Source organism: Bacillus sp. AFS059628, from assembly GCF_002571225.1.
In the GTDB taxonomy this organism is placed as follows: domain Bacteria; phylum Bacillota; class Bacilli; order Bacillales; family Bacillaceae_G; genus Bacillus_A.
This window is the reverse complement of sequence record NZ_NVEC01000019.1, coordinates 57,672-113,900: the sequence shown is the minus strand read 5'-3', so window position 1 is coordinate 113,900 and position 56,229 is coordinate 57,672. Positions and strand designations below refer to the sequence as shown.

The window sequence follows — 56,229 nt, the reverse complement described above, 5'->3', positions numbered from 1 at the left end:
TAAGTTGATGGATGTGGGGTTGCATCACATGCCCATCAAGTTAAAAAATGCATTGTCCCCAAAACGAAAATTATTTCCCTCTAAAATTGAATTTTTCGCAAAAATATCGTTACCACATGATAATTCTTGCAACCTTTATAGTTTCTTAACACCTAAAATTCTCCCTCCTTCCACTTAATATAAGTTTTTGCTATAGATTTTTTGAACTTAAATTGAATGCCTTCAAAAAAGATAGATATTTTTAGCTGCTTTTTTTCGTTTATTACGCAATAAGTTTTTCTAATTATGTTAATAATAAGATATTGTTTTATCAAATTCTGCATATGTAATACTTTAACATGATATATTAATATTTAAACGTAAGTGAAATACTAATATTAGGAGGATTTATAATGTTCAAAAAAATTATTTTGTCTAGTACTATTCTTTTGGGAACTTTAGGTATAACAACTTTGTCTTTTCCAGAATTAAGTTTAACAAAAGCAGAAGCTGCAATTAATGATGCAAAGATTCAAAAGGTTAAGATTGCTGGCAGAGATTATGAAAATGAAACTGATGTACCAGCTTATATGACAGGTTCTTTTTTTATGGTAGGAGATAAAGGAGTAACATATACTATTAAACAATATGAATTTAATAAAGTTATTGGTACGACAAATGTTACTACAAAGGGGTTATCTTCTCCAGTTGTTTTCTCTATGCCAATCACTGAGGGAAATAAATATGAGGTAACTTACAATGGCCGAGTGATTAGTACTTTTGTTGTCCGAGGACATTAATTAATCAAAAAGAACTGAAGTCAATTTTGACTTCAGTTCTTTTTCTGGAACCTTATAATACATTCCTTATTTAATTCGACCATATCCTGCAATATATTTACTCCAATATGTACTATTTAAGCTAGCTTCACCTACTCCGGAATTACTAGCATTATAAAACTTGTTATTACCAATATACATACCAACATGAGTAATACCTGATTTGCCCGGAACCGTTCCTTTAAAGAAAACTAAATCTCCTGGTTGAAGTGCCTTTCTTTCAACACGTGTTGTTTGATTGTATTGATCTTGTGATGTACGTGGTAATTTAATCCCTTGCGTTCCATATCCCCATTGCATTAATCCCGAACAATCAAATCCAGTTTTAGGACTATTTCCGCCATATTTATATGGTTTACCTTCATGTTTTTTCATTTCTGCATAGACTTTGTTAAATTGGCTCGCAGTTATTGATTTAGTAGTGGAAGCTGATATAGATTGTATTGTATTTTCCTTCTGAGAAACACTACCAATTTCATCTGCAAAAGCATAACTACCACCCGATCCTAGCATGACACCTAACGTTAATGACCCAATAATAAGTTTCTTCATAAATTTCTCCTCCTATAATCTTTTGCAAGAATTTATTCTTCTCACCTAATAGATTAATTGGAATATACGGAGAAAAAAACATAGATAATCAGACAGCATTCTACATATTTCTCATATTTTGTATATTTATTAATGTTTCATTCTCCTATATTTTTTAAATTAGATAAATATAGGAGTTACAATAATAATTTATACAATAAAAGCATAAAAATTAATTATTAAAACATTCAGATATTAATTGAGAAATAAAAACAACTCTTTTATATAATAAATAAAGGTAAAAGTATTGATTTGAGAATTATACACACCAAGATTACATTTAAGAAAGGCAGAAGAATCCGATTTATTAAATTTATCTTTTTAGCCATGAAGGTTCCTTCCTCAAGCAACGCGAAGTAAGTAGGTATGAGATGAATGTCGGCTGGAATAAGCCAACATGTTTGCTACCATATACTTGTACAGATTGCTCTTTGAAAACTGAAGATATGAGGTTGGTTGCAGAAAAACGTTGCAACCGTAAAATCTTCAACGTTCTTTCGCCCCACGTTTGCTGAAGTTGCGAAAACCAAGCTAAAGTAGGAAGCGTGGTGAGTCAACGTACAAGATACTTATGTTTTCACCGTAGGGACTACGGGTAGAGCCTGCTAAAATAACTTTTGGATACACCGGTGTTCGCAGGAATCTCCCACTTCAAACAGTCCGTAAGGACGTTAAGTGTTGAGTAGTTCAATGCTAATATCAATCATGTACTGATATTTAAAGTAAAGATAAAAATTATCCCTTTGAATAATTTTTTAATAATGTCCTTTCTATTCAACAGTTTTTCTTCTTTCATTTTAATAAATTCACTTGTGCTATTAAATGGAATAAACAATTAAGAAACAAAATTGATATAAAACATCAAATAATTCCTTCTCAATTTCCCTCTCATACATAATAAAAAATAACTAAGAAAGGGCTGAACTATGCGCAGATATCAATACTTTTAATCTATCCATTACCAATATAATTAAGATAAAAGTATTGATATGAGGTTGGTTGCAGAAAAACATTGCAACTGTAAAATATTCAACGTTCTATGACCCTTACTTGCCGAAGTTGTGAAAACCGAGCTAAAATAGGTAGTTTTTTAAGTCGTTTAATAGAATTGTCCCATTGGTTTAGCAAATGATTTTTTGTAAATAATATGTTTGTTAAAAAATTAATTAAGGAGGACTTGTATGCCACATGCTACAAAATGTAATAATAGGTTTCATCACTAAATAAAAAAGCCTAATTTCTTCACATTAAAGTGAGAAGTTAGGCTTTTTTAATATTGGAATTTCCTTCACGTTGTAAATCCACATTTTTCTGAAGCTAACTCATATATAAGAAATAGACTTTATTACCTTTCTTAAATCACTTATAAGACTGTTTTTTCCACTTTCTTATTTTAGTTCTGAAATTCGTAAATAGAGCAACTGTATTGATATGCACCCATTTCCAAATAGGCCACTTTGCTTTTGTTGTGGTCCATTTTCTTTGTTCTGGTTGGAATAATTCTACCTTAGAAAGATCATTTATCAAATCAATTAACATTTGAACTAACTTTGTTAATTCTTCCTCCTGCTGTTTTAAAGTTAACATACCGTCTTAATCATAAAAATATTGATAAAGCTCACCTAAGTTATCCATTTGTAGTCCGGAGTAGGTATTTGTACGTCAAGTCCACATTGTTCGTCTGTTTCCCATAATAATAAGTTAATCCACCCCACCCCAATTGATAAGAAAGGATTTCAGAAGGAGTTTTGTCCACTTCAGAGATATGTTCACCTCTCAAAATTTCAGGAATCACCTTAAATTCTTCAATAAATTTCTTATAAGCTTTATCGATTGGTTCAATTAATTCTTCAGCATTAGCGTACTGTTTCTTAATTCTTTCATACCTTTATTTTTGATACCTTCAGCATATGGTTAATGGTCTACATTCAACCAAACTAAAAGAATNNATTCTTTTAGTTTGGTTGAAATTTATTTATCTTAGTTTATGAGTTCACTTGACGATGATTTGTTTGGTATTCTTCGCCTCTATCTTTCTTGGTTATCATAATATGTTTTATCTGCGTATTTTTTATCATTTCCTCTTAGATAGGCTAAGATTACTTTTGGATTTTTAAGTAAAGCCCAGTCTCCATATGTATCAAATCTTCTGCATGAAGTTATCATTCCATTTTTAATGGTACCGAATTTCTTATTATTTTGTTTCCCCCATTTTTTTAACCGTTTAGCAAAATCTGCATCTTCTGCCATAAGCATATTTTCATTAAATCCATTGATTGCCATAAAGTCTTTTCTATAGCACCAAAAAATCCCTACAGATATAGCTCCATACTTAAAAAGTAAGGGGATTATTAATAATATTGCGGAAACGAATATTCCTAAAGAAATTCTTTCAAATTTCCCAGTTACCCCACCGCCAATGTATTTACCTGAAGCTAAATATTTATCTACATTAGACAACATAGATTCTGTCATTTGGGTATCAGCGTCTATAGTAATGATTATTTCTCCACTGGCTATTTTGGCCCCTGCGTTTCGAATTTTGGATAAATTTTTATCGTTGTTTTTTAATGTAATACAGTTATAAGACTTTACTATTTCTTCTGTTTTATCTGTGCAACGATTTAAAACAACTATAACTTCAGTTTGATCTTTATATGCTTCTGATGCTTTTACAATCGAATCTAAACATTTTCTAATATACTTTTCCTCATTGTGTGCAGGGATTATAATAGAAAATTTCACAGCATCTTTTAAATAGACTCCTGAAGATTTTTTTGTTTCATTCATAATATTCCCCCTTTTTTATAAAGCGAATATATACCATATATAATATATATTAACATTTATAGGATTTTATTATAGGGGGTAGCACGCAAATTTTAACACTTGTCTTTATTAAAAAAACATCCTCTTTCATGTCCATGTATTACAAAAAGAAAGAGGATACAAAATAAACTGATTTTGTTGCTAATGCAATATTTCATTCTATTATCTCGGTTGTACCCTATGCTTTCATTGTCATCAAACTAAGAAAACAGGTCACCCTCAAAATAATAAATAAGCTTTTTCACAAGAAGGTCTAAAAATTCCGTTCTCGAAGTGTAATAAACCTTTAGCTTGATGGCCATTTCATAACAAGCCTATCAAATTAAGTGATTTCAATACCCCTAGTAGACGAAAAAATGCCTATTTATGTAGAACTAGGACATGAACTATACCATTTATTTTCTCGCAAAAGAAGATAAATAAAAAGAAATTAATATAGCTACCCAGTAGACGAAACCTTTCCTTTAAAGTAATTCTAAGACAAAGGCTAAACTATTAAGGTATTCACATCTACTAATAACGAGTGCGGCAACAAAAAATGGAAATACACTCACCACTTGGTGTTCTATACACCAAGTTTTTTCGTCTACCATTGCATTTGCAAGTGTTAACATTATTTTATTGTTAGAACATTACTAGTGGTGAAGTGAAAAATTTAGTTTAAAGGAGTGAAAATGAATTGTTTTTTTTTAAAATTTGTAGATGCATTACCGATCCCTCCCATTATTAAACCAACAGGTAAATGTAATGGCATACCTTTTTATGAGGTAAAAATGAAGCAAATCAAGCAGAAATTTACCGCCGGCATGAAAAATTATAATAAAGTTGTTTAATTTTGTTATAAAAATATAAGAGCCTTGCTACAATCTAGTGTGTAGTAAGGCTCTTAAAAGTTATTTAATTTTTACATATTTAAAGGTATTTAAACTCAAAAATCATTAATAAAGTTGTTTAATTCTTATTCACCTAAGCACCCATTAGCTTAGGTGAGATCGGTCACAATCTTTAAGATACTTCTTTACAAATCATTAATAGATTACCATCTAGATCTTTGAACACAAAATAAAAATTATCCTGAATCTCTGTAACAAGTTCAACATTATTTTCTTTCATAAATTGATAAGCAGCTTGAATATCATCTGTTAAAAACTGAATTGATGGAACTTGGTAAGTGGAAATATCACCATCTTCTTTTCTCCACTTTGGCATGGCATCTAAAACTAATCCAGCTGTACCTTCCATGGATAACACGAATATATGCCCAAAATATTCTTCTCCTCCTTCCAAACCAAGGATTTTTATGTACCATTCTTTGGCTTTCTCTAGGTTACGAACTGGAATAAACACACCACTGATTCGGTTTTTAACCGGTGTTCTGTAGTCAGGTTTAGTCACAAAAACAGCCTCCCTTAATAAATCATTTAATACACTCTAGAATTCTATATTTTCTAACATTTGCCTCTCTTATGTTTAAAAATAATTCGACAAATAACCAATTCTTGTTCAACTAGCCTGCCCTGTTAGTAAAAGAAGAATTTTTTAACTAACTATATTATTTTTTAAATGACTTTATTGTAAATTAAACGACTTTATTATCTCTGCACACGACTACCGTTTGGAATTATAACGGTATGTATCCGGGCCCTACATTTGATGTTCGCAGGAATCATCCCATTCTTGTGAAGTGGGAAAATAAATTACCATTTAAACATTTATTTCCGGTAGACACAACAGTTGGTGGGGCTGAATTTAATCAGCCAGAAGTTCGAACAGTTGTCCATTTACATGGTGGAAGGGTACAACCAGATAGTGATGGTTTTCCAGAAGCATGGTTTACAAAAGATTTTAAAAATGTGGGACCTACATTTCTATATGAAACATATTATTATCCAAACTGCCAACGCCCGACGACACTATGGTATCATGACCATGCACTTGGAATAACAAGATTAAATGTATATGCTGGTCTGGCTGACTTTTATTTGATTCGAGATATAGAAGAAAAAAAGCTAAATTTACCACTACCGCCAATTAACCCTAACTTACCTGATCCCTCTGTAATCCCATCGTTTACAGAAGGTACTACTATTCTAGTCAATGGAAAAGTTTGGCCTTTCCTTGAAGTAGAACCACGTAAATACCGTTTCCGACTCTTGAATGGATCTAATGCTCACTTTTATCGTATGAAATTAAGCTCTGGACAAAAATCCATTCATATCTGTTGTAATTCATTTTTATCGTTTTGGGGGCAACCTGTTCTGTTAGCTTGATGGGCATGGGGTAGTCCCCCTATTTAGAAATTGTTAAAAAAGGAGTATAAGATAATTCTTTCATTCATTAAAGGAAAAGAAAAAAGCACTCCTTTTCAAAAGGTGCTTAAACACTTTATGTATATTGAACAATTAAAATGGCTCCTTCTCGTCCCTTGTGCGAAGTCAATTCATTCCCCACCTATTGATTTCGCATTCCTTGAGGAGGGATTCTTCTTGGCTAAAATGATAAAAAAGTGTATCTTCTTAAGAAAAAATTAAGGTTAAAATTAAGATGGTTCAAGCCGGAGGAAGGCACCTTAAGGTATCTTTTCTTTTTCTCAATGTAAGAGTTCCAAGTGTATGCTATAATTTTAATGCAAATTCCCTTTGTGCAATAAGATAGTAGTATTCACCCAAAGACCTGCTGTTAAAAAATACAGCAGGCTTTTCTTTTGTACATTAAAAAGCCCCGCCATCATGGTAATAGCAAGGCTTATTTTATAGACTATTTGTTATCCAATTCATCAGTTTAATTATAAACACATTTAGCTTCTCCAAACAAACCACCTGTGTCTCGTCCCATTTTTCACCATAATGAGCACTTCCTAAAGGATCATCACCACCGTCTCGCACACTTGGATTTGTAGTTGGTTAATAGCCATTATCTACAATATCCCTAATATATAGTATGAATTAACGAATAATTTCCTTATACATTATATCAACCAAGTCTTTTTGCTTTAAACCCAAGATAGGTTCTCTTGCCAGTTCTTCCAAAAATACAGGTGTAATGGAGGCCCCTTTAAGACCTCAGCATATATACCTCTCAACTTAAGGATTCAAACTATTTTTGGAGCTAAAAGCACGTTAATATTCTCTCATTTTAATGAGAAAGAGTAAGTCAATCTATCTTTTTCATGATAGGACCTGAAACATAACAACAATTAAGTTCATACTAGCATGGACAAAAAATGATACTAGTAACCTATTACTACGCACGTATACTACAGCCAGTATAACTCCAATTAAAAAATATCCAAATATAAAGGGGAAATTAAAATGCATTATAGAAAAGAACAATGAGCTTATTAGTATACTCCAGTTTTTTTTGAATTTTCTTGTTAAAATATTTATGGCTGCATAACGAAAAACAAACTCTTCTACTAAGGGTGCAAGAAGAACAATTGAAATAAGAGCCACAGGAGATATTGCTGCAGCAGCGACTGTACTAGACGTATTTGCTGATTGTGTAGTTAACTGAAATACACTCTTATCTAACATACTCCCTACCACCTGCGCAAGAAAAACTAATATGATCCCAACTAAAATCCATACGAATAAGTTTCTTGATAATTTGATCGATAATTTTGGATCGCTCATTAATTCTTTACTATATATAAGAAAAATGATTATTAGCATAATTGAAAATCCAATTAGTTCCCAATGCACGAGAAGTTGTTGAATTGCTTGCTGTTGGTTTCCCTGAATATCATACCATCCGGTCTTCGCAAGCAATTGGATACCTATAATCCCAACAAATTGAGTCATTACAAAATATATAAGTATGATATAACCTGATTTATGTATATTACTATTATTCATGTTTATGTATTTACCCTTCATTTTTTTATTTAATTAACGATTTTGTTTTTAATAACGAGCTTTCATTGAATCCATTAATGTTTTTCTTTCGTTTTTTTATAAAATTTTCATGTTACTTTTGTACGTTCATTCCTTTTTCTTCTTTAACACACTTTCGATTACACCAGTAGCAAAGGTTGGGGCCTTTATAATTCTTTGATGGCCTTTATAAATTGGTTTTACTTGGTAGGTTCTGTTGCATGAATCGCAATACGAACACAGTTGAGTTTTTATAAGTTCCACTTTCCATTCCCCGTTTCTTTTAAAATAAGGATTTTATCAAAAACTTACATCTATATATTTTTCGTTATATAATTAAGGTATCGATATATTAGGAGTGTTAATTATGCCAGGAACGATAATGATTTTGTTATATATTTGTTTCGGATTAAGTGCAGTTTTCAGCTTAATAAAAGAATTAAAAAAGCCACAGAAAAACCAGTTCTTGATTTTAGTTGATTCTCTAATTTTGCTAGGAGCCTTAATCCTATTAGGTAGTATCTTCATCTAAATTACACAACTAGAACTCCAGTTGGGAGTGGAGCAGTTAGCGAAAGCTAACTGCCTTTTATAAATTAACTATTTTATTTAATTTGCACATCCACTAAAAACATACATACAATATGATGTGAACTTTTTTTCTATATAAGTCTTGGTCAATGAGCGTCTATCTCAAAAGGCGCTCTTTTTATCTATTACTAAATAACTATTTTATTAAATTTCATATAAACAACCGCTTGTCCATTTCATTTGGCCCTACTCCCGCATTTACTATTAGTAATACGAACTTTCAGAGTTGAAATATATTGGACGAACTTTTATCTTCTGCCGCATTAAAGCCCAGTTCAATTGGACCAACACTCCCACCTATGCAACCCTTTCAATTTCCTAACAGCATAACTGGGCCTACTGGACCCACGGGACCTCGACTATTTTTTACCCCCTTGCAACAGATCCTGAACCTATAAGTCTTCAACTAAATACAAATAACATTCTAATTATGGAAATTTTAGTCCCTATTGAAAATCAAAATGACAGAGTCTTATTAAACGCAACAGTTGGAACGGATTTTCAGGTTCATACCCAATTCGACGCAGACAGAAACTTTACTGTAAATACCATTACATATCAGTTATTCCGTAATAATGTTTTACTACCAAATACAAGTGTATTTGGTAGTTATGAAGTCGGTTTCACTGTTAATATGGCTTATTCTTTTAACTCCACATTTACATGGGTAGACCTCCCAACAGACCCCATAATACCAGGCAACCCAATTCCTTATCGTATCGTGGTAAATATAGGGGATTTAAGTAACACTATAACATCAGCTCAAGTTGGAAATCGTGGATTTTCTGCCGTAAGATATCCAACTGATCCGGTTTAATTAAAATAGTAATCACTCATCCCACTATGAAAATGTAAAAGCTAAATTTTTATATTTAATAGACCAAGCAGTTAGCTTTTGCTAGTTGCTCTTTGTTTGTAAAAAACGAACTCAATTGACTACACGCACATATAATATCCTGAGTTCCTTTCTTTATGAATTGATATAGTCATTACAAAATGAATCTCGTCACGAGAGCACTTTACTAAGTGCTCTTTTTTTAGTTTTAAACTAAAACAAAATGAAATTTTCATTTGTGTTTCACGTTCAAATTCATTCTGCATGTATTAGTATTGATTATGATTAGTATTTTGCCTCCCTCTCGACGAGCACTTATACACCGTGCTCTCTTCTCACATAATTATCAAACTCACATTAATATTGCTTACATACCAACTAAATTTTTTTTTATTGCCCACTTCTCACGCATATCTTAATATTGAAGCGTGTTTACCTACCAAGTTACTTCCATATCAAAGAGCACTCTTTTAGATGCTCTTTTTCATGTTGCATAATTCTTGTACACTTGTATAAACTACAAATAGTTTCATTCTTGAGACTCCAACATTCTGTCTTAACAAGCTGCAATGGGACAGTTAGTCTTTGTTAACTGTTCTTTTGAGGTAGTATTGTCACCTTTTAATTAGGCGCTCATATATTAATATTGAACGACAACTCATAGGACATTGAGCTCCTCTCAAAGGGCACTTTTCGCAGTGCTCTTTTTATTTGTTATTCAATGAAGATTCAGCTTTAAAATCACACTATTCTAAAACAGCATGCATATAATGTAGTGTTATGTTTCATCGCTTTCCTCTTTTTAAGAGTACATATCGAATATGTGCTCTTTTTGCATTACTATAAAATAAAATTTTTATTTAGTTTCCTTTTCCACATAATATTTTAAATTCTACTCAAACTACAGTTATAACATTACGTTACAGTGTATTGTGGGTATCGTCATTGTTGGACGAAAAAGCAGTTAGTTCATTGAGCTAGCTGCTTTTGTACAAAATAAAGATTTTATATAAAAACTGCACATATACTCGAAACATACATACAATACTCATAATCATTTCAGAATTAGCCATTGAGTACCTTTTACGGTGCTCTTTATTTGTTACTAAATAATAATTTTGTTAAAGAAGTGAATGAAATTCAATATTCTGCCAATACTAATCACAATACAATCTGCTTCTTACCCAGGTTGTATCGAATAGAGCAGTTATTATAAATAGCTGCTCTTTTTAATTTTTGTTATATAAACTTGAAATTTTTGCCCATACTATACATAACTCACGAAAATTGATACTCCTTAAAATCGTAGATGTAATTTTCTCATTGCAGTTAGCTTTTGTTATCTGCCTTTTTTGATTTTGTCCGAATAAAATTCTAAATTATGTCCGATACTATAAATAGGCTGATACAGCTTGAATTCACAGTGACCTCTGTAATGTTCTTTCCCCTTTCTCTGAGGGCTAAGCAGTTAACGTTTGTTAACTGCTCTTTTGTTTTGAGTTGAAAATAAGTTTTAGGTCTTATTCCTTTTCTACAACATATACTTTTAACCTAACCGTCCAGCTCAAAGTGTTACCTCCTATCTTAAAGAGCACTTATGCATGGTGCTCTTTTTTATTTTCTTTCATTCCCGCATAACATTTCCAACCCTGTTCATACTATTTTTGTAACTTAAAGTTACAAACTATTTCTGTAAGCGTAGCGTTTCTTTTGTACAACAAGCAGTTAGTTCTGTTAACTAGCTGCTTTGTTGTATAATAGAAAAATTTTGTTTTAAATTTACACCTATCTAAAAAACATACATATAATATCTTGGGTATTCTTTTTCAATATTAGTTTTGGCCAGAGAACACTTCTAAAAGTGCTCTTTTAATGTATTAACGTTTTACATACCATAAACATAGAATACAATGAGCACGCAAGACATAATTTTTATATAATCGTGTACATTTTTTGTACACGATTTTTTATTAAATAACTATTTTGTTATATCCCTTGCACTGTTAAATGAGGCAAGCATATGTTGTAATGTTATGTTTCATCACTTTCCTTTTTTCAAGAGTACATATCAAATATGTACTCTTTTTGCATTACTATAAAATAACGTTTTTGTTCAATTTAGTAATTTCTTATATAATGGAAGTTAACTAATCCAGAAGGGACTGAATTATGCACAGATATCAATATTTTTAATCTACCCATCACAACAACATAATGGAGGTAAAAGTATTGATTACAGAATTACAAACACAAAGATTACATTTAAGACAAATGAAGGAATCTGATTCATTAAGTATGTTTAGAATATGGTCTGATCCTGACGTTACAAAATTCATGAATATAAGTAATTTCACTGATGAAAACCAAGCAAAAGATATGATCCGTTTTCTCAATGAACTTGCTCAAAATAACAAAGCTCACCGTTTTACCATTATTGAAAAAGACTCTAATCAAATTATCGGTTCATGTGGCTATAATTCCTTGGATTTCGAAAATTCAAAAACAGAAATTGGCTATGATATTTTGAAATCCTTTTGGGGCAAAGGATATGCCCCTGAAGCCATTTCTGCTCTATTAGATTATGCTTTTATACATTTGAAACTAAATCGTGTCGAAGCAAAAGTTGAACCTGAAAATGTGAACTCCATAAAAGTATTACAAAAATTACAATTCACTTTTGAAGGGACTCTAAGAAAAAGCGAAATATCAGATGGGAAGCTTATCGATTTAAATATCTATTCGAAATTAATAACAGATTAATTTTAGTCTCTCGGCCTATACTATATCGAAGTATAGGCTTCTTTAATTTTTATAAAAAATTCAAATTTTATTTAGTTAAGTAATTACTAATTCGATAATAAAAATTATATATAACGATTAAATTATTTAATGCCCAAACAGTTATCTCAGACTACCTACTAAAATCAAGCCGCTTGCAGACGCTTTAACCCCATTTCAAACGCGCCTGTTCCTCCAAAACCCTGATTAAATAAAAGCGGGACATCATACTTCTTTGCGTATTCTTTTGCTACATCAATAGACACATGACCACACGCACCTTTCTGCACTACAATAACATCGCATTTCTTTATGACACTACGAAACGTTTTCTTTACACCACCATGATTTTTTCCATCGTGAAAAATTACCTGACAATCTCTTTTTTTCGCTAATTTCTCTAATGTTCTACCATTTGAACCACCTAAAACTAGAATTGTACTCATTTCAATTCACTCTCCACATCTTTATTTTTTTTTATATGTACTTGGTGATACTAATAATATAATTGTACAGATGACAATATTCAGGAATACCACACCCACTATTAATACAATTGTGAAGACTGGTAACAATAGCATGAAAATAAAACCACTTACAAGCAAGCAGATGAATATAAATCCATTGCTCATGTCTTCATAACCATCTAATCCTGTTACAATATCTAAACTGTGCATCCAAACTGTGATACTATCCCAATTTGTGATCAACAGGTATCCACTACCTACTAATAAAGCCCAGCCAAATAATGTCCCTAAAAGTCCCGAGCCTCTTCCAGAAGAATATCCTGCAAAATAGTTTGCTGCGGTTCCAAATAATAATCTCATTCTTTTTACCTCCACATCTATATCATTTCACTAATATATATAAATTTCATTTAACCATAACTTCATTATATAAGAAAATTATGAATATTAAATAAATATTTTTAGGTACTCTTTATATTTTTTAATAAGGGTTGTGATTTTTATTCACAACCCTTATCTTTCAGCTAATCCACAGGTACTTCTTCTTGTCCATGTGGTATTTGTTCAATTGGTGTTACAATTTGCGCATACTGATTTACCTGAATTTTAAATTGTCGTGGTTCCAAGAAGTTTACCTGTTGTATTAAAACCTCTATATGAAATGTATCTACTTTTTTCCCACGGTCAATTTTGGTAATACGTGCATTGTAAAACTTATCTCCTTTTAGGAAATATCTTTGAACAGCTTCTGTAGCAAGCATACGTTCATTACTTGTCATTTTCATTGGTTCAATACCAAATCCAGCCTTTGTAAACAAATATGGAACATCATAACTACTATTAGAAATTTTTCGTAGTAAATCCTCTACTGTTTTTGTTTTCGCAGTATATTCTTCTTCTTTTGTATCAAATCCCTTTGGTTTATCTCCAAGCATCTCGATTTCATCTTGATTTACTTGTTCTTCCTCTTGCACTTGTGATTTCATCATATAATCATGAATAGTATTATAGGTGGCAACACCTGCCACTAGTACGATAATCCCTAATATGACCAAGTACTTACGAGACATATTGGATAAAATGTTGATTATTTTCTTCATCTACGCTCATCCCTTATCAGTCTATAACATTACGGATTTGCGACATATGTTGTCCTCTTGCCGTATAGTTTAGACCTGTAATTTGTACACCTTTGTTATCACCTATATGAATCATTTTCTGATTCCCTAAATAAATAGATACATGGTTTGGATTTTCATAGAAAATTAAGTCTCCTGGCTGTGCACGACCGATATCAGGTACCTGTTTTCCCTGTCCAATTTGAGCACCTGTCCAATCCCCTAGTTGGACACCTATACTGGTTTTAAACACGTATTGTGTAAATCCAGAGCAATCAGCACTACCTGCAGCTGGATTTCTAGCACCGGATACATAGCTCACTTTCCCTTGTCCAACCCATTTTTTTGCTTCTTCCAATACCTTTTGTCGTTTAGCATTTGCCATTGTAGGAGAACCACCAGATGATAGTCCTGGATCATCATTTTTCTTAAAGAATTTCATTGGATCCGTTGGCTGGTCGTTAATACGAATTTGGAAGTCTAAATGGACAGCATAGCCATTCATATTAAGGAAACCAGTGTCTTTATCATAGTTAGAACCACCCATCTCTCCAATAATTTGTCCTTTCGTCACCATAGTTCCTTGTGCAATTGATATTTTACTCAAATGTAAGTAACGAGATACAATACCATTTCCATGGTCTACATAAACACCTAGACCTCCACCATTTACATTACCTGTTCGGACTACAATACCTGCTTCCATTGACCACACGGGGTCTCCAGCTTTTCCAGCGGTCATAGCTCCAATATCTACAGCATTATGTTGTTTTCCACCACGAACTGCATCAAACGTATCTGTAATACGACCTGATTTCGTTGGCCATTTCCAACCTTTATCAGAAATCCATTCGCCAGATGCATCTGCCACACACCCTAAATCCTTGTAATATTTCAAAACTTTAGAAACGTATGTGTAGAGTAAGCACCCAGCGCCTTTCCACGTTTCTGTGATAGGTTTCCAAATGCTCCTCTCCGAACCGGACTTACATGTCTCCATGTATCCGGCTCTCCATCTGTCATCTGCATTTTTATATCTCGCCTTTGTGTCTTTTTAAATGACACTCCTTACAAAGAGCGATTGTTTTACGATTTCTCGCTATCATTTGTTGTTCGAGATATGATTTATTCGACTTTGCCCGAAGATTTTTCAACCTTTTAACGTGATGCATGTGTATGGTTGTATTGCTTCGTCCACATGATTCGCACGTTTCCGCTTTTATTCGGTCTGAGAGCCTTGTTGTACTCATTGTGTATCTAGTATTTTGCACAACATCTGTTTGCTCTTTAGAAATTCCGTTTATTCTCGGAAAATTGCGCTCGATAAAGTGGATTTGTTTTATTCCTCTTTTTGTTTCATATTCCACTGTAAAGCGTCCATTTTTCATGTACTTTTTCCTAATATGTTTGGTACGCTTTCTATATTTCGTAGCGAATGTTTTCAACATCGAATAAAACATGAAGTAAGTGAATCTATGCATATGATTACTCACGTTCTCGGCTAGTCGATAATAGTTATACAATCCACGTATTTCACTGTTATACTGGGAAACAATCTCTAAGTCTTCATTTCGTTGAAAGTAATTTCTTGGTTTAGGCTTCCAAGTGCCGTTGGCACTCATTTGGATGGCTTGGTACTTTTTTAACTTATTTACCCATGCTTTATGTGGCATTTTTAATTGGACTTTGCCATTTAACAATCTTATTTTTCTACCTAATTTATCCGTACGAATTGCTTGGCTTTTGAATATCTTGATTTCATATCCAAGAAACTGGGCTTGTTTATTTGATGCATTTGTTATTAACGTTTTTTCCATGGACAGTTCCAATTTCAACTTATCTTTGAGAAATTTTGCTATTTCTTCTTTTACATGTTGGGCATCCTCTTTTGAACCGATAATTCCTATCAAGAAGTCATCTGCATATCTTACATAGGTAAGTCTTCTATATTCATTGTCCATTTGATCGCTGTAAGGCATTTGTTTCAGCTTTTTCTTCAGTACCTTCACTTCTTCTTTCCAGTTTTCGATACTATCAGAATCATCATGTTCATTGGTATTATCAATTTTCTTCTCAAGCCTACGCATTTTACTTCGCACGTTTTCATATTCAGGATTTTTCTTTCGTCTCTTTCCCTGATTGAAGTTGTTCTTAAAACATTCCATATATACGTCCAATTCATTAAGGTAAATATTTGAGAGTATCGGACTGATAATACCACCCTGTGGAGCTCCACTATATGTGTTGTGAAATTTCCACTCGTCTAAATACCCCGCACGTAAGAACTTCCAAATGAGTTCTATGAAGTTTTCATCGGAGATTTTTCTTCGCAGAATCTCCACTAAAGTATGATGTTCAATGTTATCAAAGAAACCCCGAATATCTCCTTCTATGAACCATTTACTTCCTGTAAAAGTACGCTTTATTTCTAATAGAGCGCTATGACAACTTTTATTTTTCCGGTACGCGTGTGAAGAAGTGGAAAAATTCGGTTCATAGATTGCTTCTAAAATCATACGAATAACTTCTTGCACTAATTTGTCACAGAAGCTTGGTATTCCTAAGGGTCTTTTCTTACCATTTTTCTTCGGTATATAAACTCTTTTGGACGGATAGGGTTGATAACGCTTGTTTCTTAGCACTTCAATGAGCTGTTCTACTTCTTCCATAGAAAATCCATCAATAGACCTTTGGTCTACTCCCATAGTTAATGCGCCATCGTTTTTACTTAGATTATTGTATGCCAGTAAAAAGAAATCTGGATTGTAAAGATTTCGATAGAGTCTTGTATATTGATACTTTTTATCAAGACTCTTCTTTCGCAGATTGCTTAATACTACTTTTGGACATTGCATAGTGCCTTTCGCACCTCCCCAATTTGGTAATAAGCTAACAGACTGCCTTCCTTCGCCTTGTACTAGGCTTTCCCTAGCTCTGACTACTATGAAGGCTCCGTTGCCATATCAGATATTCATAAGCCATACTTCTTGACTGTTGGGTCTTGAAGTTATCCTTAATAGCCATTTGGGCATTCTGACTTAGGCAATCCCCATTTAGTAGACAAGGAACTTGCACGTACGATTTCGGATACGACGTTCACACGTTTCTTCCATATAGAAGCGGGTAACAGATGACCCTATTCATGTAGGATGACATTCACTATCCTCATGACATCTGTTAAATCTCGTTTGTAAGCATCTTCCGAGATTAGTTACGGTAGCCTCCCTTGTGCTATCGTTCAAGCAGTCTAGCTTTTATCCTTATTCGTACTTTATATCTCGCCGTTCAGTCGTGGCTTGATGCTTAACCAACTTACGGCTTTCTTGGCATGCTGTTGTCCCCCTTCAGTTTCCCTCCAAGGTAAACCAAGTGATACTAGGTCATTTAAGGTTAACCTAACGGCTTGCAATCACCGTTTTTCCTTGTCCCCTTATGGGCGCACATAATCTCCATAACATGCTCCAACTTTGGTTCGGAAGTTATTAGGATCAGAACAACCTGCTGGATTTTCACCAGCATGCTCCCTAGAAAACGCAATGGCTGTTTCTTCTGAATATCCACCTTTTGCTAATGCATAACTAATGAATCCAGGACCGTAATTATAACTCTGTAAGGCAAGTGCTATATCTCCATTTGCCTTTGCTAAAACATCTTTAAATTCTTGTACGCCTGCTTCAATAGAAATGTTTGGATCTTTAATACATCCTACACGTGCATTCCCCTTTACACCTATACAAGATGGACTCATGTCTCCATAATGCCCCTCTGAAGCCTGCATTGGGTCATTTCCCGCTCCCCCTGACTCCTGCATCATTTGGGCTGCGAGAATACCAACATACTGAGCAACACCATGTTTTTCTGCCATTTCCTTAATTTTAGGAAGGTATCCTGTAACTTTAGCATTAAGGTTAACAGGCTCTCCGCCAGGACTCACATTACCTACACACATACCACCAATAAATCCACCAGTAATAGGAGCAAGATGTCCATATAGCCCTTCTAACATCCCTGCGGCTAATATCTCACGAGCACGATCTTTTTGACTCTCACTAAATTTTGCAAGTTCCATCGCTTTCTCTAAACCATGAGAAGATACTGTTACCTTTTTACTTCCGCTTGCATTAATTTCATCTATTTTTTTCTTAAAATCTGTATCTCCCAATATCTTTTTTACATCTGGTCCGGAATAACTTTCAGATTTAGTTTTTTGCATCTCCTTTTTCTTTTTTTCACAAGGACCATTCGGCCCTGCCTCGCATACCTCTTTTTCCGTATATTCTTCATATTGGATATCCAAGAAAAATGATATAGCATCATGCGGATCTTTACCAGTCAAATCGTTATCATACCGCGCCATATCAAAAGCGACAACCTCTTTCCAGTCTACGTTTAGCGCCATTGAAATTTCCATATACTTTTTCACTTGTTCTTCTGTTTTACTTTCATCATCGGTAAATGGTACAAAAGATGCTAAAATAACACATACAGTAATAATAAGAGCCATAATGAGAGCAACAGGCAATCCCACTGCTCCCACAATAGCTCCGACAATTTTCACTACACCAGCTCTTAGCAGTTTGGCAGCAGCTTTCGCTGCCGCTCTTCCTGCCTTCCCTGCCATTTTTGCCATTTTCCCGCTTGCCTGCATCCCTTTTTTCTTAATAAAGTGAGATGTTGCATCTTTTAAAGGGTTATTTTTCTTCTGATTATTTGGATCGTTAGGATTTTGACTCATAGACTTGTCACTCCATACTTTCCATTTTCATTATTTCTTCTTTTTCGCTGTGCTAAGCGAGGGTTTGGCGCAAATGGAATCAAGTTTTGTGGGTCATGTTCTGTTAAATTCAGCTGTGTCTCTGTACGTACAATTTCGTCTTTTGTATGAGTTACTAGGATTTCTTCTCTCGGCTTAATAATGCTATCTTTTACTTCACAAGCCCTTTCAATCCTTTGGTTTGCTTGTAATCGCGTATCTCCTTTTCCGAATGGAGAAATACGTGACACTGTACCATCAGTTGTGGTAGCAACCATGTAACTTCGATCTCTTTCAACAACCATTTGTACATTTTGATAGCCACCTTGGTCTAAATCAGACATATAGAAGTGACCATTGTCTACCTTATGACTTACTGTAAGTGGCGGTTCACTAAATACTGGTTTCTGTTGTAAAGGTCTTTGATTTTGATTTCCCACTAATTGATTTGGATTAATATTGATAGAACGATTGATACTAATTTTCCCGCCACTAGAATCTTGAATATACGCTGGCGTTGCTTTCATACCATTACGATACTGTGTTAATTGACCGTCTGAAATATTTAAATCTTGATATACCACTTGTCCCGAACGAATGCTACTATCTCCACTACCATAACGAGATACAACTTGTGTCATTCCACTGGAATCTTTCGCTTCAATCCATGATTTATTATTTGTCGTAACAAGACGTACTGCACCTTGAGCAACTGATTGTCTTCCAGTAGCATCTGTTGTGGTTGGTACCATTCCCTGAATCTCTTGAATTTCTTTTGCTTCTGATTGAACTGCTTTATTATAAGGATTATGTTTACTTACCATACGAGCAGTAGCTTGGTAAGCACCTGCACCACCAATTACACCTGCTGCATAGCTTAATCCTTTTGTCACATTGTAATGGCGTTCTGCTGCATTACCTCCTAACGAAGTATGAACGGCAGCTGCAGTTCCACTCATCACTCTTTGTACTGCATTTCCACCATCCTGCTTAACAGCACTAGACGCATTAAAGTATGCTTTTGATACATTCTCCATTCCTTTTGTATGCACGAGATATTTGGCACCTTCCATCATACTTACACCAAGCATCTTACTTTGCTGTGTCATACGTCCCACTGCTGAAGTTGGAATCGTCATTTTGCCAGCACTTTGCGAAATATTTGCTACACTAGCTGATGCATCTGCATACGAGCGTTCAATTTCAGAAACAGACAGATTTCCTGCACGTGCCATACTCGCTTGCGTTTGCGTAGCTGCAAACACAGCTTTATTGATTGCGCCACCTGTCGCAACACCGTGTGAACGAACACCTTGAATCGCACTAGTAATGCCAGAACCTACTTGTTGACTCACTGTTCCAAGACTAGCATGACTTTGTAAACCTTTCGTCAATTGCGAAGCAAAGGCATCTCTATTAATATACGATTGATTATGCAGACTCTTACCATTCGTATCTTTTGCCTGTACAGGCATCGCACCCGCTTGTACCGCCGCTTGCTGAGCGATTGCTTTAAATTCATTACCTTTATCATTTAAATGAGATTGCCAAGCTTCTACTTTTTGCATTTGAGACATAGTTGGAGACAAGTTCTTCATAAAGTTTGCTTTGTTCTCCGCTGCATATCCTTGTTTAAAAGATTCTGTAGATGCTTGTACTAAGTTCCCGACATTACTTACATCTTTTTGTTTCTGGCTTCCATATCCATTTGCTAAACTATGTGTTTTTACACCGTTTACCGCTTTTTGAATGCCAGATACACTAGATACACCCATTGCATTTATATTTGGATTGCTTTGTAATTGTTGCGATAGCTGAGAAGCGAAAGCTTCCTTATTAGCATAGCTAGTCCCATCTTTTTGTTGCACAATCCCTGCTTGTTCGGCAGCTTTCTGTGCATGATTTTTAAATCCTTGCACTTTTTGACTCAAGTGTTTGTTCCATGCAGCCTCTTTTTCTTGTTGTGGTACATCTGCAGGGAATTGCTTCATGAATCCAGCCTTATGATCAACAGTATATGCCTTTTTAAACGCAGCAGTGGACGCACCCACAAGTGAGTCTACTTGTCCCATATTTTGATGGCCACTCTCTAGAGTTTCTCCTTTTACTCCTTCAACTGCCTTTCCAACTTTTCCAAGTGCAAGTTGAGAAGCAAAAGCATCTTTATTCACATAGGACTTATCAAACAGGTTGTTCCCTTGCTTATCTTTCGCATCAACTGGCATTGCTCCAGCTTTTGTTGCCACCTGTTCTGCATGATTTCTAAATCCTTGTACTTTTGAGTTCAGATGGTCATTCCATTTTTTCTCTTTCTCTTCTGCTGACATATTTTCTGGTAATTGACTCATAAACGCATCTTTATGGTCTGCCTCATATCCTTTTTGGAATGCGTTAGTCGCAGCGTTGACTAATTCTCTAGCGTTTCCATATGGTGTAGCATTGTTCTTCATATTTTGCAAATCTTGTTTTCGCTGATTTTTGAAATGAGATATTTGATCACTATTTGTTTTTGCTACCATTTTTGCAATATCTGCATCGGATGCACCAGGGAATGCTTGTTTTAAACGACTCGCAACTGCAGAATCGGGATTATCCGCTTTCCAATTTTCAAAATCTTTTGTAGCTAAATCCTGAGCGATATCTTCATCGGTTAGTTCCGGATACGATTCGCCATTTAGATTTGAATACGTATCCGCACCCTTCTTTATACTCGAACCTATATGTTTTCCTAAAGATACAGCCCCTTCGCCGACTGCAGCAGCAGATCTTCCAGTAACTGCACCAGTAAATCCGCCCGCTTTACTGCCAGCCAATGTCCCTATTGCCATTCCTTCTGGTCCAAGACCAGCTCCTGCTGTCATACCTGCAAATCCACCAGCCGCTTTACCAATTGAGCTTCCAATTTGACCAACTTTTAACATACGAGCTGCACGAGATGTTGTACCAACATCTGTCCCTAAATTCGCTCCTAATGCATCTTTAGGGTTATCAGCATCTTCTTTTATCTTTTCTTTATCCTCCTTAATATCAGGTTTTACTTTTGAATTACGGTAGTCATCACGAACACCTTTAACCAGTCCGGTCACACTTGCTAAAGCACCCATACCCAACATCGTACCCGCTCTATGAATACCACCTGATGCATTAGTACTAAGGCCGATAAAACTTTTCACAATTTCACCAACTGGGATAAACATGGCAAGTAAAAGTAATTTGATTAACGGACTATTTGCTGCTCCAATAAGAGAAATAATGAGCCATAAGGTAATCGCATGAATTGCTTGTATGAACACTGCTCCTATAAATTCTCGTATCCAATATAATGTCTGTTGTTTCTTTTGTGGAAATAGCCACATACCTACCATTAAAGGACCCATTAACATTAAAACGTATAGTGACACGGCTCGCATTAAATAGTAAAAGTTTGCCCAAACGATGAGACCAGCTTCTACAAACAAACCAAATATAATAAACATATAGTCATTTTCATGACCTTTCAAACCCAGCTCAGTAATGGTAAGTCCAGCCCCACCAAATCCAGGTTCTAGAAATTTAGTACCCTTATCTGGGTCAAAATCCCCTCCACTTACCCCATTGATAGCATCTCTGAACTCTATTATTACCCATGAATTAATTTCAAATATGAGTGTATAAAAGTAATCGAGATGCCAAAGGCAAATTGAAATGATCATCAAATCCTTCGCATACTCTATTAATGCAGTTCTATTATTTGGATTAATGGCCGTTGCAGAGTATTTTGCCGCCGTAATAACTACACTGACAAGGACACAAAAGGCAACAAGCTTAAACATTACAGGCATACCTGTGTCTAATACCTTAGTTAGAGAATCACCCGAAAATAAGAAATCTAAGTTTGTCCCATTTCCTTCTTTTCCCTTTCCTCCAAACACTAAAACCGGTAGCGGATCCAAAGTTGCATACACTGGGCTAAGAAAAGCCTTCACCAAATGAATAATGAGCCCTCCAACCCACTCTACTATTTTCTCAAGCATAATTTCACCTTCCTTTTCAAAGGTACGCTATTATCCTGCGTACCCTTGTACTTTCTTCATGTTATTTAAAAGCTCTTGTAGTACCGCTTCATTCGATTCAATGAACATCATTTCTTTATCTGATGGATCTGTTTGAATCCAAACTGAACTATCTCCTATGCGAAAAATCCCTTCACCTTTCCCTGGATTGTTGAGAATAATGTCAAGCTCCCCAGCAGTTAAGTTAAAGTTCTCTTGGATTTTTTTCTTATCAATCTTATTTTGCTCTAAGAAGAAATAAGAGAAAGTAGATTGCAAGATACCACGTGCTTTCACATTTTCTAAAATACGAACAAAGTCCTGACTTGCCCAACACATACCGGCATTTCTTTTACGTGAACGACGTGCTACTTTTTCTAAGAAGTTAACAGTTTGTTCATAGTCGATAAACTGCCACATCTCATCCACATATAACACTTTTCGTTTGATAGCGTGTTCTGGACTCTTAATCCAATGCTCCCAAATATAGTTCAGGATAACGTGGAAGGCGATTGGCTTTAGGAAGCCCTCTTCTAAATGACTAATATTAAAGTTAACAACACGTGATTCATTTAACTGTGTTTCTACACCACGTCCAAAATTACTTTGTCCATCAAATAATGGTTTTGAGCCATCACGTAGAAACGGACGAATCGCAGCAATTAACTCTTCTGCTTTCACATCGTCTCCATGGTTTCCCACTATTACATCATAAATTTCTTTTAACTCTGGCTCTGGCTTTCTCACCTGAGACTGAATTAATTGTCCATCCACTTTCTTCACTTCATCTGTATATAATGATGAAGGATGAGAGGTAATGCCATGTTTATTGAATACTTCACGAATCGCATCTTCTAACATTGTACGTTGGAATACATTTAATCCTGGTTGATCAAAATCTTGTCCGCGAATAATAATGTCAAAGAATCCTAGTATTTCATTGATTTTCTCTAAAATAGGTACAAATCTTACATACTTCACGCCATCATGCTCTACGAGTTCTTTCTTATCGTATTGTTCAAGCGCTTCTAGCTCTTCATCTTTATCGGTAATTTGAAGTTCTGTTACTGCAATTGCACAAGGGTTAATAATGATATTACTTTCAGGTGAAATATTTAAGTTAATACCACCTAGTCGTTTGGTGATTTTTACGAATTCTCCCTCTGGATCTATGATCATCGCATGTGTATCTGCAAGTGATGTTTCACGAGCTAGCTTCATTTTTAAAAGTAAACTTTTCCCGGAACCTGAAATCCCTGTCACACCAATGTTATAGTTTGGTGGACGATAATCTGCGTTACCGAATGAATTTAAAAATTCTACTTGTCCAGTAATTTTGTTCTTTCCTATTGGTATACCACCGTTAAATCTTCCGGATCCTGAGACAAAGGGTGCAAATGTACATAGAGCACGTCTATCGATATTTCGATATGTATCTTGTAACGTATTTGGTGCACCTAGTGGCATAACCGCTTTCAAACCACTCTTCACACGATTCCAAGTACTTGCTATCTTAAAGTGAGATGCTTGCATTTCATCTTCAATATATTCACATAAAACGTCTAATTCTTTCTTTGATTCGGCATACGCAACACCCATTGTACTCACCATATAGGAGTCGTTTTCATTGAACTGGATTTCATCCATTAAGTTGTTTGTATCTTGAATTTTTGCATCTAGGTCTTTTTCTTGGTCAATGTTCCCTCGTGTACGTTGGAAAGAAAGATTCGAACGTAACATAGTAAGCTGCATATCTAATGATCGCATTGCTTTGGCTTTTGGCTCTTTATGAATGTCAATCATGACATCCACTTCCCCAGCTGAAGTTAACATATTCAGCCAATTGGTTTGCATCATACGTGGGTACCCATCGCGTGGAATATAAAACGGACGGAAGAACGTATTACTCCCTAAAGACTGTTTAATAACCCCATAATCTTCTGAATCAATTTTCATTCCTTCTGGAGCAATAACATCAAACACAGTTGTTTTATTATCTAATTGCGTCGGTATTTCTTCACCTTCCAACCCTTCCTCCTCTAGTTCCAATTTATCTTTCTCTTCTACTTCTATTTTTTTCTTTTCCTTTTTCTTTTTTCCGAATAACTTCATAATTACGCCACTCCATTATTTGATTTTTCTGCTTTTTCTTCCGCTAGTACTTTCTTCATTAACTCTAGTTTTCTCTCATTTGTTTCACCTGTTGAATATAAAGAGAAATTCTCATTTTCAATTAAATCTTGGAATCGTGCTTTTACCGCTTTACGGCGATTAAACGATACATATAAGAGTTCTATTAATTTATCTTTCGTTAACATTTCTACACTAATTTTTGCTTTCGATAGTAGATTTCTAGAAGCATTATAGCGGCGATATAATTCGTTAAACGCTTTATCTACAATCTTTTCTTCCAATTCATCCTCTGTATCAGCTGTAATCGTACTAATATCCACTTTGTATGGGTAAATTAAATATCGTTTTTGTTCATATCGAGGCTGCGAACGTTGCCAATACTCTAAGTTGTCAATAACTTCTTGCCCATAAAGTACTGTCTCTGGTGTAAGGTCCTTCGCATCTTTCATTGTTTCTGTCATTTTCCTTACAGGATCTGTTAAATCTACAAACTTACTTTGGATATATACCTTCGTATTAAACTCTAATGTGGTTAACCACGATTCAATTTTGATATCAATCGCTTCTTGTTCCGCATTGGAAAGTAGATAATAGTTTACAGGATGTGCCTCCGCGATTAGGACAAACGTGTCATCATGATAACGAATCATATGATTTTCAACTTCCTTAATGTCTTCTACAAAAGCACTAAAGAAATCCACATTATCCTCATCAATTTCCTCTATAGCAGTCGTATTCTTTTTATTTTTCTTTCCATTTTTGTCAGCAGTGCGTTTCTCTACTCCGCCCTGACTTTTTCCTTTTTTCTTAAAACCAAACAGCGGTTTTCCATTCATTTTTCGATAAAAGAAAAAACCTACAATGGCTACCATCGCAAAATATATCATTTCTAACATCTATAAATTCTCCTTTACCCATTTAATCGGCTCGTACCCTTTTCTCCACTTGCCTTTTTCAGAACGGCTACGCATTTTGATCAGTAAATATTTATCTAAATACATGTGTTGTTTTTCTTTATAAATAAAAGCAAACGTTATTACACCTACTACTGTAGGTATTGCTAAAATTAAGCAAATAAAAAATGCTACTGCCGCATTAAAAGGTGCAAATAGCCGCCATAAGAATGGTACATACAAGTAAAGGGATGCTCCTCCACCTAATAGATAAATCAATTGGCGTTTGCTCAGCACGCCTAACAACGTTTTTTGTTCCGAAGTCATATCAACTGGAACGGTTACCTTTCTCATTTTGTTTCCTCCCTTGTATAAGAGAAGCTCTCCCCAAATAGAGGAGAGCTTTTACAAACTCTTATGTTAAATTTTTGTAACCCAAGCAGCGATGTCGTATGCTTTGATCATGACAAAGCCTCCAATTGCCGCACAAGCTAAACCAATCATGGCTTGTGTACGATTTTCAGGGTTTTTACCTTGTGCACCCGATAATTTAATAGCTGCAAATACAACGCAAGCTGCTACCCAAATTCCACCAAAACCAATTAGTGTTGTTACAAGAGTATTCATGCTTTTTTGTACAGTGTTAGCATCTGCCCCACTGGTGTGCCCTTGAATACCCTTCGAAAAACTATTTTTTGCTAGTAGAAAATCTCCTACCGATGTTGTCATAAGTTTTGCAGACAACCAATTCAACATAATTCCTGCACCTCCGGGTGTTTTTGCTCGCAAAACGCAAAAAGACCCCAATACACGCACACGTCCCCTTAGGACATGGCGCATATTGAGGTCTTCTCTTATATGCGAACTGATTAATTTTATATTTTATTGTTAAATCTTATTACGTTTATATTATAGCAATACGATTTTTAAAATACAAGCCCTTATTTACATCTGAAAAATAAAATTGGATTTTTCCTGTCCCATTTTACTTCATTTATTTTTATCCTCTTTGTTTGGATCGTACCATACCATTTGAATTTGAAAAATATCACTGTCCTTAAGACCCAAAACATTCATTTCTTCTTTCAATGAGCGCCATGTTTCTATTTTTATCGATTTTGTACTTTTGTCTCTAAGCGTATACACATGTACATAAGATGCTTCTTTTTTCTTTTTCATAATACAAATAACTTCCCCTTCTATTCTTTATGTTTTTTTAATAACAGAATAAATAAGTATGTAAAAATTACACACTTCATTCAATATTCCCTCTTGTCATTTTCATAACTATTCCCCCTACCTTCCCATATATTCACTTACTTTCATTAAATCAAAAAAAACAGGTAATCATGTTTAATCACAATTACCTGTTTTTATCATTTATATCTATTTTTTATTTCTTAAAATCTCATTAACCTCTTCGACACTTAATTCAGCAGCCTCTGCAACTTTCTCTAAAGGTACACCTACTTTAATCATGTTTTGAATTAGTTGTATTTTGGCTTCTTTTGCACCTTTTTCTTCTGCTGTTTCTATTTCAGATATTCTATCTTTTATTTCTTTTTCTCTAGCCCAATATAAGCGTAAAAAATCCTTATCGCTACTTAAACGCTCCCAATCCTCTATCGCTTTTTTAAAAACTGGATCTTTTTCCATTGCTATCGCCTCCAGGATTGTTGTTAATCTCTCATCCTCATGCGCAGGAAATAATAGTAACCAACGCGCTAAAGAATCTTCCCACGGATCCATTCGTTTTCCCTGCCATTCTTGAATCACTTTTGGGATTTCAAGAAAATGCAACTGCATATTTTCGGTAATGATACGTTTAGATTTTTTGTTCATCACTGTATTAACATTATGAAACTCCTGCTCCTCTGGAAATAGAATGAAATCCACTATATTAATACAAATGGTTGGTCTTAATTCTGTATATTTCATCCCTTGAGTCATTTGAGAATAATACATACCTGACCAATAGAACAAAGAACGCTCTATCATATCTTTTTTGTCTCGAACTTGAATCTCTATATTAATTTTTATACCACTATTTAGCGTAGCTCGCAAATCTAAAATAGACAGTTTATCATCCTTCTGCTCTCTTGGAAGATGCGGATCATCTAAGTGCAAAGATGTAATTTCTTCATCAATAGATGATTGTAGTACCGCGTTAAGAAACCCAATTAATATATCTTCATTTCCTTCTCCTCCAAACAAACGTTTAAAAGCATAATCAACTCGTAAATTTACTAGATTCTTTTTTACATATACACTCATATTCTCCCTCTACCTTTCTCGCTTTAAAATTGTATTTAAGAGCATAAAAAAAGATAGAATTATATTCTATCTTTTTCTCCTCTATTCATCTCATCAAATATGGATACTAGTTACTTACTATATAAGAAATATCCTCTTCACACATATTTGTCGCATTTGCAATTGTCGTGATAGAAACTCCTTCATTGTAAAATCGTTGAATGAGTTCCAGTCTTTCTTGTTCCCTAGCTTTTTTATCTACGTCCATTAATTGTTGCATAATATCCATATACTTAACACACACCTTTCTTTTATATAAAATCCCCTAGTTAAATTGTTACGATTTATTATATTGTGCGGAAAACTGGTTTGAAAGAAGCTTGCATCGCATCATCCAGACCTTTCCCTTGTGCTGGGTTCCATGCTGCAATAATTACGTTATAGCCCACTTTCTTTAACTCTGTTGCAAAAGCAATTAAAGCAGCTCTTACTTTTTCATTCTCTACTAAGTCGGCATCAAATGCTAAATATACATTTTCTACGCCCATATCTTTTAATACTGGCATAACGATTCTCCATGCATTTACACCTGGAATCGCAAGAACCGATGACCCTACTTTAGCTAGTTCTTCTCTATTTAGTCTTTGAGGAAGTAAATCGGCAATCAAATCTGATAGTGATAGGTAAGACTTTGAAGTAATCTCCATCTTTTCCCCCACTCTAAACCGTACGTGCGATTTTCACCGCATACGGCTTGCCATCGATAATTTGTTCTTATGTACAACGTGACATCTCGCGATGTGCGTTGCTATATTTCTTAATCTCTAATTGTCTTCCTCAGCTCTTCAATCAATTTCACTCTTTTGGTTGTGCCTTCAATTGGTTTGCTATTGTGTACCAACTTGTGACACTCATTGCAAAGAGAGATTAAATTCTTGACCTTGTTGATTTCATGCATGGGTAATTTATTCTTTTTATGATGGCAATGTGCCTTGCCATATAAGTAGCATGAGCAAGCTCGACATTTACCTTTATCTCGATTGTACGCATAGTCTTTGTTCATCATATATTCGAAGTTTGTAATTTCCCGACTCTTATCTGAATGAGCTATAAATAACTCATCTGCTTTATATGTAGCTGGTCTCGCAAGAGGAGGAACTTTTTCCATCGTTTTGGCATATAGTTTTCTTCCCTCAGGCGTATAAGGTGTCATATCTTGATTAAAGTTTCTGGAGTATTGTACTGGCGTAATGGCACTCTTAGTTATACCAATCATGATACCATCAATCTCTATTGCTAGAGTTTTTCCTTGGTACTTTTCATGTCTATTAATACGATTTCCTAAAATATTCATAGGAACAAAGTGTTTCATTGCCATCTTTGTATCCTTTTCATATCTAAAGTAACTTTTAAAAGACTTCCAAATTCCCCAGAATAGCCTATTGTCAATTTTCTCTAGTGTACGTTTGCTAATGCCCTTGTTAAAGTAGTTGCTTAATCCAATCAATTTTTCGTTAATTTTTTCTATGTTGGTAGCAAACCACTCGTTGTCTGGACTGTACCTTAGTTTTTTAACAATAACTTTAATCTCTTCAACTGACCTACTAACCGCTTTCATATTAGGATATAGTAACGGCGCTTCCTTATTTTCCTTTGTCATTCCAAACCTCATGTTATAGGAAAGGAATGTCAGAGGTCTTATCCTCAGGTCGGAGATAAGTGTCTTTTCCTTCGACAGTTCAAGATGGAGTACATGTTTGAGATATTTTCCTGCTTTTTTCAACAATTTCGTTGCATTCTCTTCACTAGTTGTTAATATAACCCAGTCATCTGCATATCTAACTAGATAGGTTGGACAGTGCCCTTCTTTTCTTAATTTTTGGTATGCAGCTTTTCTTGATTGATACCTATCGGTGTATGGATGGTATTCGTATTCTTTGGCTATAAACCAGTCAAAACCGTTCAGATAAATGTTTGCTAGTAAGGGGCTAATGATTCCCCCTTGTGGCGTACCCTTATCTGTTTTGTAATACCTTCCTTCATCCATATATCCTGCTTTTAGCATTTTCTTAATTATGGCTAATAATCTTTTGTCCTTAATCCCCATATTCCACATAATTTCTAATAGTTTGTTATGGTTAATGTTATCAAAATAACCTCTGATATCACCCTCAACCACCCAATACGTTTTACTTCTACGTGCTACGTCTCTCATTCTGGCTAGAGCATGTTCCGCACTACGATAGGGACGAAAACCGTAACTATGCTTGTAAAATTTAGCTTCTACAATAGGTTCAATGAACATCCTCACTAGCTCTTGAATAATGCGGTCTATTATATTAGGGATACCCAATGGTCTCATTTCAGATTTCTTACTGGATTTGATATTCCCTTTTGGAATGTAGATGCGCTTTACCGGTTGTGGTGTGTAGCTATTAATAGTGTTCCTGATTAGCTCTACTAAACTAGATGTTTCCATTTGTAGAAAATCATCAATAGTTTTCCCATCAATCCCCGCAGTCTTGCTTCCTTTATTACTCTTTATGTTGTGGATGGCGGTTTTGATCACTTCTTCATTAGATAATATTTCCATGATGCTGAAAAAGTTTTTACCTTCCTTGGACATAAAGTATAAATCCTCTAGTGTTTTGATTAGGTCGCTTTCAGAATTAATCAATCGTCTGTTTACCTTCACTACATCACCTTCTTTATTTCATTGTTAAAGAAGAGTAGATTTCATGAATTAGCTGTTTATTCGGATTAACCTCATTTGGACGTTGATAGATTAAGAAATATTAAATTACCGACTGGTGTCCTTCGCTCCCGTTGCTTTTTCCTCTCTGTTACACTTCGGAATGGTTCCTTATAGTAACGTCATTGAGACAACAATCATTACTACTATGACACCTCTGCCAGCTATGAATTTCATTGAGACTGTAATCTCTCCCAACATAGCCTTCAAACGTTCCATTTACTCTATCCCTTTATTTGCATGTCCTTAGATGCCCACTCTCTGCCGGTAAATCATATGGAATTTAATGAACAATTGTTTTCCTATGCAAACTAGCATTTCAACTAATTAGAACATTACACTATGAAAGAGAGTGTAAGTTATTTACTTTATATTCTTTTCAGAATAAGGTCCTCACGACAGTTCACACATGGGTTTGTTGTCTCATCATAGACTGCTTTTAAGGACTACCGCATTATTTTCACCATGACCGAGGTTTTAGGTTACTTGAATTACGACTTTTCCAAGCTCCGCACCATGTAGCTTACAGTCCATATCGCACGTTGGAGTATTATAGTCATGACAATGTTCATTAGTCATGATTAGGACTTTCACCTAATAATTCGAGTAAATAGTTAGATATATTCTACAAATATATCCCCACATTTCATGAGACTACTCATTTATAGTGGAACGTTTCGCACCCTTCATCGGCCCTTCTGTAATCATTACTGATTTTGTTTTGTGCAGCGTACCAGACTTCCAATGTTTCAAATGTGAGCTTGGTACCGCTACATGTACAGGGAGTGGATTTTCACTACCTCCCGCACCGGTTCCTTCATTTTTGTTTGCTGAAGAGATCCATAAGTATTTTTGACCTTTATGTATCTTTACAACAACTTTTTCCCCGCCGATTAATAACTCTTTATTTTTCCCTATTTCTAGTTTTCCTTCATAGATACAATCACCATTTTTCGTTATTTTCACAACATTAGGCTGTTGGACTAGTTCAGCTTGTATACCTGTAGGTCCAGATTTCACATGAACAGAGTTCTTTACTTCATCTACACGTACTTGCCAACCAACAATTTGATTATATTGGTTTCGGAACGGAATCATAACTCCTGGAAAACCTGCCATTAAACGAAGAGAAAGTTGTCCTTTCTGCATTTCATAAAAGCCAGGTATCCCCTTCCAACAATCTTTTTTGCCAATTTGTTTAAATAACTTTTCCCAAATGGTTGTGTACGTATTATCATCTTCCAAAACAATTTGTTGCTTTAAAAAAGAACGATATTGACGTACCTGTACTTCTTCTTCAGTCATTTTTCTATCTTGCAGTAAATGTATATGGTGATTCTCCTCTAACGGCAAAAATTCGATTAAATTACGATTAAATACATCTAATTCTTCATTACTACGCTTACTATGTCCCTTTACCACATCTACAGCTGGTAATTTGTATTGCTTCTTACCATTTAGATAATGGATGTAACTTGGATTACTTGAATTTTTACCGTATACCCACTTGCTTTCCACACGGGTACATGCTACTTTCTCCTGTGAAACATGCAGCATACAGTTTCCAATACCATTACAGATTGGACATGGAACACGATAAAATTCCCACCAACTTCCTCTTGGATGTGCAGTTGTTAAACGAAATTGTCCTTTTTGTATGTTATAATTCATCATTTCCCACTCCTTATATACTATTTATTATATATGGAACAGCTACTTCCATTAAACTCTTTATACCTCTATTTAGATGTTCTCTTTGTTCTCCTATCGGATATACAAAAGAATATGTATCACAAACTAAATAATCGTTTCTATGTTCTTGATTTAGCAAAGCTGATTCTACATATGCTTCAAATGCTCTAGCAAACATCTCATGATTTGTAGACCAATACTTTTTAGTTCTCTTCTTATCTAACTTAATGGCTGTATCAAAGTATACAGACCCTTTCACTTGATAGGGTATTTCACTAAGTTTTTCGCCTGTTTTTTTATAATGATATGCAGCTAACATTTGTGCGGTTTTCTCAAATTCTTTTTCAATTTTACGCTCCATACGCGTCTTTGGTGCTCCTGATAAAGTATCAAGCTTCCTACACAAACTAGCATGATGTGATTCTAAAATATTTGAAATATTTCCTTTAAACACATCATAACTATCGATAACACCACCATAGAAATACCATTTTCTACTGTAGGCATTTTCTACGTTGATTACTCTAGCCACTTTTCCTTGCTTACAAGCATCTACTACAGCTTGCATCTTTTCCTTAATAATAGCAGGCACGATATTCCCGATACTCTTGCCAGTTGATAAGAAAGCAAGGCTACCATTTTGAAAATCATGACTACAATCATATAAGAAATGATCCAATGATGTGTAGCATCCTCCTGCGATTAGCAAGAGGGTAGCTACTGCCCATTTCGGGTACGATAGGTAAGAATTTGATGTTATCTCCAACTTTTCCCCCGCCTCACACCGTACGTGCGACTTTCACCGCATACGGCGTTCCATCAATAACTTTTGTATTATTAAATAGTAAATAGATTCATGTTGGATCGTAGTTTATTTACCTTCTCAACCTGCTTATCACTAAGCATAAGCTGTTTCATTAGTTTTTCGATAAGGTTCGGTCTTGTAGCATGAAGCAATCTGTGTGCTAATTCATGTACAATAATGAGATTTCTGTAATTATCATCGCCACCATCAGCCCGCCTTTTCACATGATGGCAACGTACCATTTGGGGGTAGAATGCCATCTCAATACCTGAGATTTCACATCTTCCTTGTGTTTGAGCGAAGCGACGAATACGGTTATCATTAAACTCAATGCTACGGTTGGGAACAAAATTCCTTTCAAGATAAGCAAATGCCTTTTTCATATGTGCTGCTTTTTCTTTGTGGCCGTACTTTACCCGACTTTCTTCTGAGTAAATGGTGTGGGCTTGAGAAAAATTCATAGCACTTGAATGTGACACGTTACCGATGGGAATTGCTTGAATACCACCAACATTAAAAGTTTTGTAGCCTGATTTCTTATAACCTTTATTACTTCCATTATCCGCATGGAAATAAACCTTACCTTTTAACCTATTATAAATAACCCTATTAGAGTGATAGGTGATTTTGTGAAAACCTTTGTTTACTTGTGTTGCAACTTTAAAGTAGTCATGCACACCACGAATATAAGCATTTAATTCAGATACTTTTACTGGAATCGTATTAATGCGGATAGACTTCACTTTCTTCTTAATATTTGCTTGAATTGATTTCATTGAATCTTTAGGAATGTAGCTTTGTGCCACAAATTTTTTCTTCTTAGCAACTGCTTTAAATTCGATTCCTAGAAATAACGACTTCCTTTTACGAAGGTTAGTAATTTTTGATTTAGATTCTGAGATTTCAAGCTTAAGATTCTTTTCAATGTAGTTTTTCGCCGCATGAAACCATCTTTTAGCTGAATTGTAGCTATTTGTGAAGATTTTAAAATCATCTGCATATCGCACAATAAAGCCTTGTTTTAGTTTCGTTTTCTTCTGTACCCTATATCTTGGTCTGTTATCTTCATAGTGTGTATTCGTTGGGAAGTTATGCCATTGTGAAGCTACCCAATGGTCTAAGTCGTTAAGTACGACATTGGCCAATAAAGGAGAGAGGATACCACCTTGTGGCGTTCCTTTTTCCGCTTTACCTTCACCCACAATTTCACATTTCAACATTTTCTTAATAATTGCTAGAACCTGCTTGTCTCTTACCCCAATATTCCATAGTTGTTTTATTAGCTTATTATGGTTGATATTGTCGAAGAAACCCTTTATATCAATATCTACACAATAGTGAAGCTTATTAATATTAATTAAAAAGTTGGTACGAGCGATTGCATGGTGAGTCGATCTCAAAGGCCTAAACCCATAGCTATGCTCATAAAATTTTGCTTCTACAATCGGCTCAAGAATCTGTTTGAAACACTGTTGAATAATGCGGTCAAGCATAGTTGGTATTCCTAACGGTCTACTTTTTCCATCAGCTTTGGGTATGAAAACCCTTCTTACGCTATCAGGCTTGAAGTTAATTAGTTTTTCACGGACTAGATGAATGATTTCATCATCTGAGAATCCTTTGTATTCATTAATTGTTATTTGGTCAGTACCAGGTGTTTTACTTCCTTGATTAGATTTAATAGTACCAAAGGCAAGTTTTATATTTCTTTCATCAATAATGAAAGAATATAAATCTTTGAAGTTCCCACCATTTTTTGATTTTGCATACAGACCATCTAATTCCCCTTGAAAATTATAATATTGTGGTTGAATACTACGATTTGCCATTAGTTTGTTTGTTACTCTCCTTTATAGGATTTCACCTATCTACTCTTACTCGATTCCAAACATATTCACTATAATAATTATTTTGGTATTGACTTAGGGCTATCCCTCCACTATGTTTCCATAGTTTCAACGGTACTATGCCCCTACTCTCATCACATTGAACTACATTTCTTCTAGTATTTAGCTTCCCTGTAGTGACAGAACACTCGCCTATAACGATTAACATTTCTGTATGTGACTTTCCACGTTCCGTAACCTCTAGCTGTGCATACGATTTTAGGTCCAACCTCTCCACCTGCCACTTTAGCAATACCATATAATTGCTCCCGATTTTCATAATCACGATTTTTACTCATCGGTAAGTGACCTTGCGAACTTAGCAAGAAGTCCATTTCTAGACATTATGGGTATAGATGGGTACATTCAGTTGTTCGTCTATCCTTAATGGAATTACTAACCATAATCGTTTTATAGCCTCCCGCCCTATCTAATACGACAAGTACCTCTACTTGTTTTTCCACAACTCGTAAAGGAGATGTTAGGGTATTATTCAGGCGACTTCACCTAGCTTCATACAATAAAGCCAATAGGCGCTTTATCGCATGTAGGAGTATCAGAGTAGACGCTTCAAGCTTTTGTTGGCAGCTCTCATTTCATCTATCGAGAATACAGTTATCATAAACCTTTAATAAATACTGATTTATGTTCTCTTTTCGTAGTTCAACTACTTATAGAGAAACGTGTCGCACCATGTCCCCATTCATGACACAATGCCCCGACTCCATTATCACGAGTTAAATTAATGACCTTGGTAGAAGGTTCATAATGTGCTAATGCATTGCCGCTTCCTCTCGCACCAATCGCAAGTCCTAAGCGTCCTCCTAACCCTATATACTCAGGTGGAATCCCCAATATACGAGCTAAATCATGTAACGCTTCAGATACATGCCTAATATGCTCTTTGGCATATTGTTCAGTGCAATAATGACCAAATTGCATCCCCTTTAACCCAAACATAGCAACTACGTCTTCTGGTTTGGTAGCAATTTCTATTCCTGGCCCTTTTCTTTGCAGGGTATCCGGCAGTTTCCTACTCCAAGCAGCTGCGGATTTCTTACGGGTCGTAACCTTTTTCGTAAGTAAATCATTCCATGTTAGTTCATGTGATACACGAAGGTACGTAGAATTAATACTTTTTGAATTTGTGCAAAGTGATATGAATTTCTTTCCTAATATTAATAACTCCATACCATCTGCATCAATAAACTCATCAAAATATTCCTCTACCATTCTTTTAAATGTGAATGTTACATTCTTATTTTTTCTAAATGCAGACCAACCATTGCTCATTTCCATACCATAAGAGACAACAAGATCTACCCATTGTTCTAAGGTATGTACCGACTGTAAATCATGCCATATTCTTCTACATGCCTGAACATATAGTTTCCTTGCAGCCGGTGTATCTACAATTGGTTTCTTATTTATCCTGCCCACTAGTAGTTGCTTTAACTTTGCCACACGTGGCGGGACATCATTTTCTTTTTCATTTTCAAAAGAAAATGGAATCAATGTGTTTCGATCCAATGCATTTAGTGCCTCTACTGCCGATTCTTTTTCAATTTCAGCTAAAATTTCTAAGGAAAATGATACTAAAAATGATTCTTTTAAAGCTCGTATCTCTTTCTTTGCTCCCGCTAATTTCTCACCTACATCATAACTGTATCGATTGCGAGCTTGTTTATCTGTTCTCACATCTTGTACCATTATGTCTTCTCTTACCTCTAAACCAAACAGTTCAAATAAATTCATACTAAAATCCTCCTGAATAAAATAAAAGACAGAAATTCATAGTCATTTTTCACTACGGATTTCTGTCATGCCCTCTGTCTGTAAACTTCCAAATAGTTATGTAAATCACTCATTACGATACACTCACACCTGTTAAAGAGAATAAATCCTCTTTTGTCGGATTGAGTGCTTGTAACCAGCTATCTACCTCTAAAAAGTTTACTTTTTTTAATTGTTCGCCTTTTTCCGCACGCTTAACCACCTCTAAACCTCCATGGTGATGCACAATCATTACAAGATCATCTTTCTTGAAAATACAATCTACATCTGCAGAGTTTATGTGGTGGTTACGTAGAATTGGTTTCCATTTCTTAAGTGAATAACCTTCTACATCTAAAAAACCACGGATAGCAGTAAAGCGAAAACTCGTCCCTCTAAAACATCTTTCCAATAAAAAAAGGAAATCCCGTACACATCCATTAAAATGAACATGATACAAATAGATTTCCCCTGCTTGTTTTGCTGCTCGCTGTGACAAGTTTGATGGTTTAATAGAAAACTGATAACAATCTCGTTCCCAAAATGCTCCTTCTTTTGTAACTCTCATTCGTAATGCACGTAAACTTGGAATAAGTTCATCTGGATGCGCAGAACAAAATAAAGATACTTCATAACTGATAATCATAAATAAATCCCCCTAGATAATAATTTTTGCCCAGTGTAATAATGGGTACTACCAATCAAACAGACTTGAAAACAACACAAAAAGGGCCTCTTCAAGTCGATTAATAATGTGCATAGCAAAAAAAGCTATATACACTAATCGGCTCAAAGAAGCCCTTTCACAAATGAAACAAGACGCAACTTGCTTCTACAACTCAACCACAACACACAAAAAGGTGTGGGAATAAACGGAATCAATTAAACAATAAATATAATTCCATATTAATGAATTCATACAAAAATTTCAATAATTTTTATGTTTCCTTAAGATATCCTACTCATTTTTTAAAAACGCATATACTTTATCACTACCTTGGTTCCTTCATCCTCCTCCGAAATAACTCTAATTTAGTATTGAAATTCTCTAAAACTCGTTGTACTATATTTTTGTATTTTCTCAGTTCTCAAGCCGAGAATACATCATCACTTCTGAAAAGAACCCGAACTCCAGCGGGTTCTTTCTTTTATTCCCTCTTCTTGTAAATCTTATTATTTAAATATAAAATTACAAGTAAGTTCTAACATTTTGAATTGAGGTGAAAATCATGAGAAGCTTTGGCTCATTAATGATCTCTACTGTCTGTTCAGTACTCCTTATAATTTGGACTACTTATGAATTCTATATCGGATACACAACAGGGCATACATACTATTGGATTTATGGCATCGGAGCTGTTATCTTCCTCCTATTCTTTATCCTAAACATGCGTGATTTCAAAAAGAAAAACTACAGAATCTCATAACAATAGGAGTCGATACATATGTGGAAAAAGATTAATAATTATAAGTTTCATCTAAAAGATTTGAAATTTATGACTTGGCTATTTCCAATTGTCGGTTTGTTATATGCCTATGAATTCTTCTCTGGACTAATGTACCATCAGGAATTCCGTTGGCTCAAGTTAATATGCATGGCGATAATGATTATCGGATTTATGGATATTAGAAAGAAACTAAAAAACAAAGACTATAGGGCGGGTTGAATTACCAAACACTCTTGAACTCATTTTTGAATCATTGTATTATATTTTTGGGTCTTACTTCATAAATCATTATCAAGAGAACCTGCAAACCCGCAGGTTCTTTTTTTAAATAAAAAGCAGCTGATAGGCTACGTAAAGTTCGTCTTATCACCAAATAAAATGATATATATATTCTCCCGTTACTCTTTCATCAACCCCTGCAACCCTAGCAAATCTCATCACGTCAGCACCCTGAAGGAAATACATCGTTAGCACAACTGGCACCCGTGACCACATAAATCAATACAGCTCCTTCACTCTTTACCTAGTCGTAACAATTAAATCATTCGCAGGTCCATTAATCCAAGCAGAGGTTCTAACTGAAGTAAACGGAAGATCTTTCCCATTAACAACTATTCTCGCTATAGTATGTGTTATATCCACATCGATCCCCTCATTCCAAGAATCAAATCTGTTTTCCATATTTACATAAGTATTCAACACTATAAAAACATAATAAAAAAAGAGTGCGATTAAGATATGCACTCTTACAAAAGGCTTTATCAATCTCGACGATCATCATGATTATGCTCACGATCGCGGTCATGATTGCGTCTACGACGACACTCATCACAATCACAGTCGCGTCTACAATGACAGTCGTTAAAATCGTTTCTTCTATGTCTACGACCGCATCCGCAAAATACTAAATCATCCCAAAAGCTATTACAATCTCGAGAATGTCCAAAATTATTATTCCATCTCATAGATATGATTCCCTCCTCTAAAAATAGAATTCATCATATTCTATGATTAAAAGGTAGAAATAGTTTGTTTACTAGTCTATGTTTTGTATTTTAGATTAATAATTCTTTAATTTGCAAGTCTATCTCACTTCTCCATTTTCAATCGTTGTGTTCGTTTGTTTTGTTTAAATGGGCTAATCTATCAATTTTATTAAATCAATTAATCTAACTATTACATATTAACGTTAAATCCATATACTATAGTAGATTGCTAGAAAGGAGGCGTAACCATGGATAGTTGCGTTGTGTTTGTAAATGGACAACCTTTTTTAGTTCTCTCAGTAGCTGGTATTGAAATTGCTAGATTAGAGATTTCTCTTCAAGTAGCATTAGCTCTAAGAGTGCTTGGAATACCAATCTGCGATTAATTACCACATCCAAAAAAGAGAGCATTAGCTCTCTTTTTTTATTTCCCCCTTATCTTTCCTTAACAACAAACAAGACGCCGCCCAGATTGCGGTAGCACCTACAATAAGTGCTATAAACTTAATCAAACTTATTTACCCTCATATTATTTATTTCTTTGCTTCCATACCCCGTTCTCTTTATGATAAGTATTCTTGCTGTTCATGAAGTCAGCTGTATTATCCGGAATGCTAAATTTCTTATTCTTTTTTTTAGCCTTCTTCTTCAGTCTTTTCTCTTCTTGAATAGCTTGTAAATCCGCCTTCCATTGTTTTAACAAATCCTTTTCACGCCGCATCGAATTTGTACCCCTTGGATTAAAATGTGAACCAAATAATTAGATTCTACCTATTTATATAGATATCCTTTAATCTAAATGTCCATTTTTTTCAAATTCACGTTTAATGTGTAATTTCTATACAACAAAGAAAAAAGCACCCGTATTGGATGCTTAATGTATACTAATATTAATATTGAATAGTTTTATTGATAGACTTTCAAGAACAATAAATATACTAGCTGAAACTGATCTATATCCGATATTCTTTCCTGTAACATTAATAGTAATCTCCGCCAAATGGATTGATACATCACCTTTTTCAAAAATTTTATCTTCAACCTTTTCAACTATTGCTACATTATCCACTTCTTTAAAAGTTTTTAACAATTTTGTTTCTAATAAAGTAAAGTCAAAATTTTCATCTTTAACCACAACAAATTTAATCTTCATTATTCTTTCCCCATTTTTAACTAGTTAATATACTAACATCTATATAATTATATATATTTGTATTAAATAATACAAAAAATATGTTTTATCAATTCCCTCTATTTAACCTATTACGTATTGTAAGTAATCCACTGGCGCTCGTTCTGTCTGTTCTACTAAGTATCCGTAAATATCAAAGTCTGCTCTTGGTATCGACTTCTTGCCTTTTGGCTACTGTGACATCCTTACGTAAGATTGAATAACAGATAACGGTACTGCGAATACTGACTGATCTTTACTAAACCCGATAAGGAAGAAACATATCGCTCCCATCTTCTCTGCTTTATCTAAGTAATCTAATTGGTGCTGCGCAATGTTCTTCAGATCAAATCGATTTATCTCATTTGTAGACTTCGCTTCAAACGCTATAGCGCGGCCCTTATATACGCCGTCATAATCTACTGTACTTTTAGATTCGTAATAACCATCCTTCACACGGCCATAAACCATTTTTAATACCTTTACAGGAGTCGGACGCTTATTTATAAGCGCCACTCCCTCTCTTTGATACATTTCATTCGATAGATTGATAAGCTTTTCAAACGCCATTCCGCGGTTACCTTGTCCCACTGTTATTCCTCGCTTTCTATTAAAAGGATTATTTTGTTTGAATTCTCATAAAACACTTTTTAAATTCCTCAACATTGGAAATAGCTATATAATAAAAAAGATTAAATGTTAGGAGTGCTATAAATGTCTGATATGATTAAACTCTCTATTGTAATAACCATTGCCTTTTTTTTAATGTTTTCCCTAATATCAGAGTTTAAGAAACCTCAAAAAGATATGTTTTGGTTCTCAATTGACGTAATGTTTCTCCTTGCAGCTTTTTTACTAATAAAAGACTATATCGTCAAACATTTAACGTAATCGACTGAATAAAACTAAATATTCCGTCAATAATATAGATAGGCGATGGCCAGAACTCATTTAATGAAGTCCCTAACCTTTCTCCTTTCCCCCTTGGAGAACCAGCCGAGCAGTTAGTTTTTGCTAGCTGCTCTTTTATTTATGAAAAAATATAAAATTCTTTATAATGATTCTTCTTTATTTCTCAATATAAAGAGCCTTGGATTTCTTTTAACAATCTTGTAGTATATGAACAAAGAGTAAGGTAAGAGTTACTCTTTGCAATTTTAGGAAAGGTCCTGTTGGAGACAACGGGGCCTTTTTTTCGTAAAAGGATTATTTTGTTAAAAAATTTATTTCGAATTATAATCGCTATCTTTTTCTTTAATTTTCCAGTAAAATCAAATGTAAATATTTTAATTACATAGGAGAAAGCAATGAAACATAACATTAATCTGTGGTCCTTTATTTTTTCTTTTATTTGCATTGGCTTATTCCTCTTATATCTTGAAATTGGTTCGATAGCCTCATCTGAAACGAAATTGTTTATTATGAATTCACTACCTATCCATCCTTTATTTTTTTACTAGTTTTAACAATAGGAACTTTTTTTGCTGGTATGAAAGGATTTTCTAAAATAGATAATTGGGTCGCTATGCTTAGAAGCATAGCGACAGTTCTACTAACACTTTTATTATCAGTGTTTTTAACACTAACTTTGATCGTTGGATATGCATTAAGTTAAACGTCATTCTTTGTGAATAAAACTCAATATTCCGTCAATAATATAGATAGGCGATAGCCTGAACCCATTTAATGAAGTCCTTAGCCTTTCTCCTAGTTCCCCCTTGGAGATGAGCAGTTTGCTTTTGCTAGCTGCTCTTTTATCTGCGCTCAAAAAATGATAAGAATTCACTGTAGCTAAAATGTTCAAAAGTCCCTTTATCATTTTTAAAAGCTATACCGACTTCATCTGTTGTTCTAAACATCTTAAAGTCTTCGTAATTAAACCAATATTCTTTGTCAGCACTAAACCCTCTTGCTTCCATTTTTGGTACAACATACATCCAATCCCTAAGGTTTATTAATAAATCAATTGAGTCCTGTAAAAGATCTAGAGTATCCTCCATATCCATTCCCCTTTTCTACAAAATGAAATTTTTATTAAGATTTTTCGAAATTTAATTTAAACATCCTTAATTCCTAACATTAGGAACAAATAATATGTTAGTATTATTACGAAGATATTTACTAACTAACTTTTATGCCCTAGCCATGCACGACGCTAGGGCATATTTATTTTTTAAGCGTGTAGCTTATGAACGATATACTGCTTAAGTTCGCTATTCAAATCCCCTTTTCTATAAAATAGCGTTTTTATTCAGTTATCGGTCTCACTTCTTCATGTGCCTATAGCCGATATGAAATATTGCATATTTCGACATTCTTCTACACAAATAGTCAAATATGGTGTATTATATAGCAGAAGAGTAAGGTAAGAGTTACTCTTTGCCATTTTAGGGAAGGTCCTGTTGGAGACAACGGGGCCTTTTTTCATATAGAGATAATTTTATTTAATTTTTCACCATTAACCACAATAACATCTTATAATCGTTATATAATAAATTAATTAATGAGTTAGGAGTAGATCAAATGCCAGTTACACTAGAACTTATTCTTTTCATTCTTCTAGCAATTTGTGCTGTTGGCTATTTAATAAAAGAATTTCAAAAAACGAGGAAAAGAACACTTGGAACTTTCCTAGAATTCTTGGTTCTTTTCTGGTCAATATGGAGAATATCGACTATCATAATCTGATTTATAAAACATGAATTCCTTCGAATAAAACCCAATATTATGTCCATAATGTTGATAGGCTGTATGCCAAAATCCATTTAATTTTCTCTGTATCTCCTTGAATGGAGCAGTTAGCTTTTGCTAGCTGCTCTTTTTTTGTAAAAAGGTACTGAATTGACAAGAAACACATATAATATTCTGTGTTCCTTTCTATATAAAATAAGTTTGTCTCTACAAGCGGATGATCTCGTCACAAGAGCACTTTATTAGGTGCTCTTTTCGTATTTAAAATACATGCAAAATGAAATTTTTACCATGAAGATAATTATTAAATATTTTATGCCCATACATTATAATGGAATAGTTATTGTATATTGGCATTAAGAGGAGCGACCTCATTAAGGGCTTCTCTTTTTTTATAAAATAGCACTATTACAATCTATATATATATCTTCTTGATCTGCGTTTCAGTGAATCCCTCGTATACTGCAAACACTTCAGGGAACTGGCTTAAACACATATCAATAATTGTGTCATCTATAGTTCTAATAAAGAAGTACTTAACTTCCTCCATGTAATCATTGTGTAAGTAATAACTCCTAATCTCGTAATGGTAGCCATTAGCTTTCAAGACTCCATACAGCTTAATCTTTGTTTCATCTATATCAAATATTGATAACTGCCCTTCGATCTTAACCTGTTCAATCATTTCTCATTTCCCTTTTAAATAAAATAACATTTTGTTAGTTCTACTACGCCATTCATATATAGACAACTATACATGAAATTGTTAAACTATTATTATGATTCTTATATAGAGTCATATAAGACCTTTTTTTGTTCATGGAGCTCTTACATAGTAGTAAGGGCCCTTTTTTATATAAATAGCTTATTCATATATTAATTTGAATATATAGTTGCAAAAATTATTAGTTAAGTGTTAAAATTCCTTATATACTCCTTAGGGAGTTCTTATGTAATTAACAAGAGTTTAATATTCTCGATTCTTAGCCCCTTGGAGCGCCCTCCAAGGGGCTACAACAATTAAAATAACGTTTTTGTTCACTTTTTTGATACATTTATGAAACATTCATGTGTTATCTTCAGTACGTTCTTTTCTTTTTATAATGTCGTGTGAGATATACCATGACTAGAAGCCCTAGCCCCTAATCCTAGGGCTTCTATATTTAAATAAAGATTTTGTATATTTTATTCGTTTTATTTTACAATCCTTTTTTGAAACATCACGTGTTTCACATACAACATCTATTTGATGGCCTCTTAGCTTTCCGTGAGAGGTCCTTTTTTCAAATAACTATTTTCTTTAAAGTCACCTTAATTCGCTTCGAATTTTCTTAACATTTGAAGTAATAACCGTATAATGTAATTAAGCTATTTGTATGAGAGGTGATTATTATGAACTGGAAAGAAAAGTACAATCCAAAGTATCTCTTTTACTGTATGTATAGTTATATTTATAAAGCCCTTGATGATATATCATGGTCCCTAAAATAATTTAAATTGTTATGAGTACACATTTTCTGTGTGCTCTTTTCACGTTTCTATAAAATAAAGATTTTGTTTAATTTATATTATAAAAATTCATTTTCATAAGGGCTTCCCTTATATGCTATACTCATTCATAAATAATTGTATAAGGAATGTTAATAATGGATGATAGATCATCAAGACAGTGGAAAATACGAAAAAAATTAAGAGAACTGAAAACCAAAAACAGAAATGATACAAACCCTTTGTTTAATGAATGCCTTGAATCCCTAGGAAACGAAACTCTCATTTTCTCTCAGGAAAAAAGCCAGCAGATTGCTACTACTTTAATGAACTTATTTCCTATAACTGGATCGGGAAGAGTAGCTTGGGAACAGATAGACAGTCAATTAATAGCTTCAAACAAAGAACAACTAATTTCCCTTATTAGAGCAAATCAACTGGATTTTGATGAACAGATTTTTATAATATGGGATAACTATGAGATCCCTGTAGTAAGTACAAATCTTGATAAAGTATTCCAATCACTAGTTGACGTTGATGCAGTCAGTTTTTATTACTGGCTATTAGATACAGAATATAGATTCATAATTGAAATAAACAATGAAGAATTGATTAAGGTTGGATTTCGCTAATACAAATGCGTTGTGTACCCTTTTGATTCCGTTGCTAATTCATATGGATCAATACAATCCTTTATTTTTTTCGATTGATAGCCATACTATTTTTCTGCCAAATTGTATATAAACGAAAATGGGTTGTCACAACAAGTCTAGTTTTTGTTGCAAATCCTTTTCTATTTTTGGAAATAATGTATAATTAGAGTATCCTACATGAGATATTGAGTCATATCTCATCGTCATTTTAAAAAGATCTCCATTTTTATATGGAGATCTTTTTAACGAAATGAAACTACTAATTTGACATAATAGAAAATGAGCTTAATCCCCCTCTATTAATATCCTCCCACCTTAATTAATAACATAGTCATAAACATACTAAACAAGAGGTTTTTTAAATACTTATTTTCATCTTTTGCTACAAAAAGAGCTAAACAGCAGAATAAAGCCCATCCTAACCAAAATAGCATTCCTAAAATCATTGGTAAATCAGTCAATTAAATCTACTCCTTTGAATGTTTTATCTATTACAATGTTTAATATATTCATGTTCTCTTCATATTTTAAGACCAAAATAAAAAAAGACAGAAGTTTTTCTGTCTTTTTTATTTACCTTAAAGTAATCCATTCATAGCTTGCCCACTCTTTTGGTTTCTTATCGTACTTAATACGACCAGTCGTACAGAATGAAGCGACAATCCATTGAATGAGATTCATCTTGGCATATGGATCAACACAATCCTCTATTTTTTTTAATTGATAGCCTGTACTATTTTTCTGCCAAATTGTATATAAATGAAAATGGGTTGTCGTAACAAGTCTAGCTTTTATTGTAACTTGCCATTTTGCAATTTTTGTTAAATCTTCTTTTACTTTTCTTTCATAATCTTGTTTTACTACCTTATAACTCTTCTCTTTATTAATTAGCCCATTTGAGAATGTAAAAGGCATTTGATGCACCTCATAGACAGTTCCTTCTTCATCTCCTAAAATATTTGATTCTACTAGGAATATATTTTTTAGTTTTAACTGTTCCGTTAATTCTTTTCCGCTCTGATAAAACGGTTTTTTTATCTTCTGAAGCAGGACAACCTGTACAATTAATCCAATAAGTAGTGGATACGCTAGTATAAACACCATATTAATAAACATATTTGTAATAAGTACCCCTACTAGTGCGAATATCGTGAAATAAATATACGTTTCTCTTTGATGAATGATTCTACTGTTCAAACTAACATACCTCCGTTTTGATACATAGTGAAAGCAATATACACAATTGTCCCTAATAAAATTGAACAAGCCCCTGGAAAGCTCTGTATCAGCTGTATTTCTTTCTTTGGTAGTTTTGCCCCAAATATAGAAGCAACATGCTCCAATTGGTCTTTAAATGCTCCTACAAACCCTAAAATTTTAATTAATCGATACACACTAGCAATCCAAAAGAATAGTAAATGGAAAGCTGTTAATGTAATAGCAGTAAGGGTAGCTGATTCTTCTACTATATTACTAACATATACAGCTACCACCACAAGCATTTTTGTATCACCGGGTGAAGAAAATTTAAATGTCTCTAACAACAAACCACATGCTAAGGCCATGGCTAGTACAATCAAAATCTCTTTCCCTGTTCTTATTCCGGCAAAATACGTGATTCCTATACCTACAATTAAGAATAGCAAATGCCATATATTTTTCGTTTTTCTATATTTCAAATCAGTGAATACATTTAGGAACATGTAACTTAGTAATAACCCTATAACATACAAAGACATTCTCTTCTCTCCTTTTCTGAATCCATATACAATTGTTATCTAAAAAAGGGAACCACTTCTAGAGTAGCCCCCTTGATTTTTACATTTATTTTTTGTTCCAAGAATCTACATCGGCATTGCTTGATGCTTTTGTGAATCGAGCTAGAATTGTATCATAACCACCTTGGATTGCTTTCCAAACGAACGGGCCAATTACTAACACAATGATCACCGCTAACGCGATTAACATACCGTTTTCTGATGATAATTGTGAGTCTTCATTTTTTAACCAATTCTTCATTTTTGCTAACATTGTATTTCTTCTCCTTTATATATAAATTTTAAGAATCTGCTAAAACAAGAACTTATCTATTTAAATCTTTTATTACTTATTCCAAGAATTCACGTCTGCATTACTTGATGCTTTTGTGAATCGTGCCAAGATCGTATCATAACCACCTTGAATTGCTTTCCATACAAACGGGCCAATTACTAATACGATAATTACCGCCAAGGCAATCAACATACCGTTTTCTGATGATAACTGTGAATCTTCGTTTTTTAACCAATTCTTCATTTTCCCTAACATGATTGAATCTCCCTTATCCATTTATTTGAGCTATACGTAATAAACATCATTGATTTAAAACTTCTATTACTTGTTCCAAGAATTCACATCGGCATTGCTTGATGCTTTTGTGAATCGTGCCAGGATCGTATCATAACCACCTTGAATTGCTTTCCATACAAACGGGCCAATTACTAATACGATAATTACCGCCAAAGCGATTAATATACCGTTTTCTGACGATAATTGTGAATCCTCATTTTTCAACCAATTCTTCATTTTTGTTAACATGTGTATTGCTCCTCTGCTTATTCAATTTGGGATATTAACTTCTTATATACTTGCAAATCCTTGCATTAAGGATTGAATAACAATAACCATTGGATAAATTACAATACATCCAATTACAACAACGTTAAATTTATTCATTTCCATTGGCTTATTTTGAATAAGACGGTTATAGTTCTCATGTTTTAGCTCACGCATCATTTTAATCTGTGCGTCCATAATACGAAGACTTTGTACCTTGTCCGTTTTTTGTGCTTGTTGTAGCGCAATGGTAAAAGTATTTACTTCTGGACTATTTAAAGCTGCTGCAAAGTTACGAAATGGTTCATCCGAACCCGCATACATTTCTAATTCCGCTGTAAGTGTAGATACATATGGTCGAAGATGTCTCCCTGCATATATCTGCGCCTTTTTTACTGCTTCTAATGTTGTATGTGTTTTTAACAGCTGCAGCATCGGAATTAGATACTCTGGTAATTCAAATTTCCTTGCTTCTATCGCCTGCTTGATTCTTTTCTTTAATAAATAATCAGGATAGAAATAAAGCAGTGGTGAAATCAAAACTCCCACTTTAAATAGGTAGTAATCATGAAACACCGTACATATCAAGAAAACAGAGGTGAAAATGATGGGATACGCAACTTTCATTTTCAAAAACTCTTCTGGTTTCGTATCCAAACCAGCTTCTTCTAATTTCTTCTGAATCTGCTCTTTCTTTTCTTCTGTCAGATACTTATGTGATAACGACTGAAAGGGAGCGAGCATCATTTGATTTAAATTCTTTTTTTCAATTCGTTTTGCATTTTCTACATAGTTTGTAAGTAGGCTACCGCTCTCTTTTTTACCTTGTAGAAAGGTAGAGAATACCCAGTACATGACAACGAATACTACTACAGCTAAAATCGCAGCCACTTTATTCCCCTCTTTCTGTTGGATTATAGTTTGCAATCTTTTCTACACGGGTTGCTAGGAAAAATACTATCAGCATATTTATCGCTAACGCGATCTTCCCCATCATAGAACCTGCTAAAAATCCATATGCTTCTTTTGACATCAACATAATAACAATTGGCATAGCGATGACGATTAAGCAGTTCTGTGCAAAAGCACGTTGTGCTTGCGACAAACTAGAACGCAATCTTGCCAGGTATAGCTTTTGTTTTTCGAAATCTTCTGCAATATCTAGTAAGACTTGCACCGAATTTGCTCCACCTTCTCGGCTACACACTTCCAACATTTCATGGAAAAATACCAACTCTCTAAAGTTAAACGTTTCATTAAATCCTCTAAATGCACGGTGCATCGTGGTTCCACCTTCTAATAGAAGAGAAACTTTTTCTATTTCTTCTTGAATGCTTTCATGCATCATTGGCTTGACTTGTACTAGCACACGTTTAGCGTTATTACTAATTTGAAGTGCATTCGCTACTGCCTTCATATAAATAGAAAGACGGTCAATGACAACCAAGTAGTAACGTTTTTTTCTTCGATAGAGGAGAAATCTCGGAACTAAAAATCCACATAAAACGGAAATCAGTGTAAAAGGATCTCTTCCAAAGGAGAAGTATAATATTGCTGCTATACTCATTCCTGAAAGAATCGTATATACCCAATACATGCTTTTCGTCAATTTCCACTCATACTTTTGGGCTTCTTGGATAACAGATTGTGGCAGATACATTCGTATCCCTTTAATATTTCTTAATTCCAAGCGCCTTTCTTCTTTCTCATTTTCTTGTACAAATTGTGAAAGAGCAGAGCCTTTAGACTTCGCAAAAAGTAATACAAGCATTACCACACTAATAAATATTAAGAAAATGCATCCATAGGCTAACAAACTATGCATACTGCACCTCCTGTTTTGAAAGGAATGGCGCATAAAGAGCCGGATTTACAGTAGAAGAACGGAATTTCTTCTCCATTTCGGCTGATATTTTTGCTGTAATGATATGATCCCCATGGATCTTTCCTACTCTCTCATTCATTTCATCGTATTCCTCTCCTGACGGAATAAATTGAGAAAGCTGATTGAACTGTATATCATCTTGATAATCCAATAATTCAATCATCTCTGTAATATAGCGATTCCCATCATCTTTCTTTTCTAAAAAGACAATCACATCAAATGTCTGAGAAATCAATTCATATAAATACTGAGCATCGATATTCGCACCACTTTGCAGGCACATAAGCATTAAACGTCTAACTGCTTCTTTTGCACTTCTTGCATGGACAGAGGTGAAACCAGGATGTCCTGTTTGGAAGAAGTTAATCATTTTTAAAGCTTCTTTCCCCCTCGATTCCCCTACAATTAATCGCTTTGGTCCTTGACGTAAAGCATTTGTTAACAATCTATCAAAGTCGATTGCATTTTCTTCTACTTCCGATGCCCTACACTGCATCGGAACAAAATGATGTTCTGGAAAAATGCGATGCAAATATAATTCAGGGTTATCTTCTACTACAAGAGTACGTTCTTTTTTCTTTCCCTTCGGAATGTGAGAGGCAAGATATTTCATAAACTCTGATTTTCCAGTACCTGTAGCTCCAGCAACTAAAATATTCATTTTAGCTTTCACGGCTGCAGCCAAAAAGTCCAACATCACTTTTGACGCTTGATTAGTAGATAGCATACGCTCTTCAGAAGCACGAAGGTGATCCGCATTCTTTCGAATCGTTATTGTTGTTCCGAGTCCCCCAAGTTCATCTAAAGCAATATTGATACGGATATATGGAAATACACAGTCAACATATGGCTTTGCTGTATTTAATGACTCTGACGTACTGTTTACCATCTTATAGGCTAAGGCCTTTACCTCTTCTTCCGTCTCAAATCGGTAAGGAAATGTACACTCTACCTCTCCAATTTTTTCGTAAATAATTTCTTTTGTGCCATTGATATAAATATCAGTTACATCCTTATCTTCTTTTAAAGGTTCTATAATCCCAAATCCCACAATATCGTCACATACCATATTTAGTAATTGTTCTGAAGGTACATCGGAAATGACGACTTGATTGCTTAATAGAAAGCTTTTTATGATTTGTTCTACAGTTGCTCTCTTCTCTTTATTCATAAAAGATTCGCTTAAAATATCACGATGGTCTTTTACTAAAAATGCACGAATTTCATCCGTTATATCTTTAATTTGTTGAGCTGTAGTTGTTCCTAACTTTCGAGCTGATTTGGAACGAATCATATAACCAAAGTGATATAAATCAACTCGATTTCGCCTTAAGGCGACTTGTTTTTCCTGTAAATAGCCCCACATACTACTTGCCTCCCTTTTAATTTCGTAAACCAAAGAGACCCTTTTTCATAGAGGATGTATGCTGGGATGGAATATCAAGACCAGCTGCTTCCATAATGTGATGGACCTTTGTATTAATTTGTGGGGAACCAAATTGCATACCCCATTCGTAACTTGTACGATCTCTGTCATATGGAATTGTTACTGTAATTTTTTGAGAAGAAAGTTTTTCAATATCTTCTACATAATTCTCATCTGCCATATTTAGTACATGAATCATTTGAGGTAATGTTAGCTTTGCTTCTTCTATCAACTGTAATTCTCGTTTAATGGCTAACGCACCACGAGGATTTCCATTTAACACATTAACAACAAGATCTGATTGATATAGGATTGGATAACTCAGTACCTCGGATAATTCAGTTGGTACTGATATAATGATATAATCGTATTCTGTATCTACAAGTGATTCTATAAATGTCGTTACAAGCAATTCTTTATTTTGAATCTCTGGGAATTGAGCTAATCTATAACCTGATGGAAACACCAGAAAATCCATCTTATCGTGCAATTTTTGCATCAACCTTGGATTCACTTTTTTCTCTAATAAATCTTGCTTAGTACAAATATACTGCGAGAGATTGTATTCATTTTCTTTTCTTACAAGTTCTAAGATATTTTTACTACTGTGGCTAAGACCAGTTCCAACTGCAAAGCTTGGTCTTACTTGGTCTGCTTCAACATAAAGCACCTTTTTCCCTAAATGAGCTAATTCATTTGCCATCGCAATACTTAATGTGCTTTTCCCTACATTTTCGTTTGTTGCATAAAAGGCAATGATTCTTACTTGCCGCTCCATCTTAATAACCCCTTTCTTACTTGGATTCGTTCAGATACTGCGCTACATACTCTTTTACATTTTTAGAAATTGGATTAGTCGAATGCTTCTCTACATAGTCTAAAATGTTCTTTTGATCAGATATTTCTGAGAATCCTTCAGCTGGTTCTAATTCCTTCCCTGTTTGCTCTACCTTTTGTCCAACTGCAACAGGGATTACATCTCCAAGTGTTTTTGCACGATTTAAGTATTGAAGTTGTTCAGGTGAAACAGCCAGTGTGTATAATCGTGTTACTTTTGGCTTCTGTTTTCCTTCTTGTTCCTCTTTTGATTCTTTCTTTTCTAGCACAAATGCATCTTCTGTATTGCTATCTTTTGCAGCCGTTACACGTACACGTTGGAACAGACCACCAAAGACAACCTTCTCATTGTCTCCTTCTTTCACAACTTGTTTGAAATACAAGTCCACATACGTATTTGGGATAATACTATTCCCTGAACTTGTTTCCAAATCAACGAGTAACGGGAAAGCAACTTCTCCATCTTTCAAATTTAAAATAGCAGAGTCCGGTAATTCTTCTTTCTTTACTACTTTGTTTTTAAAGAGATAGCTATTTTCTGTAATGGGCTGCCCATCATTTGTCCACTTACCTACAACCTCTTTTTTATTTAAACGTAATGCATTTGGTGGAATGGCATCACCAGGTAATGTTCGTTCCACTAACATGTCTTCTTTAATCTCTGTATGCTCAGGTATATCCTTTGCGGCTACAACAATCTTTGTTGGTTTTACTGCATTTTCTACTGCAAAATGATTGTATCCATAGATACCCGCTACTGTTGCAGCAGCTAGACCTACCGCAACAATCTGCTTCTTTTGAAACTTAGATGGCTTCAATGTTTGTATTCCTCCTTATGTAGCCTTTAAACGCAAAAAAAAAAGGACACACCTATGGCATAATGCGCCTTAGGTGTGTCCTTTTAGCTAATCTAAAGTCTATATGAAAATGTTGGATTTGGTTTCTTTAATATTACAATTTCAATATTAAGATATATAGAGTTTTATGTCAATCATTTCTAAAAAAAATATTTATTTTACCATTTCAAAGCTCTGATTTAAAAACTCAAAAACCCTTAAAAACGTTGTCACATCAATGTTTTCAAGCTATTAACCCACCCTTAAATATGGTATAATTAATATAACGCAACTGAATATTTCAGGGTGGCCAGTTGCTTTCCTTTCTCCTTTATTTTATGGAGAAAGGAGGTGACACTATGGACATTCTTTTCATGATAGCAATTGAAATTGTAAAAGTTATTGCTAGAGAAGTCGCTGTATTTGTGGCAAAACGAGTAGGGAAATCCCTATCAACGTCTTGGAAACAAACACAAAAAAAGCGACAAAAAACGAAAAGAACCACCCACAATGCCTGCAAGCGTGTGAAGGGCGGTTCTAAGAAAAAATAAACTTTTTTAGCAACTAGCCACCTTGCGGTAACAGTTACATAAGGCGAGATGTTGGAGCATCTCGTCTTATTTAGTTTATGCGAAAACTATCTTTATAATACTTCTACACATATTATAACACCAACTATCGTACATGTCATGTGTATTCATCCACTATAGTTAGTGAAATAACACAAAATATCTTTAATACGAAATCAATTTCGTTCCTGTTTCAAAATACTTTGCAGGAGCATAGCTTTTTCCATTCCGATCCTGAAATTCACTTCCAATATATAGCGAGATAATCATTACGATAACGCCAATAAAAATAGTTCGTTTTATACGTTGTTTTTTCTTTTTATCCATTCGAAAATTCCCCTTTCTACGTAAAAAAAGGCACACCCCATTAAGGGATGTGCCTTTGGTTTATCCATTCAGCTACTAGTTTAAGAAGGATTATATACTTTTATCAATTCCACTAATTATATAATACTATTTAACTAATTTTTATTCTTCATGTAGTACCAGTTTGATAAGTCTGTAATTATGTGTTCTTTTCCAACCCAGTTCCATCCAGGTGTTTGTACAGGGAATGGAAGGTCTGCAAGCACCCTTCTCTTCTTAAAGTCATCATACGCGACACCTTTAATTTCCACGTCATTTGTCAGGCACAAGCTCATTTCATTCACACCTGCTGGGTTTGTTTCAACATTGAACGAATATTTTCCGTCTTTCGTTTTTAATGGCGCATACCATTTGCGTTGGCCATCAATAATTTTTTCCTTCCCATCCCAATATAAAGACTTAGTTGGTCTTTTACTATCAAAGACATGTCCTGTTACTTCAGACAAATACATATTTTTAGGTAGGAATTTTGATGTTAAACCAGTATTAGAAACAATGTCTAATTCTTGTGTAGGTTTTAATCCTTCATCAGCAAAAGGATATTGTGCCGTTGCTTTTGTAAATACACCTGGATAATTAGCATTCCAATCATTTTTGTATTTTCCGTTTACTTCATAAGAAAAACCATACCCAGCATGAAGCTTAGATGGTGCTAAATTATCAATATTTCCACTTAATGACTCATAGAACATTTCTCCAACTGTATCATCTTTAGATACACGTTCATTTACTGTTTCTACCACACCTTTTACACTAGTTACTCCGCACATCCCTTTTTCATGAGATGGTGCATAGATAGCTGTTTTAATAGGGTTATTTTTGTATGTGGTTTCTTCTATATCTAAACGATTACCAGCAGGGTTAATTTCCGCCAGAATTGTTCCTTTCCCCTTATGTTGCCAGCCAAGGTTCAAGGTTTTCTTTTCTCCCTCAGTTAACCTTACCTTTTGTGATGCTACTTGTTGTCCGTTATGCTTGAGCACGACTACTGTTTCAGGATTTGCATATTTCGTTTCTAATGCATCTAACTTTTTAATTTTATTTTTCTCTTTTTCTAATTTCTGTCTAGCTGTATCTAACCTACTTGCTGCACTGTCCAGTCTATTTTCTTCCCAAGAGCAGTCTCTATCGTAATAGTGATGGTTCCCTTCTGCATCTACCTCATGAATTGGATTACGACGGCAATAACTTAGACTAGACTGCGCACTATCTCTATCGGATTCAGAACTATTTACTTCTTGCTGGAACTTATTAATATTGTTATTTACGTTTGCTCTATATTGGTCACGCTCTGGTTTAAAATTATCACGTGATACATCTATTCTTGTTTTTATATTCTTTCCTTCTCTTGCTGTTTCTCCTTCAATTCGGTCAGCAGAGAAATCAATTTTATATTTAAAATCATCTTCATTACCTGGATCTGGATTAGGTGTTACTTCTGTACCACAGTTACCATCTATGGTGAAATCAACAGTTTTCTCATTTGATTCCCTTTGAACAGCATCAAGGACTTTAATTTTCGCAGTATATCGGCCACACATTTGTGGCTGCCATCTTAATTCTTCTGACTTAAATTGCCCTGCATCACCTTCATTTGGTTTTTGATTATCTTTTTGCGGATTTGAGCGCAGATAATTTTCTTGATGATACACGGTTTCGCCATCTTTTGTAACATCTAACATCCATTTAACTCGGTTCCGTTCTCCAGCAGCTTTTTGATAAGGGTTTATTGTTGTTCCATTAGGATCTCGGTCATTGTATCCTTTATTTTTACTTACATATTCAAAACCGTTAAATGTAAATGTTACGGGTATATCTTTTTTCCCACTCGTAACTTTAAAATCTTTTATTTGAGGTTTACTTGTGCGTACATACCACAAGCTATACTTATTCACATCATTTACACCACCAGCCCCTGCATATCCACCAGAAAGATAGGCAATATCCCTAATCCAATAGAAATGTCCATAAGATTCAAAGGAAGCTTGATTTGTAATCTTATGTGGAATTAAATATTTTAAAACAAACTGAGAGTTACCCCAATATTTATCTGTGATTATGCTATTTGTAATTCTCTCCACTTCAGTTACCATTCTATCTCCTACTACAACTGAAGGGTTAATATAGCCGTCATTTGATATACGCACATAAGGTTCTGAATGGTCTTCATTTTGGATGAGGTTCTCCCTCGAATTTCCCCAATTAAAAGAGCCATTGTACACAGCAGGAAAATGTAAATCCCCTTTATACTCGAACTCTTTTGGCTTATATTTACTCCCAGACCTAAGAAGTTTTCCCTTCAATTGTAATTCGTCTGATACTAAAATCGTAGTTTCACTCCCATCATAAAATGGTACATCACTATTTCCCGCGCTTGCTACTGATGGTAATAACAAAATAAAAGAAGA

48 protein-coding genes and 11 pseudogenes (1 of these 59 cut by a window edge) are annotated in these 56,229 nt (G+C 34.5%); 12 read left to right on the top strand and 47 right to left on the bottom strand.

Features of this window, described 5'->3' with window-relative positions:
• The first annotated feature begins 392 nt into the window (after nt 1-392).
• Nucleotides 393-779 (top strand): hypothetical protein, encoded by a 387-nt coding sequence (locus COL05_RS08810; RefSeq protein WP_098668332.1) that lies wholly within the window; start codon nt 393-395, stop codon nt 777-779.
• Between the two features lie 66 nt (nt 780-845).
• Here COL05_RS08810 and COL05_RS08805 read toward each other — a convergent pair whose 3' ends face one another.
• From COL05_RS08805 to COL05_RS08790, 4 genes and pseudogenes are all read right to left on the bottom strand, one after another.
• Entirely contained in the window at nt 846-1,370 is a 525-nt protein-coding gene (locus tag COL05_RS08805) for a C40 family peptidase (RefSeq protein WP_098668331.1), read from the bottom strand.
• A gap of 1,398 nt (nt 1,371-2,768) precedes the next feature.
• Nucleotides 2,769-3,285 (bottom strand): annotated as a pseudogene (locus COL05_RS08800) (ClbS/DfsB family four-helix bundle protein).
• 152 nt (nt 3,286-3,437) lie between these two features.
• A complete protein-coding gene (locus COL05_RS08795; RefSeq protein ID WP_098668330.1) occupies nt 3,438-4,199 on the bottom strand; it encodes a glycosyltransferase in 762 nt (253 codons plus the stop codon).
• 1,044 nt (nt 4,200-5,243) lie between these two features.
• Entirely contained in the window at nt 5,244-5,633 is a 390-nt protein-coding gene (locus COL05_RS08790) for a VOC family protein (RefSeq protein WP_098668329.1), read from the bottom strand.
• Nucleotides 5,634-5,836: 203 nt separating this feature from the next.
• On the opposite strand from COL05_RS08790, the pseudogene COL05_RS08785 reads away from it, so the two are divergent.
• Nucleotides 5,837-6,457, top strand: a pseudogene (locus COL05_RS08785) (multicopper oxidase domain-containing protein); the annotation flags it as partial.
• A 948-nt stretch (nt 6,458-7,405) separates the two neighbouring features.
• On the opposite strand, the gene COL05_RS08775 reads toward COL05_RS08785, so the two are convergent.
• Nucleotides 7,406-8,092: a CPBP family intramembrane glutamic endopeptidase gene (locus tag COL05_RS08775; RefSeq protein WP_098668327.1), complete on the bottom strand. Its 687-nt coding sequence runs from the start codon at nt 8,090-8,092 to the stop codon at nt 7,406-7,408.
• A 385-nt stretch (nt 8,093-8,477) separates the two neighbouring features.
• Here COL05_RS08775 and COL05_RS31245 point away from each other — a divergent pair, with 385 nt between their 5' ends.
• The 4 genes from COL05_RS31245 to COL05_RS08755 all read left to right on the top strand — a co-directional run bounded on the left by COL05_RS31245 (nt 8,478) and on the right by COL05_RS08755 (nt 12,296).
• On the top strand, nt 8,478-8,642 hold the full coding sequence (locus tag COL05_RS31245) for a hypothetical protein (protein ID WP_098668326.1): 165 nt from the start codon (nt 8,478-8,480) through the stop codon (nt 8,640-8,642).
• 295 nt (nt 8,643-8,937) lie between these two features.
• Complete coding sequence (locus tag COL05_RS08765; RefSeq protein ID WP_098668325.1) at nt 8,938-9,099, top strand: exosporium leader peptide-containing protein; 162 nt, start codon at nt 8,938-8,940, stop codon at nt 9,097-9,099.
• Between the two features lie 32 nt (nt 9,100-9,131).
• Nucleotides 9,132-9,518: a hypothetical protein gene (locus COL05_RS31780; RefSeq protein WP_257152545.1), complete on the top strand. Its 387-nt coding sequence runs from the start codon at nt 9,132-9,134 to the stop codon at nt 9,516-9,518.
• Between the two features lie 2,247 nt (nt 9,519-11,765).
• Complete coding sequence (locus tag COL05_RS08755) at nt 11,766-12,296, top strand: GNAT family N-acetyltransferase (protein WP_098668324.1); 531 nt, start codon at nt 11,766-11,768, stop codon at nt 12,294-12,296.
• 164 nt (nt 12,297-12,460) lie between these two features.
• Here the strand turns inward: COL05_RS08755 and COL05_RS08750 are convergent, their stop codons facing one another.
• From COL05_RS08750 to COL05_RS08650, 22 genes and pseudogenes are all read right to left on the bottom strand, one after another.
• The gene (locus COL05_RS08750; protein ID WP_098668323.1) at nt 12,461-12,760 is read right to left on the bottom strand and encodes a DUF2325 domain-containing protein; all 300 of its coding nucleotides are present in this window, start codon (nt 12,758-12,760) and stop codon (nt 12,461-12,463) included.
• Nucleotides 12,761-12,781: 21 nt separating this feature from the next.
• Nucleotides 12,782-13,141 (bottom strand): hypothetical protein, encoded by a 360-nt coding sequence (locus COL05_RS08745; protein ID WP_257152544.1) that lies wholly within the window; start codon nt 13,139-13,141, stop codon nt 12,782-12,784.
• A gap of 164 nt (nt 13,142-13,305) precedes the next feature.
• On the bottom strand, nt 13,306-13,881 hold the full coding sequence (locus COL05_RS08740; RefSeq protein WP_098668322.1) for a hypothetical protein: 576 nt from the start codon (nt 13,879-13,881) through the stop codon (nt 13,306-13,308).
• 16 nt (nt 13,882-13,897) lie between these two features.
• Nucleotides 13,898-14,818: pseudogene (locus COL05_RS08735) on the bottom strand (peptidoglycan DD-metalloendopeptidase family protein); the annotation flags it as partial.
• A 112-nt stretch (nt 14,819-14,930) separates the two neighbouring features.
• Nucleotides 14,931-16,754, bottom strand: coding sequence for a reverse transcriptase domain-containing protein (locus tag COL05_RS08730; RefSeq protein WP_098668320.1), 1,824 nt, complete (start codon nt 16,752-16,754; stop codon nt 14,931-14,933).
• Between the two features lie 587 nt (nt 16,755-17,341).
• Nucleotides 17,342-18,634 (bottom strand): annotated as a pseudogene (locus COL05_RS08725) (lysozyme family protein); the annotation flags it as partial.
• Nucleotides 18,631-22,665: a TrbL/VirB6 family protein gene (locus tag COL05_RS08720; RefSeq protein ID WP_098668319.1), complete on the bottom strand. Its 4,035-nt coding sequence runs from the start codon at nt 22,663-22,665 to the stop codon at nt 18,631-18,633. The gene COL05_RS08720 and the pseudogene COL05_RS08725, both read right to left, overlap by 4 nt.
• A gap of 30 nt (nt 22,666-22,695) precedes the next feature.
• Complete coding sequence (locus tag COL05_RS08715) at nt 22,696-24,795, bottom strand: VirB4 family type IV secretion system protein (protein ID WP_098668318.1); 2,100 nt, start codon at nt 24,793-24,795, stop codon at nt 22,696-22,698.
• A 2-nt stretch (nt 24,796-24,797) separates the two neighbouring features.
• Nucleotides 24,798-25,712 carry a hypothetical protein gene (locus COL05_RS08710; protein ID WP_098668317.1) on the bottom strand — a complete coding sequence of 305 codons (915 nt, stop codon included), beginning with the start codon at nt 25,710-25,712 and terminating at the stop codon, nt 24,798-24,800.
• Nucleotides 25,713-26,063, bottom strand: a complete 351-nt coding sequence (locus COL05_RS08705) for a PrgI family protein (protein ID WP_098668316.1) — start codon at nt 26,061-26,063, stop codon at nt 25,713-25,715.
• Between the two features lie 66 nt (nt 26,064-26,129).
• On the bottom strand, nt 26,130-26,549 hold the full coding sequence (locus COL05_RS08700; protein WP_098668315.1) for a hypothetical protein: 420 nt from the start codon (nt 26,547-26,549) through the stop codon (nt 26,130-26,132).
• A 150-nt stretch (nt 26,550-26,699) separates the two neighbouring features.
• A complete protein-coding gene (locus tag COL05_RS08695; protein WP_098668314.1) occupies nt 26,700-26,888 on the bottom strand; it encodes a hypothetical protein in 189 nt (62 codons plus the stop codon).
• 207 nt (nt 26,889-27,095) lie between these two features.
• Nucleotides 27,096-27,983: an Rpn family recombination-promoting nuclease/putative transposase gene (locus tag COL05_RS08690; RefSeq protein WP_098668313.1), complete on the bottom strand. Its 888-nt coding sequence runs from the start codon at nt 27,981-27,983 to the stop codon at nt 27,096-27,098.
• 106 nt (nt 27,984-28,089) lie between these two features.
• A complete protein-coding gene (locus COL05_RS31240) occupies nt 28,090-28,251 on the bottom strand; it encodes a hypothetical protein (protein WP_179135416.1) in 162 nt (53 codons plus the stop codon).
• A 58-nt stretch (nt 28,252-28,309) separates the two neighbouring features.
• A pseudogene (locus tag COL05_RS08685) lies at nt 28,310-28,636 on the bottom strand (DUF3854 domain-containing protein); the annotation flags it as partial.
• Nucleotides 28,637-28,779: 143 nt separating this feature from the next.
• Nucleotides 28,780-30,639: a group II intron reverse transcriptase/maturase gene (ltrA, locus tag COL05_RS08680; protein WP_180233436.1), complete on the bottom strand. Its 1,860-nt coding sequence runs from the start codon at nt 30,637-30,639 to the stop codon at nt 28,780-28,782.
• A gap of 759 nt (nt 30,640-31,398) precedes the next feature.
• A pseudogene (locus tag COL05_RS08675) lies at nt 31,399-32,385 on the bottom strand (DUF3854 domain-containing protein); the annotation flags it as partial.
• 13 nt (nt 32,386-32,398) lie between these two features.
• Nucleotides 32,399-33,088 (bottom strand): annotated as a pseudogene (locus COL05_RS08670) (LPD1 domain-containing protein); the annotation flags it as partial.
• Between the two features lie 155 nt (nt 33,089-33,243).
• Nucleotides 33,244-35,040 (bottom strand): group II intron reverse transcriptase/maturase, encoded by a 1,797-nt coding sequence (ltrA, locus tag COL05_RS08665; protein WP_098668310.1) that lies wholly within the window; start codon nt 35,038-35,040, stop codon nt 33,244-33,246.
• Nucleotides 35,041-35,213: 173 nt separating this feature from the next.
• Nucleotides 35,214-35,432 (bottom strand): hypothetical protein, encoded by a 219-nt coding sequence (locus COL05_RS31230; protein ID WP_218937602.1) that lies wholly within the window; start codon nt 35,430-35,432, stop codon nt 35,214-35,216.
• Between the two features lie 343 nt (nt 35,433-35,775).
• Nucleotides 35,776-36,852: pseudogene (locus tag COL05_RS08655) on the bottom strand (LPD1 domain-containing protein); the annotation flags it as partial.
• A 112-nt stretch (nt 36,853-36,964) separates the two neighbouring features.
• Entirely contained in the window at nt 36,965-37,516 is a 552-nt protein-coding gene (locus COL05_RS08650) for a hypothetical protein (protein WP_098668308.1), read from the bottom strand.
• A 583-nt stretch (nt 37,517-38,099) separates the two neighbouring features.
• Between COL05_RS08650 and COL05_RS31775 the strand changes: the two genes are divergently transcribed.
• Nucleotides 38,100-38,297 (top strand): hypothetical protein, encoded by a 198-nt coding sequence (locus tag COL05_RS31775; protein ID WP_098668307.1) that lies wholly within the window; start codon nt 38,100-38,102, stop codon nt 38,295-38,297.
• A gap of 18 nt (nt 38,298-38,315) precedes the next feature.
• Nucleotides 38,316-38,537, top strand: coding sequence for a hypothetical protein (locus tag COL05_RS08640; protein ID WP_098668306.1), 222 nt, complete (start codon nt 38,316-38,318; stop codon nt 38,535-38,537).
• A gap of 147 nt (nt 38,538-38,684) precedes the next feature.
• On the opposite strand, the pseudogene COL05_RS31770 reads toward COL05_RS08640, so the two are convergent.
• Nucleotides 38,685-38,999, bottom strand: a pseudogene (locus tag COL05_RS31770) (hypothetical protein).
• Between the two features lie 80 nt (nt 39,000-39,079).
• Entirely contained in the window at nt 39,080-39,283 is a 204-nt protein-coding gene (locus COL05_RS08630) for a hypothetical protein (RefSeq protein WP_098668305.1), read from the bottom strand.
• Between the two features lie 269 nt (nt 39,284-39,552).
• On the opposite strand from COL05_RS08630, the gene COL05_RS08625 reads away from it, so the two are divergent.
• Nucleotides 39,553-39,690 (top strand): DUF3956 domain-containing protein, encoded by a 138-nt coding sequence (locus COL05_RS08625; protein ID WP_000376554.1) that lies wholly within the window; start codon nt 39,553-39,555, stop codon nt 39,688-39,690.
• 143 nt (nt 39,691-39,833) lie between these two features.
• Here the strand turns inward: COL05_RS08625 and COL05_RS08620 are convergent, their stop codons facing one another.
• The 3 genes and pseudogenes from COL05_RS08620 to recU form a co-directional block, all read right to left on the bottom strand.
• Complete coding sequence (locus COL05_RS08620; protein WP_098668304.1) at nt 39,834-40,025, bottom strand: hypothetical protein; 192 nt, start codon at nt 40,023-40,025, stop codon at nt 39,834-39,836.
• 153 nt (nt 40,026-40,178) lie between these two features.
• Entirely contained in the window at nt 40,179-40,457 is a 279-nt protein-coding gene (locus tag COL05_RS08615) for a hypothetical protein (protein ID WP_098668303.1), read from the bottom strand.
• Between the two features lie 111 nt (nt 40,458-40,568).
• Nucleotides 40,569-41,066: pseudogene (gene recU / locus COL05_RS08610) on the bottom strand (Holliday junction resolvase RecU); the annotation flags it as partial.
• A 716-nt stretch (nt 41,067-41,782) separates the two neighbouring features.
• On the opposite strand from recU, the pseudogene COL05_RS31765 reads away from it, so the two are divergent.
• Nucleotides 41,783-42,090 (top strand): annotated as a pseudogene (locus COL05_RS31765) (hypothetical protein).
• A 139-nt stretch (nt 42,091-42,229) separates the two neighbouring features.
• On the opposite strand, the gene COL05_RS08595 reads toward COL05_RS31765, so the two are convergent.
• Together COL05_RS08595 and COL05_RS08585 are read right to left on the bottom strand one after the other, a co-directional pair.
• Nucleotides 42,230-42,475, bottom strand: a complete 246-nt coding sequence (locus tag COL05_RS08595) for a hypothetical protein (protein WP_098668301.1) — start codon at nt 42,473-42,475, stop codon at nt 42,230-42,232.
• A 1,106-nt stretch (nt 42,476-43,581) separates the two neighbouring features.
• Nucleotides 43,582-43,851: a hypothetical protein gene (locus tag COL05_RS08585; protein WP_098668299.1), complete on the bottom strand. Its 270-nt coding sequence runs from the start codon at nt 43,849-43,851 to the stop codon at nt 43,582-43,584.
• A gap of 961 nt (nt 43,852-44,812) precedes the next feature.
• Here COL05_RS08585 and COL05_RS08580 point away from each other — a divergent pair.
• Entirely contained in the window at nt 44,813-45,286 is a 474-nt protein-coding gene (locus COL05_RS08580; RefSeq protein ID WP_142337403.1) for a CDI toxin immunity protein, read from the top strand.
• Nucleotides 45,287-45,606: 320 nt separating this feature from the next.
• Here COL05_RS08580 and COL05_RS31220 read toward each other — a convergent pair whose 3' ends face one another.
• The 11 genes from COL05_RS31220 to cpaB all read right to left on the bottom strand — a co-directional run bounded on the left by COL05_RS31220 (nt 45,607) and on the right by cpaB (nt 52,868).
• On the bottom strand, nt 45,607-45,768 hold the full coding sequence (locus COL05_RS31220; protein ID WP_180233430.1) for a hypothetical protein: 162 nt from the start codon (nt 45,766-45,768) through the stop codon (nt 45,607-45,609).
• A gap of 112 nt (nt 45,769-45,880) precedes the next feature.
• A complete protein-coding gene (locus tag COL05_RS08575; protein ID WP_098668297.1) occupies nt 45,881-46,504 on the bottom strand; it encodes a hypothetical protein in 624 nt (207 codons plus the stop codon).
• Nucleotides 46,501-47,046, bottom strand: a complete 546-nt coding sequence (locus COL05_RS08570) for a hypothetical protein (RefSeq protein ID WP_098668296.1) — start codon at nt 47,044-47,046, stop codon at nt 46,501-46,503. Before COL05_RS08570 ends, COL05_RS08575 begins: the two co-directional genes overlap by 4 nt.
• Nucleotides 47,047-47,131: 85 nt before the next feature.
• Nucleotides 47,132-47,338: a hypothetical protein gene (locus tag COL05_RS08565; protein ID WP_000879954.1), complete on the bottom strand. Its 207-nt coding sequence runs from the start codon at nt 47,336-47,338 to the stop codon at nt 47,132-47,134.
• Nucleotides 47,339-47,410: 72 nt separating this feature from the next.
• Nucleotides 47,411-47,614, bottom strand: a complete 204-nt coding sequence (locus COL05_RS08560; RefSeq protein WP_000900859.1) for a hypothetical protein — start codon at nt 47,612-47,614, stop codon at nt 47,411-47,413.
• A 66-nt stretch (nt 47,615-47,680) separates the two neighbouring features.
• Nucleotides 47,681-47,884 carry a hypothetical protein gene (locus COL05_RS08555; RefSeq protein WP_098668295.1) on the bottom strand — a complete coding sequence of 68 codons (204 nt, stop codon included), beginning with the start codon at nt 47,882-47,884 and terminating at the stop codon, nt 47,681-47,683.
• 42 nt (nt 47,885-47,926) lie between these two features.
• Nucleotides 47,927-48,793, bottom strand: a complete 867-nt coding sequence (locus tag COL05_RS08550; RefSeq protein ID WP_098668294.1) for a hypothetical protein — start codon at nt 48,791-48,793, stop codon at nt 47,927-47,929.
• Between the two features lies 1 nt (nt 48,794).
• A complete protein-coding gene (locus tag COL05_RS08545; RefSeq protein ID WP_098668293.1) occupies nt 48,795-49,727 on the bottom strand; it encodes a type II secretion system F family protein in 933 nt (310 codons plus the stop codon).
• Nucleotides 49,720-51,153 (bottom strand): TadA family conjugal transfer-associated ATPase, encoded by a 1,434-nt coding sequence (locus tag COL05_RS08540; RefSeq protein WP_098668292.1) that lies wholly within the window; start codon nt 51,151-51,153, stop codon nt 49,720-49,722. The genes COL05_RS08545 and COL05_RS08540 overlap by 8 nt, the downstream gene beginning before the upstream one ends.
• A gap of 16 nt (nt 51,154-51,169) precedes the next feature.
• Nucleotides 51,170-51,991: a CpaE/TadZ family protein gene (locus COL05_RS08535; protein ID WP_098668291.1), complete on the bottom strand. Its 822-nt coding sequence runs from the start codon at nt 51,989-51,991 to the stop codon at nt 51,170-51,172.
• A 16-nt stretch (nt 51,992-52,007) separates the two neighbouring features.
• The gene (gene cpaB, locus COL05_RS08530) at nt 52,008-52,868 is read right to left on the bottom strand and encodes a Flp pilus assembly protein CpaB (RefSeq protein WP_098668290.1); all 861 of its coding nucleotides are present in this window, start codon (nt 52,866-52,868) and stop codon (nt 52,008-52,010) included.
• A gap of 377 nt (nt 52,869-53,245) precedes the next feature.
• Between cpaB and COL05_RS08525 the strand changes: the two genes are divergently transcribed.
• The gene (locus COL05_RS08525; protein ID WP_098668289.1) at nt 53,246-53,437 is read left to right on the top strand and encodes a hypothetical protein; all 192 of its coding nucleotides are present in this window, start codon (nt 53,246-53,248) and stop codon (nt 53,435-53,437) included.
• Nucleotides 53,438-53,620: 183 nt separating this feature from the next.
• Here the strand turns inward: COL05_RS08525 and COL05_RS31215 are convergent, their stop codons facing one another.
• Nucleotides 53,621-53,782 carry a hypothetical protein gene (locus tag COL05_RS31215; protein WP_180233433.1) on the bottom strand — a complete coding sequence of 54 codons (162 nt, stop codon included), beginning with the start codon at nt 53,780-53,782 and terminating at the stop codon, nt 53,621-53,623.
• A 134-nt stretch (nt 53,783-53,916) separates the two neighbouring features.
• Nucleotides 53,917-56,229: the 3' portion of a hypothetical protein gene (locus tag COL05_RS08520; RefSeq protein ID WP_098668288.1), read on the bottom strand. It continues 33 nt past the right edge of the window; the window shows 2,313 of its 2,346 coding nt (coding positions 34-2,346); the start codon falls outside the window, past its right edge; it ends in the stop codon at nt 53,917-53,919.

Excerpts from the sequence above, each read along its gene's own strand:
- COL05_RS08810 (WP_098668332.1), top strand. The coding sequence starts at position 393 with ATGTTCAAAAAAATTATTTTGTCTAGTACTATTCTTTTGGGAACTTTA.
- COL05_RS08805 (WP_098668331.1), bottom strand. The coding sequence starts at position 1,370 with ATGAAGAAACTTATTATTGGGTCATTAACGTTAGGTGTCATGCTAGGA.
- COL05_RS08795 (WP_098668330.1), bottom strand. The coding sequence starts at position 4,199 with ATGAATGAAACAAAAAAATCTTCAGGAGTCTATTTAAAAGATGCTGTG.
- COL05_RS08775 (WP_098668327.1), bottom strand. The coding sequence starts at position 8,092 with ATGAATAATAGTAATATACATAAATCAGGTTATATCATACTTATATAT.
- COL05_RS31245 (WP_098668326.1), top strand. The coding sequence starts at position 8,478 with ATGCCAGGAACGATAATGATTTTGTTATATATTTGTTTCGGATTAAGT.
- COL05_RS31780 (WP_257152545.1), top strand. The coding sequence starts at position 9,132 with ATGGAAATTTTAGTCCCTATTGAAAATCAAAATGACAGAGTCTTATTA.
- COL05_RS08750 (WP_098668323.1), bottom strand. The coding sequence starts at position 12,760 with ATGAGTACAATTCTAGTTTTAGGTGGTTCAAATGGTAGAACATTAGAG.
- COL05_RS08745 (WP_257152544.1), bottom strand. The coding sequence starts at position 13,141 with ATGAGATTATTATTTGGAACCGCAGCAAACTATTTTGCAGGATATTCT.
- COL05_RS08740 (WP_098668322.1), bottom strand. The coding sequence starts at position 13,881 with ATGAAGAAAATAATCAACATTTTATCCAATATGTCTCGTAAGTACTTG.
- COL05_RS08730 (WP_098668320.1), bottom strand. The coding sequence starts at position 16,754 with ATGCAATGTCCAAAAGTAGTATTAAGCAATCTGCGAAAGAAGAGTCTT.
- COL05_RS08720 (WP_098668319.1), bottom strand. The coding sequence starts at position 22,665 with ATGCTTGAGAAAATAGTAGAGTGGGTTGGAGGGCTCATTATTCATTTG.
- COL05_RS08715 (WP_098668318.1), bottom strand. The coding sequence starts at position 24,795 with ATGAAGTTATTCGGAAAAAAGAAAAAGGAAAAGAAAAAAATAGAAGTA.
- COL05_RS08710 (WP_098668317.1), bottom strand. The coding sequence starts at position 25,712 with ATGTTAGAAATGATATATTTTGCGATGGTAGCCATTGTAGGTTTTTTC.
- COL05_RS08705 (WP_098668316.1), bottom strand. The coding sequence starts at position 26,063 with ATGAGAAAGGTAACCGTTCCAGTTGATATGACTTCGGAACAAAAAACG.
- COL05_RS08700 (WP_098668315.1), bottom strand. The coding sequence starts at position 26,549 with ATGCGCCATGTCCTAAGGGGACGTGTGCGTGTATTGGGGTCTTTTTGC.
- COL05_RS08695 (WP_098668314.1), bottom strand. The coding sequence starts at position 26,888 with ATGAAAAAGAAAAAAGAAGCATCTTATGTACATGTGTATACGCTTAGA.
- COL05_RS08690 (WP_098668313.1), bottom strand. The coding sequence starts at position 27,983 with ATGAGTGTATATGTAAAAAAGAATCTAGTAAATTTACGAGTTGATTAT.
- COL05_RS31240 (WP_179135416.1), bottom strand. The coding sequence starts at position 28,251 with ATGGATATTATGCAACAATTAATGGACGTAGATAAAAAAGCTAGGGAA.
- ltrA (WP_098668310.1), bottom strand. The coding sequence starts at position 35,040 with ATGGCAAATCGTAGTATTCAACCACAATATTATAATTTTCAAGGGGAA.
- COL05_RS31230 (WP_218937602.1), bottom strand. The coding sequence starts at position 35,432 with ATGGACTTCTTGCTAAGTTCGCAAGGTCACTTACCGATGAGTAAAAAT.
- COL05_RS08650 (WP_098668308.1), bottom strand. The coding sequence starts at position 37,516 with ATGATTATCAGTTATGAAGTATCTTTATTTTGTTCTGCGCATCCAGAT.
- COL05_RS31775 (WP_098668307.1), top strand. The coding sequence starts at position 38,100 with ATGAGAAGCTTTGGCTCATTAATGATCTCTACTGTCTGTTCAGTACTC.
- COL05_RS08640 (WP_098668306.1), top strand. The coding sequence starts at position 38,316 with ATGTGGAAAAAGATTAATAATTATAAGTTTCATCTAAAAGATTTGAAA.
- COL05_RS08630 (WP_098668305.1), bottom strand. The coding sequence starts at position 39,283 with ATGAGATGGAATAATAATTTTGGACATTCTCGAGATTGTAATAGCTTT.
- COL05_RS08625 (WP_000376554.1), top strand. The coding sequence starts at position 39,553 with ATGGATAGTTGCGTTGTGTTTGTAAATGGACAACCTTTTTTAGTTCTC.
- COL05_RS08620 (WP_098668304.1), bottom strand. The coding sequence starts at position 40,025 with ATGCGGCGTGAAAAGGATTTGTTAAAACAATGGAAGGCGGATTTACAA.
- COL05_RS08615 (WP_098668303.1), bottom strand. The coding sequence starts at position 40,457 with ATGAAGATTAAATTTGTTGTGGTTAAAGATGAAAATTTTGACTTTACT.
- COL05_RS08595 (WP_098668301.1), bottom strand. The coding sequence starts at position 42,475 with ATGGAGGATACTCTAGATCTTTTACAGGACTCAATTGATTTATTAATA.
- COL05_RS08585 (WP_098668299.1), bottom strand. The coding sequence starts at position 43,851 with ATGATTGAACAGGTTAAGATCGAAGGGCAGTTATCAATATTTGATATA.
- COL05_RS08580 (WP_142337403.1), top strand. The coding sequence starts at position 44,813 with ATGGATGATAGATCATCAAGACAGTGGAAAATACGAAAAAAATTAAGA.
- COL05_RS08570 (WP_098668296.1), bottom strand. The coding sequence starts at position 47,046 with ATGTCTTTGTATGTTATAGGGTTATTACTAAGTTACATGTTCCTAAAT.
- COL05_RS08565 (WP_000879954.1), bottom strand. The coding sequence starts at position 47,338 with ATGTTAGCAAAAATGAAGAATTGGTTAAAAAATGAAGACTCACAATTA.
- COL05_RS08560 (WP_000900859.1), bottom strand. The coding sequence starts at position 47,614 with ATGTTAGGGAAAATGAAGAATTGGTTAAAAAACGAAGATTCACAGTTA.
- COL05_RS08555 (WP_098668295.1), bottom strand. The coding sequence starts at position 47,884 with ATGTTAACAAAAATGAAGAATTGGTTGAAAAATGAGGATTCACAATTA.
- COL05_RS08545 (WP_098668293.1), bottom strand. The coding sequence starts at position 49,727 with ATGCATAGTTTGTTAGCCTATGGATGCATTTTCTTAATATTTATTAGT.
- COL05_RS08540 (WP_098668292.1), bottom strand. The coding sequence starts at position 51,153 with ATGTGGGGCTATTTACAGGAAAAACAAGTCGCCTTAAGGCGAAATCGA.
- COL05_RS08535 (WP_098668291.1), bottom strand. The coding sequence starts at position 51,991 with ATGGAGCGGCAAGTAAGAATCATTGCCTTTTATGCAACAAACGAAAAT.
- COL05_RS08525 (WP_098668289.1), top strand. The coding sequence starts at position 53,246 with ATGGACATTCTTTTCATGATAGCAATTGAAATTGTAAAAGTTATTGCT.
- COL05_RS31215 (WP_180233433.1), bottom strand. The coding sequence starts at position 53,782 with ATGGATAAAAAGAAAAAACAACGTATAAAACGAACTATTTTTATTGGC.